The organism is Amycolatopsis sp. NPDC004747, from assembly GCF_053601335.1.
On record NZ_JBSGBQ010000044.1, the window covers coordinates 1 to 56,331 of the forward strand.

The following is a 56,331-nucleotide window of genomic DNA, read 5'->3' on the forward strand; positions in this document are numbered from 1 at the left end:
TACCCCCGCGGGGGGCCGACCCCCGCCCCCCCCCCGGTCCCAACACTCCCCCCTGTCGGGGGGTGCTGCCCCCCCCCCCGGGGGGGGGGGGGGGGGCCCCCCCCCCCCCCCCACCACTCACGAGCCTCACCGCAGCGAGAACGTCGCCAGGTTCACCGGGCCGTCGAAGGTCAGGTAGACGTCGTGCCTGCCGCTCGCCTTGGCCAAGGCCGCCGTCACCGTCGTGTACGCGTACCGGTCGCCGGTCGAGGACACCGAAGCCGTCCCCAGCACCGGGCCGGTCGGCGCATCCAGGCGAATCGTGACGTGCGATGACGCCGTCGCGGAGACCGAGGCCGAGAACCGCGCCGGGCCGTTCAACGCCACGTTGCGGTAGGCCACCCAGCTGCCGGCCACGCCGGCGACCGAGGTGCCCGAAACCTTCGACGTGTCCGTCAGCGTCGTGCCGGAGTAGTCGTCGAAGTTCTGGGCCTGCGTCGGGCGGCTCAGGTCGCGCGGCAGGGCCCGCTCCCCCGGCACGTAGACCGGCTGCGGTGCCGACAGCTCGGAGGCGTTGCGGCCCACCGAGAACTCGTAGACCCCCGCCGCCACCACGGACCTCTCCCGCGAGACGTCCCAGGTCGCCAGGTCCGCCACGGGCACCTCGAAGCGCACCGTGCGGGTCTCCTTCGGCGCCAGTGCCACCTTCGAGAAGTCCCGCAACCGCTGCACGCCGGCGCTCTTCGAGTAGAGCTGGACGACATCGGAACCGCTGCGGGCGCTGGTGTTCGTCACGTCGACACTGACCTTGACCTTCCCGCCGGCCTGGGAAGCGCGCACGTTGTCGTAGCGGAAGCTCGTGTAGCTGAGCCCGTAGCCGAACGGGAACAGCGGCTTGCCGCGGTAGTACTGGTAGGTCAGCCCGGTCTTCGCGATGTCGTAGTCCAGGATGCCCGGGAGCGCCGCGTCGGAGGCGTACCAGGTCTGGGTGAGCCGCCCGCCCGGGTCCTTGTCGCCGAAGAGGACGTCGGCGACCGCGTGCCCGGTCTCCTGGCCGGCGTGGCTGGTCCACAGGATGCCGGGCACCGGAAGGGTGTCCCAGCCGGTCGTCGGGTAGCTGTTCTCCACCACGACGACCGTGTGCGGGTTCGCCTTTTGCACCGCCTCGATCAGAGCGCGCTGCGCCGGGGCGAGTTCGGTGCTCGTGCGATCGTTGGCCTCGCGGCCGTTGATGAACGGCATGCTGCCGACCACCACCACGGCGGTGTCCGCGTCCTTGGCCGCGGCGACCGCGGTGCCGACGCCGCTGGAGAGCACGTCACGGCCGAACCTGGTCGCGTGCGCGGCGTCCGGGGCGGAGATGGTCAGGGCCCCGTCGGCGCCGACGACGGCGAACTTGTTCGGGCCGAACCACGGCTCGTTCGCCTCGTTGCCCGCGTATTCGAGCACGTAGCTGCCGTCCGGCTGGGCGTCGAGCTTCAGCTGCTGCTGGACGAACCAGCCCGCCGGCTGGTCGACGTCGTTCACCAGGGCGCCGCCGGAGTAGCTGAGGAACTTGCCGTTCGCGGCCGCGCGCAGGGTGTGCTTGCCCGCGCCCCAGTCGTAGACGTCGAAGGACTCGGCGGTGCCCGCGGTGGTCCCGCCCGCGGTGATCTTGCCGGTGGTGGCGGGTGCGGTCAGGTACCTGCCGGTCGAGAGGTCCTTCAGGGCGATCCGGTCGACACCTTCGGCCGACGCGACCGTGCCCGCCGAGCCGAGCCGCTCCTTGATGCCCTGCAGCGGCGTGACCTTGTACTGCATCGCGCCGGCGTACCAGTCTTCGTAGAGGGTGTTCGAGAGCGGCCCGACGACCGCGACCTTCTTGTTCCGCGCGGCGTCCAGCGGCAGCGCGCCGCCGTTGTTGCGCAGCAGCACCATCTGCTCGCCGGCCGCCTTGCGCGCCAGTGCCCGGTGCTCCGGCGAGCCGATGACGGCCGGGGTGATCTTCGCGTACGGGTTGCGCCCGGGCGGGTCGAACTCGCCGAGCCGGAACCGCAGCGAAAGCAGGTGCCGGTCGGCGTTTTCGACGTCGGCCATGGTCAGGAACCCCTTGGCCAGCGCCTCCTTGACCGCGGCGACGGTGATCGAGCCGTCGGTGTCGTTGTCGGTGAAGCTGTCGAGCCCCGCCTTGATCGCCGCCGCGTCCGCTTCGGCCTTGGTGGCGTAGTACTTCTCGGAGTTGACCAGGTTGGACGGCGCGCCGGCGTCGCTGACCACGGCGATGTCCTGCGGCGCCCACTTGCGCAGCGCGCCGTCGAGGTCCGGGCTCACGTGGTTGGGCCGGCCGTTGACCAGGTTGTACGAGGGCATCACGGCGTTGGCCGCGCCCGCCTGCAGCGGGATCTTGAAGGCCTGCTCGTCGTAGTCGTGGAGGATCTTCGGCGGCACCGAGGAGTTGCTGGTGTCGCGGTCGGCCTCGTTGTTGTAGGCGAGGAAGTGCTTCAGCGTCGGCGCGGCCTGCAGGTACCGCGGGTCGTCACCCTGCATGCCGCGGCCGTAGGCCACCGCGGTCTTCCCCGTCAGGTAGGGGTCTTCGGAGTAGCCCTCTTCGTTGCGGCCCCACCGCGGGTCGCGCAGCAGGTTCACCACCGGGGCCCACAGGTTGAGGCCCCACAGCGTCGGGTTGCGGGCGTTGAAGCCGCGCGCCTCCTGCCCGACGGCCGCGCCCACCTGCTTCACCAGTGCCGGGTCCCAGGTGGTGGCCAGGCCGATGGCCTGCGAGAACACCGTGCCGTCCGCCTTCACGACGGCACCTTTGTTGTCGTAGTCGGTCGACCACGCCACCCCGTGCAGGGCTTCGGTGCCGGTCTTGAACACCCCGATGCCCAGCCGCGGAATGGCCGGTTCGTACTGGTGCAGCAGCGAGATCTTCTCGTCCGCCGTCAACCGGGACAGCAGGTCGTCGATCCGCGTCGCCAGTGGCAGCGACGGGTCGCGGAACGGCGGTGGCGGGGCCGCGAGCGCCGGTGACGGCGTCACCAGCAGGGTCGCGGCCACCGCCGGGACGAGGGCACGGCGGAAGAAGGACAAGCGCACGGACGGCCTCCGATTCGTCGAATCGTTTCGACGGCGCGGCGCGGAACATTCGCGTCGAACGGCGGGGAACCCGACGACTATTACAGCCGGGTGAGCGGAAGGTCAAGGTTCGCTGGGAGCACTCCCAGGCACCCGGGCGACCGGGCAAGAAGGTGGCGCTGAGCTGCAAAAAGAGCCTTCAACTCCGCCTTTCGACGAATTCGACGCGGACCCTCGTTGTCGAATACCCGTCGAATAGCGGCAACCGGCGAATGTTGCTTGTGTTTCACGCGGATGTCATTTACCTTCATGCCATCGTCGATGCGCTTCGACAGCTACCCACTCCTCCCCCGTCCCCAGGAGGCCGCCCGTGGTCACGATCAACGACGTCGCCAACGCGGCCGGGGTGGCCCCCAGCACGGTGTCGTACGTGATCAGCGGCAAGCGTTCGATCTCGCCGAAGACCCGACGGCTGGTCGAGGACAGCATCCGCAAGCTCGGCTACCACCCGCACGCCGGGGCGCGGGCGCTGGCCAGCAGCAAGACCAACGTCCTGGCCCTGGTCGTGCCGCTGCGCACGGACCTGAACGTCGCCGTCGTGATGGAGTTCGTCGCCTCGGCGGTCACCGCGGCCCGCGCGCACGACCACGACCTGCTGCTGCTCACCAAGGACGAAGGGCCCGCCGCGCTGCAGCGGGTGGCGTCCTCGGCGATCGCGGACGCGCTGATGGTGATGGACGTCGAAACCGCCGACCCCCGGGTGCCGATGCTGCTGGCGCTCGACCTGCCGGTGGTGCTCATCGGCGTGCCCGACCACCCGGCCGGGCTCAGCTGCGTCGACCTCGACTTCACCGCGGCGGCCTCGGCGTGCGTCGCGCACCTGGCCGAGCTCGGCCACCGCTCGATCGCGCTGATCGGCCCGTCCCCCGCGGTCTACCGGCGTGGCACGAGCTACGCGACGCGGTTCCTGCGCGGCTTCGACGAAGCCGCGAAGAGCCGGGAGGTGCGTGCGGCTTCCCACGCGTGCGCCCATTCCTACGAGGCGGTGAGCGCCTGTCTCGACGAGCTGCTCGCCGCCGATCCCGGCCTCACCGGACTGGTCGTGCACAACGAGGCCGTGCTGCCCGGGCTGCTGTCGGACCTGCGCCACCGCGGCCTGCGGGTGCCCGAGGACATCTCGGTCATCGCCGTGTGCCCGGACAGCATGGCCGAGCAGCACGCCGTGTCGCTGACCAACGTGGCCATCCCGGCCGAAGAGGTCGGCACCCAGGCCGTCGAAATGACCATGCGCCGGCTCGCCGGCCACACCACCCCGGAGGTCCGGCTGCTCGGGCCCCGCCTCACCCGGCGCGACAGCACCGCCGCGCCGCGCGCCTAGACCGACCCGGTTCTGCTCCGCCGCCGAAGGAGAATCACCATGTCCTTGGTTCGTCGCGCCCTCGTGCTGACCGCGGGCGCCGCACTGCTGGCCGCCTGCAGCCCCAGCCCCGCCCCGTCCACGCCCGGCGGCGCCGGTACGGAGGCCGCCAAGTCGATCACCGAGCTCGACTACTACGCCGACGAGCAGGGATCCGCCGCCTGGCAGAAGATCCTCGACACCTGCGCCGCGCAGACCGGGATCAAGATCGAGCGCCAGAAGGTGCCGACCAGCCAGATGCTGCCCAAGGTCCTGCAGGGCGCGAGCTCGAAGACGCTGCCGAACCTGCTCTTCACCGACAACCCGACGCTGCAGCAGGTCGCCGCCACCGGTGCGCTGACCCCGCTGGCCGACTACGGCATCGGCACCGAGGGGTACTACGACAGCATCGTCAAGGCCGGGACCTACCAGGGCAAGGTGTACGGCGTCGCGCCCGGTGTCAACGGCCTCGCGCTGATCTACAACAAGGACCTCCTGCAGGCCGCCGGCGTCGAGCCGCCGAAGACGTGGGACGAGCTCAAGGCCGCCGCGGCGAAGCTGACCAAGGACGGCAAGTACGGCCTCTCCTTCTCCGCCATCTCCTCGGAAGAGGGCACCTGGCAGTTCCTGCCGTTCTTCTGGAGCAACGGCGCCGAACTGTCCCAATTGGACTCGCCGAAGGCGGCGCAGGCCCTGCAGTTCGTCACCGACCTGGTGAACTCCGGTTCGGCGTCGAAGTCGGTGGTGACCTGGAGCCAGAACGACGTCGCCGACCAGTTCGTCAGCGGCGGCACGGCGATGATGATCAACGGGTCGTGGAACCTCGCCCGGCTCGACGAGCAGAAGTCGCTGCACTACGGCGTCGTGCCGATCCCGGTGCCCCAGGCCGGCGGCAAGCCCGTGGTCGCCCTCGGCGGCGAGGTCGGCGCCGTGCCGGTGAGCAGCGGGCCCACCCAGCAGGCCGCCGGCAAGGTGCTCTCCTGCATCCTCTCCGAGCCGACGATGCTCGAGTGGAGCAAGGCGCACGCCTACATCCCGTCGAAGACGGCCACGGCGCAGAAGTTCGGCACCGAACAGCCGGCGATGCAGGCCTTCGTCGACGAAGTCGGCACCGCCCGCTCCCGCACCGCCGAGCTCGGCGAGAAGTACCCGAAGGTCTCGCAGGCGCTGGCCGACGCCCTCCAGGCGGCGCTGACCGGGAAGACGCCGGTCGACCAGGCGCTCAAGGCCGCGCAACAAGCGAGCGGATCGTGACGGTCGCCACCGCCCCGGCGGTCTCGGCGGCACCCCGCGCGAGCCGGAAGTCCCGCCGGGACAACCGGTTCGCCGCGTGGGCGTTCCTGCTGCCCGCCCTGGCCTACATCGTCGTGTTCTTCGGCTACCCCCTGGTCGCGAACCTGGTGATGAGCACGCAGAACTACACGGTGAAGTCGTTCTACACCGGTGAAGCGCCCTTCGTGGGCATCGCGAACTACTCCGCCGTGCTGAACAACCCGCTGTTCTCGACGGCGGCGCTCAACACGGTGCTGTTCACCGCCGGGTCGATCGTCTTCCAGTTCGGCATCGGCCTCGCGCTAGCGGTGTTCTTCAACGGCCGCTTCCTCGGCAGCGCGCTGCTCCGGTCGCTGCTCCTGCTGCCGTGGCTGCTGCCGCTGGTGGTCAGCGGCGCGGTCTGGCGGTGGATGTTCGACCAGGACCACGGCGTGCTCAACGCGGGCCTGCGGCTGCTGGGCTTCGACGCGGTGCCGTGGCTGAGCAGCACGAGCTGGGCGCTGCCGGCGGTGATCCTCACCAACATCTGGATCGGCATCCCGTTCAACCTGGTCATCCTGCACGGCGGCCTGCGCGCGATCCCGGCGTCGCTCTACGAGGCCGCGGCGCTGGACGGCGCCGGGGCGTGGCAGCGGTTCCGGCACGTCACCTGGCCGCTGCTGCGGCCGGTCACCGGGATCGTGCTCATGCTCGGGCTGGTCTACACGATCAAGGTGTTCGACGTGATCATGGTCGTCACCGGCGGCGGGCCGGCCGGCTCGACCCAGACGCTCACCACGTGGTCCTACCGGCTGTCCTTCCAGGACTTCGCCTTCGGCCAGGGCGCGGCGGTCGGCAACGTCCTCATCGTGGTGGCGACCCTGTTCGGGCTGCTGTACCTGCGCTCGGCGAAGGCGACCTTGGCGGAGGCGGCGGCATGAAGACGGCGAACTGGCCGCGGACGGTGGCCGGCGTGCTGATCGTGGCGGTGCTGCTGTTCCCGCTGTACTGGATGGTCAACGCCTCCCTGCAGCCCAGCGGCGCGCTGCTGCGCCCGGACCCGGCGTTCTTCCCGGCCGGCGGCACCCTGGACGGTTATCGCAAGGCCTTGTCCTCCCAAGGGCCGCACCTGCTCTCCAGCGTCGTCGTCGCGCTCGGCACGGTGCTCGTGTCCCTGCTGGTGGCGGCGCCCGCGTCGTACGCGCTGGCCCAGCTGAAGGTGCGCGGCGGGCCGGTGCTGGTGTTCGTGCTGCTCATCGTGCAGATGATCCCCGGCATCGTGATGGCGAACGCGCTCTACACCGTGTTCAGCAACCTCGGCCTGATCGACAACTACCTCGGGCTGGTGCTCGCCGACTCGACCGCGACCATCCCGTTCGCCATCCTGCTGCTGCGGGCGTTCATGATCTCCGTGCCGAAGGAGCTCACCGAAGCGTCCCGGGTGGACGGTGCCGGCTACTGGCGGACGTTCTTCTCGATCATCCTGCCGGTCAGCCGCAACGCGCTGGTGACGGCCGGGCTGTTCTCGTTCCTGTTCGCCTGGGCCGACTTCCTGTTCGCCGTCACCCTCACCACCGGGCAGGTGTTCGAGCCCATCACGGTGGGCATCTACCGGTTCGTCGGCAACCAGTCCGCCGACTGGAACGGGATCATGGCCACCGCCGTCCTCGCCGCGATCCCCGCGGCCGTCCTGCTCGTCGTCGCCCAGCGTTACGTCGTCGCCGGGCTGACCAGCGGCGCCGTCAAAGACTAGTCCTTCCCAAGGAGACCCGCGTGATCGCCACGACCGAAGACGGCCGCTCGCTCGAAGTCCGCGTGCGGCACGAGGTGCTGCGCATCGAGCCGTGGGGCGAGGGCAGCCTGCGCGTGCGCGCCGGACGGCACCGCATCCTCGACGACGTCCCGGGCGCGCTGCTGCCCGCGAAACCGTCCGCCGCCACCGCGGAGGCCGACGGGCGGCACGGCCGGGTGGTCAACGGCCCGCTCACCGCGATCGTCGAGATCGCCGACACCGACACCGGCATCGACGCGCAGCTCAAGTTCGTCCGCACGGACACCGGCGAGGAGCTGCTTTCCGAGCAGCGCGCGCACTTCTGGTGGCCGGGAGCCCGGCTGTTCATGCCGTCGCGCAACGGCTACGGCCGCCTCGAACAGCGGTTCACCGCCTACGACGACGAGCGGCTCTTCGGCCTCGGGCAGCGCACGCACGGCCGGCTCGACCAGAAGGGCCTCGTGCTCGACCTGGTGCAGCGCAACGCCGAGGTGTCGGTGCCGTTCCTGCTCTCCAGCCGCGGCTACGGGTTCCTGTGGAACAGTCCCGCCGTCGGCCGGGTGGAGCTGGCCGCCAACGGCACCCGCTGGGTCGCCGACGACGCACGTCAGCTCGACTACTGGGTCACCACCGGCGACGGACCCCGTCAGATCCTCGGCCACTACGCCGACGCGACCGGCCACGCACCGATGCTGCCGGAGTGGGCGGCCGGGTTCTGGCAGTCGAAGCTGCGCTACCGCACCCAGGAGGAACTGCTCGCCGTCGCCCGGGAGTACCACTCGCGCGGCCTGCCGCTGTCGGTGATCGTGGCGGACTTCTTCCACTGGACGCACCTCGGCGACTGGAAGTTCGACCCGGCCGAGTGGCCCGACCCGGCCGGGCTGGTGCGGGAGCTGGGTGAGCTCGGCGTCAAGCTGATGGTGTCGGTGTGGCCGTCGGTGAACCCGCTCTCGGAGAACTACCGCGAGCTGCACGAACGGGGCCTGCTGGTCGCCGCCGAGAGCGGGGTCCCGGCACACGCGCCGTGGAAGGACAAGGGGTTCGGCGTCGAGATGCCGGTCGCGTTCTACGACGCGACCAACCCGGAGGCGCGGCGGTTCGTCTGGAGCAAGGTCAAGGAGAACTACTACGACCTGGGCGTGCGCGCGTGGTGGCTGGACGGCGACGAGCCGGAGATCCAGCCCGGTCACCCGCACAACCTCGGCTTCCACGCCGGCCCGGGCGCGGAGGTGTTCAACCTCTACCCGCAGGCGAACGCGCAGACGTTCCACGACGGCATCCGCGCCGAAGGCGACGACGAGGTGGTGCTGCTGTCCCGCTCGGCCTGGGCGGGCAGCCAGCGGTTCGGGGCGGCGCTCTGGTCGGGCGACGTCGGGGCGACGTGGGCCTCGCTGCGCGCGCAGGTGCGGGCCGGGCTGAACGTGGCGCTGGCCGGGATCCCCTGGTGGACGACGGACATCGGCGGCTTCCACGGCGGCGACCCGGCGTCGCCGGAGTACCGGGAGCTGATGGTCCGCTGGTTCTCCTACGGCGTGTTCTGCCCGCTGTTCCGCCTGCACGGCTTCCGCGACCCGCGCCCGGCGTTCGGACCCGAGATGACCGGCGGCCCCAACGAGGTCTGGTCGTTCGGTTCGGCGGCCTACGAGGCGATCACGGCGTCGCTGCGCCTGCGCGAACGCCTGCGGCCGTACCTGATGGCGCAGATGCGGGTGGCCCACGAGCAGGGCATCCCGCCGATGCGGCCGGTGTTCGTCGACTTCCCGGCGGACGGCGCGGCCTGGGACGTGGACGACCAGTTCCTGCTCGGCCCGGACGTGCTGGTGGCCCCGGTGCTCGAACCGGGCGTCACCACCCGCCGGGTGTACCTCCCGGCGGGGGCGACGTGGACGGACGCGGTGACCGGCACCCGGCACGAGGGCGGCGAGTGGGTCGAGGCGCCGGCCCCGGCGGAGCGGATCCCGGTGTTCCTCCGCGACGGGGCGGACGTGCCGATCCGCGCGCAGTAGCCGTCACCACGGCTGGACGTGCGTCCCGGTGAAGTCGAATTCGGCGGCCGTTGCGCCCGTGAAGTCCACGCGGCCGCCGAAGGACGCTCCGGCGAAGCTCGCCGATCCCGTGAAGACCGTGCCGCCGAACCGGGCGTCGCCGGTGAACCGGACGTCGCGGAAGCACGCATCGCGGACTTCGCAGCCGCGCAGGTCCACGGCGTGCAGCACCAGGCCGTCCAGGTCGAGGTCCATCCCCGGCCAGAACCACGGGGAGTCGGGTCGCAGGTGCGGCCGCAGGAGCCGCCACAGCTCGGCCTGCCACTCCGGCGAGTCCGGCCAGTCGTCCTCGAACCGGTCCAGGACTTCGCCGACGCACTCCTGGCGCAGCTCCGGGTCACGGTCGGCCCGCCGGGCGAAGGAGGTCAGCGCGGTCAGCCGGGCGGCGCGCTCGTCGGCCAGCAGCCGGGCGGCGACCTCGTCGTCCACCGGCTCCGGCGGCGACGACGGGGTCAGCACCTCGGCGGGCCGGTCGCGGCGCAGGAGCAGCCACGCCGTGACCGCTCCAGACACGGCGCCGATCAGCGCGAGGACCGCGAACGGCGTGACCGTGGACATACCCGGAATTCTCCCGGCGGCCGCCAGCGAATTAAAGTGGACCTGTGAGTCCAAAGCTGACCCCGAAGGGCGCCGCGACGCGGCAGCGGATCATCGAGGGTGCCGCGGCGGAGATCCGCGAGCGCGGCGTCGCCGTCACGACGCTGGACGACGTCCGGGCGCGGACGGGAACCAGCAAGAGCCAGCTCTTCCACTACTTCCCCGACGGCAAGGAAGAGCTCCTGCTGGCGGTGGCGCGCTTCGAAGCGGACCAGGTCCTGGCGGTCCAGCAGCCGCAGCTGGGGAACCTGACGTCGTGGGCGGCGTGGCGGCGGTGGCGGGACACGGTCGTCTCGCACTACGACAGCCGCGGGCAGCACTGCCCGCTCAACGTGCTGATCTCCCAGCTCGGCCGCGCGACGCCGGGCGCGCAGGCCGTGGTGACCGAGCTGCTGCGCCGCTGGCAGGACGAGATCGAAGCGGGCATCCGCCACCTGCAGCGCGCCGGCGAGGTCAGCCGGGAGCTGGACGCGGGGCGCGCGGCGGCCGCCCTGCTGGCCGGCATCCAGGGCGGCGTGGTCGTGATGCTGTCGACCGGCCGCATCGACCACCTGGAAGCGGCGCTCGACGTCGGCATCGGGAACCTGCGGGCGAGCGGGAACCGGTGAGCCCGGTTCCCGCTCGCTGCGATCAGGCGGACTTGATCGCGGAGATCTCGAACTCCAGCGTGACCTTGTCGCTCACCAGCACGCCACCGGTCTCGAGGGCGGCGTTCCAGGTGATGCCGTAGTCCTTGCGGCTGATCGTGGTGGAGCCCTCGAAGCCGATCCGGTCGTTGCCGAACGGGTCCTTGGCCGAGCCCTCGAACTCGAACGGGACGGTGACCGAACGGGTGACGTCCTTGATGGTCAGGTCGCCGGTGACGTCGAAGCTGGTGTCGCCGGTCTGCTTGATCTCGGTCGAGGTGAAGGTGATCTGCGGGTACTCGTCCATCGACAGGAAGTCGTTGCTCTTCAGGTGCCCGTCGCGGTCGGCGTTGCGGGTGTCGATGCTGTGGGCCTGGATGGTCACCTGGACGCTCGACTTCTCCGGCGCGTCGCCGTCGATGGTGGCGGAGCCGGTGAACTCGTTGAAGCTGCCGCGCACCTTGGTCACCATGGCGTGCCGGGCGACGAACCCGATCCGCGAGTGGGCGGCGTCGAGGGTGTATTCGCCGGTCAGCTGGGGGTAGGTGGTCGCGCTGGTCATCGCTGTTCTTCTCTCCTCGTGGTGGCACCCCCCGGTGATTGAGGGTTCAACGACACTGTACTCACTTTGGCTGGTTGCGCAAGCAAGCTTTCGGTAGAGTCGCCGACATGGGTGATCTTTCCGCGCTCGACCTCGACGAAGCCGCCTTCTGGCGGCCGCTGATGCGCATCACGACGGCGCTGCCGCGCGCGCTCGAGGACCACTTCCTGTCCGAGACGGGCCTGGCGATCACCGACTACGGCGTGCTGGTGGCGCTGTCCGAAGCGCCGGACCACCTGCTGCGCATCTCGGCGCTGGCGGCGACCACCGGGCTGTCGCTGAGCCGGATCAGCCGGGTGGTCGACGACCTCACCCGCCGCGGCCTGGTCGAGAAGCGCAAGTGCGCCGAAGACGGCCGCGCGTCCAACGCCGTGCTGACCGCGGCCGGATTGGCCAGACTGGAGGCGGCCTACCCGAGCCACCTCGCCCGCGTGCGGACCGCGGTGTTCGACCACCTGAGCGCCGAGGACATCCGCACGGCCGGGCCGGTGCTGGCCCGGCTGGCCGCGGCACTGGACGCCGCTCCCCCGACCGACGACTGCTGAGGACGCCGATGACCGACAAGGGCGAGTACGAACGGGACCTGAACTACATCCCGGACCGGATCACCGCCGACGGCCGCGACGGCTGGCCGGTCGAGCCGGGCCGCTACCGGCTGGTGGTCGCGCGGGCGTGCCCGTGGGCGAACCGCGCGGTGATCGTGCGGCGGCTGCTCGGCCTCGAACCGGTGCTCTCGATGGGGATCGCCGGCCCGGTGCACGACGAGCGCAGCTGGAGCTTCGACCTCGACCAGGATTCGAAGGACCCGGTGCTCGGCATCGAGCGGCTGCAGGAGGCGTTCTTCAAGCGCGATCCGGACTACCCGCGCGGGATCACGGTGCCGGCGTTCGTCGACGTCCCGAGCGGCCAGGTCGTCACCAACGACTTCGCGCAGATGACGCTGGACATGTCCACGGAGTGGACGGCCTACCACCGCGACGGGGCGCCGGAGCTGTACCCGGAGAAGCTGCGCGACGAGATCGACGACGTCGCGCAGAAAGTGTTCACCGACGTGAACAACGCGGTGTACCAGTGCGGGTTCGCCCGGTCGCAGGAGGCGTACGAGCACTCGTACCGGAAGCTGTTCGCCCGGCTCGACTGGCTGTCGGAGCGGCTGACCGGCCGGCGGTACCTGGTGGGCGACACGATCACCGAGGCCGACGTCCGGCTGTTCACCACACTGGTGCGGTTCGACGCGGTGTACCACGGCCACTTCAAGTGCAACCGGCAGAAGCTGACCGAGCTGCCGGTGCTGTGGGCGTACACGCGCGACCTGTTCCAGACGCCCGGGTTCGGCGACACGATCGACTTCGCGCAGATCAAGGAGCACTACTACGTGGTGCACAAGAACGTGAACCCGACGGGGATCGTCCCGCTGGGCCCGGACACCAGCGGCTGGCTGACCCCGCACGGCCGCGAGGAGCTGGGTGGCCGCCCGTTCGGCGACGGGACGCCGCCGGGTCCGCCGCCCGCCGACGAGAGGGTGCCCGCGCTGTAGGTTCGCGGCTACGGTGATCGCCATGGAACGCCTGCGCGATCGCCGAATCCTGGTCACCGGAGCCGCCTCGGGCATCGGCCGGGCCACCGTCTTCCGCCTGCTGGAGGAGGGTGCCCTGGTCGTCGGCGTCGACGTCCGCGAAGAGGGGCTGATCGACACCCAGAAGGCCGCGCCGCGCGGCGGCCTGACGACGTACGTCATGGACGTGGCCGACGAGGAGTCGGTGAACTCCGGGGTGGCCGCGGCGGTCGAGGCCCTCGGCGGGCTCGACGTGGTGGTCAACGCGGCGGGGATCCTGCTGGCGTCGCACACGCACGAGACGTCGCTGGAGCTGTGGAACCGGGTGCTGGCGGTGAACCTCACGGGCACGTTCCTGGTGACGCGCGCGGCGCTGCCGGCCCTGCTTTCGTCGGACGCGGGCGTGGTGGTGAACTTCAGCTCGACGTCGGCGACGTTCGCCCACCCGTACATGGCGGCGTACTGCGCGAGCAAGGGCGGGATCCAGGCGTTCACGCACTCGCTGGCGTTGGAGTACGGGAAGCGCGGCCTGCGCGCGGTCAGCATCGCCCCGGGCAGCGTGAAGAGCGGCATCACGGACTCGGCGGCGAGCTGGCTGCCGTCGAACGTGGACTTTTCGCTGTTCGGACGGCTGCTGCCGATCCTGCCGACGGACCACACGACGGAAGTGGGCAACGCGGTGGCGGGCCCGGAGACGGTGGCGGGCGTGGTGGCCATGCTCGCGTCGGAGGACGGCAAGTTCATCACGGGCACGGAAATCCGCATCGACGGTGGCACGCACACCTGAGCGGTGTCGATCGATACCGGTCCTTGACCTCCCTCCTGAAACTTTTCGCCGGGCGCGCACGACTTAGGGCGGACGGTTCGAGGACGGGAGAAGACGTGGGCGTTGAGGCTTTCGGCATCGAGAAGGAGTTCCTCAAGGACCTGCTGACCCAGGTCGACCGCGGGGAGACCCAGCTGCCGGAGTTCCAGCGGGGGTGGGTTTGGCCGGACCGCAACATCGCGAGCCTGATCGCCTCGATCTCCCTCGGCTACCCGGCCGGCACAGTGATGATGCTCCGGCAGGGCGGGGAAACCCGCTTCAAGACGCGAGCCGTCGAAGGCGCCCCACCGGCGCCCCGGACGACTCCCGACCGCCTGATCCTCGACGGCCAGCAGCGGCTGACCTCGCTCTACCAGTCGATCCACCGCAAGGCCCCGGTCGAGACCCAGGACGTCCGCGGAAAGGACGTCAAGGGATGGTTCTACCTCGACATGACCCGGGCTGTGCTCGACGACGGCGACCGGGAAGACACCGTCGTGTTCGTGCCGGAAACGAAGATCCGCCTCGACTTCCGCGGCCGCCCGACCTTGGACCTGTCGACACCGGACAAAGAGTACGCGGCGAGGATGTTCCCCTGCACCGCGTTGTTCGACTCGATGCCGTGGATGATGGGCTTCTTCCAGTCCGACCCCGCGCGGCAGAACGAGAATCTCAAGCTGTGGAGCAGCTTCCACGATGCCGTGGTGCAGCGCTTCACCCAGTACCAGCTGCCGGTGATCGAGCTGGGCCGCAGCACGCCGCGGCAAGCCGTCTGCCAGGTCTTCGAGAAGGTCAACACCGGCGGCGTCACGCTCACGGTCTTCGAACTGCTCACCGCCACGTTCGCGGCCGACGACTTCGACCTGCGCCAGGACTGGGACGACCGCAAGGCGTCCTGGAGCACCGGGAAGTACGGCATCCTGGCCGACGTCGCCAACACCGACTTCCTGCAGGCGGTGGCCTTGCTGGCGACCATCGAGCGGCGGCAGGCCGCCATCGAGGCCGGCCGCGACGAAGCCGCCGCTCCGCGGATCGGCTGCCGCCGGGCCGACATGCTGAACCTGACCCTGCCGGAATACCTGAAGTGGGCTCCGGACGTGGCGGAAGGCCTCAAGGCCGCGGCGCAGTTCCTCCACGCCCAGCACATCTTCGACACCCGGTTCCTCCCCTACGGCAGCCAGCTCATCCCGATGGCCGCCGTCTTCGCGCTGTTGCGGCAGGAGGCCGAGACGGTCGGGGCCCGCCAGAAGATCTCCCGCTGGTACTGGTGCGGAGTCTTCGGCGAGCTCTACGGCGGCACCACCGAGACGCGGTTCGCCCGCGACGTCCCGGATCTCGTCGACTGGGTCCGCGGCGCGGAAACGGAGCCCCGGACCGTGCAGGACGCCCAGTTCGTCTCCAGCCGGCTCTGGTCGCTGCGGACTCGTGGGTCCGCAGCGTACAAGGGCCTCTACGCCCTGCTCCTGCGCGAAGGTCCGCTGGACTGGTGCACCGGGTCGGACATGTCGGACGAGAACTACTTCGACAACGCGGTGGACATCCACCACGTTTTCCCGAAGGTGTGGTGTGAAAAGGCCGGCATCGAGGCGAACCGCTACAACTCGATCGTCAACAAGACTCCGCTGACCGCGCGCACCAACCGGATCATCGGTGGCCGTCCGCCGTCCGTCTACCTTCGCGGGCTGGCCAAGAGTGCCGAAACGACACCCGAGACCATCGACCGGAACGTGGGTTCCCACCAGGTCTCCGCGGTCGATCTACGGAACGACGATTTCGAGGCGGCGATGAGCCGTCGTGAGCGCGCGCTGCTGTCGCTGATCAGCCGGGTCATGGGCAAGGAGGTGCAGACCGACGCCCCGGTCGATGAACTGAGCGGAGTGTTCAGCGGGGGTCTCTGACGCGAGCACGGGGCCATTAAAGGACACCTCCTGTCCTATATCCGCGAGACCGTCGCCCCATGGATCCCTTCCGACTCGAAGTCCCCCAAGCCGACCTCGACGAGCTTCGTCGCCGCCTCGCCGCGACCCGCTGGCCCGGCGAACTCCCGGGCGTCGGCTGGGACTACGGCGTCAGCCAGTCCGCCCTCGCCGAGCTCGTCGGTTACTGGCAGCACGGCTTCGACTGGCGTGCCCAAGAAGCCCGGCTCAACGCCTTCCCCCAGTTCACCACCACCATCGACGGCCAGAACATCCACTTCCTGCACGTCCGCTCCCCCGAGCCGGACGCCACGCCGCTGATCGTCACGCACGGGTGGCCGAGCACCGTCGCCGACTTCCTCGACGTCCTGGGTCCGCTCACCGATCCGGAAGCCCACGGCGGGGACCCGAAGGACGCCTTCCACGTCGTCGCGCCGTCGGTGCCCGGGTTCGCCTTCTCCGGCCCCACCAGCGACCGGAACTGGAACACCCGCCGCATCGCGAAAGCGTGGGCCGAACTGATGCGGCGGCTCGGCTACGACCGCTACGGCGCCCAGGGCGGTGACTTCGGCAGCATCGTCTCGCCCGAACTCGGCCGCGTCGCCCCCGAGGCGGTGCTGGGCGTGCACGTCAACGCCGTCGCCAACGCCGGGGTGCCGACCGCTCCCGGCGATCTCGACCGGCTGTCCGAAGAGGACCGGAAGCGAGCCGAAGAGAACCGGACGTGGTGGTACGCCCACTCCGGCTACGCCACCCAGATGGCCACCCGCCCGCAGACCCTCGCCTACGCCCTCAACGACTCCCCCGCCGGGCAGCTCGCGTGGAACCTCGAGTGGTTCGTCGACTGGGACCCGACCACCACGAACCAGACCCCGGTACGCCGGGACGCCGTCCTCACCGACGTGACGATCTTCTGGCTCACCGGCACCGCGGGCTCGGCCGCGCGCCTCTACCTCGAGGCGGCCCAGGACGGCTGGGGTGAACGGCCCGCCCCGTCCGGCGTGCCGACCGCCGTGGCGAACTTCCGCGGTGACCACGCGATCCGCGGCCTGGCCGAGCTCTCCAACACCGTGACGCGCTGGTCGGAGTACGACACCGGCGGGCACTTCGCGTCACTGCAGGCACCGGACGTGCTGGTCGAGGACATCCGGGCGTTCTTCCGCGGGCTCTAGGCCAAGGCTCGGCGGCGGCGTTTGTCCACGGCGCCGTCGAGCAACGGCCGCAGCTCCGCGACCACCGTCTCGAGCGGGGCCACGTCCCGGTTCGCCCGGGCCAGGACGATCGCGCCCTCCAGCGCGCTGAGCATCAGCACCGCCAGTGACGTGCTGCGCGCCGGCGGCACGCCCAGCTGCTCGAGGGTCGCGGCGACCGGGCGCTGCCAGCCTTCGAACGCCTTGCCCGCCGCCTCACGCAGGCTGTCGCTGGTCGCGGCGGCGTCGACGACCGTCGCCGCCAGCGGGCAGCCCGCGTCGAAACCGGACGTCGTGAATTCGCCGGTCCACTGGGCCGCCATGGCTTCGAACAGCTTCCCCGGGGTCGGGTCCTCGAGCTTCGCCGCCATGCGGGCCACGCGCCGGGCCGCGTAGTCGCCTGCCCAGGTGACGGCTTCGGCGATCAGCTGGTCCTTACCGCCCGGGAAGTAGTGCTGCAGGGACCCCCGCGGAGCTTCGGCGTGGGCGACCACGTCTCGCATTCCGGTCGCCCCGACTCCGTGGATCCGCACCAGCTGCGCGGCGCTGAGCACCATCCGCTCGCGCGGTGTCCTGGTCATCGGCTGCCTCCTTCATGACGTCCGTCATGGTAGCCCAGTCCGGCACGACCAGCGCGAAGTCGCGCTCGCCGCGCTCGTACGACGGCACCGGCCGGAAGCCCTGGCCCCGCAGCAGCGCCTCCGCCCCGGTGTTCCCGGCCTGGACGGTGGCCCGCACGGTCCAGCCCGGCCAGCGGCCGGCGGCCCACAGCCACCGGCTCAGCGCCCGGCCGATCCCCCGCCGCTGCCACGCGTCGGCGACGAGGATCGCGATCTCCGCCTCCCCCGGCTGCTCCGAGACGAGGTTGAGCAACCCCACCGGAACGCCTCCGCGCACGGCGAGCAGGGCGACACCCGCCGGCGGCCCGGCGAGCAGGAACCGTTGATAGCGCTGGAAAACGTCGGCCGGCCGGGCGGGCCCGCCCATCATGAACCGGCGCCGGAGACTGTCCGGCGAGCTGGCCGCGACGACGGCGGCGGCACCCGCGCGGTCCGCGACCGCTATGACGGTTGTCATAGGTCCATGAGAGCACACCGGGACGCCGGCCACACTATGACCGCCGTCATAGATCACCGGGCCCGGTTCGTCCGGAGGGCACCCGGGTACGTTGCCGTGGCCGCGCTCCCCCACCGCGAAAGGCCCTCCGATGCAGCTCTACGCCGAACGGCCGGTCCGCCGTACCGCCCAGCTCGTCAGCGACCTGCTGGCCGTGCTGCTCGTCGTCCTCGCGGTGTGGCTGGGGACCTCGGTGTACGACCAGGTCATGAAGCTGCGCGCGCCCGGCGACGGCCTGGTCGACGCCGGCACCGGCCTGCGCGGCACCTTCGACTCCGCCGCGAACTCCGCCGACGGCATCCCGCTCGTCGGGGACGCACTGGCCAAGGCCCTCCACGGCGGTTCGGACGTCGGCACCAAGCTCACGGACGCGGGCAACTGGCAGATCGAGGCCGTCGAGAACCTGGCCTGGTGGCTGGCGGCGATCATCATCGCCCTGCCGGTGCTCACGCTCGTGGTCACCTGGCTGCCGCTGCGCTGGCACTACACCCGCCGGGCCACGGCGGCCGCGCGGCTGCGAGCCCTCGGCGACGCCGGGCTGGACCTGCTCGCCCTGCGGGCACTGGCCACCCAGCCACTGGGGCGCCTGGCCGCGGTGGGCGAACCGGCCAACGGCTGGCGGGAGCGCGACCGGGACGTCATCGAGAAGCTCGCCGGGCACGAACTGGCCCGGCACGGGCTCGCCCGGTGAGCCGGAGGTCTTCCCGCCGGGGCTCAGGACACCGGCGGGAAGACCTCCTCTACTCCGCGGGCTGACGGACGTGGAGCTTTCAGCCGACGGAGGGGCCCATCCCGAGGGACTGCGGCGTGCTGGCGTCGGGCGAGGGCTGGTGCAGGCCCTCGTCCAGCGGGCCGAACTCGGTCATCAGGGCCGGGCTGCCGCCCCACGGGGTCTGCTCCTCGGCGATCAGCGAGTTCGTCGTGAGCAGCAGGCCCGCCACCGAAGCACCGTTCTGGACGGCGGACCGGCACACCCGCAGCGGGTCGACCACGCCGAGCGCGATCATGTCCCCGTAGCGGTCGTGCAGGGCGTCGAAGCCCTCGTCGTCGCCGAGCTCCCGGGTGCGCGCGACGATCTCGTGGGCCGGGTGGCCCGCGTTGTGCGCGATCAGGAACGCCGGTTCGGCCAGTGCCCGCCGGACGATCTCGACACCGATCGCCTGGTCGCCTTCCAGACCGAGCCCTTCCAGGGCTTTCTCGGCGTGCAGGAGCGCCGCTCCCCCGCCGGCCACGATGCCCTCGGCCATCGCCGCCCGGGTCGCCGACAGCGCGTCCTCGACCCGGTGCTGCAGTTCCTTCAGCTCGGCCGGGGTGGCCGCGCCGACGCGGACGACCGCGACCTTGCCGGTCAGGGCGCCGATCCGCTCGGTCAGCACGTCCTCGTCGACGCCGAACTGCGCCCGCTCCAGCTCCGCGCGCAGCTGGCCGACCCGGAAGTCCACGGCTTCCGAAGCACCCGCGCCGCCGACGATCGTGGTGCGGTTCTCGGTGACCCGGACCTGCTTGGCCCGGCCGAGGTGCTCCAGCGTCATCGTCTCCATGGTGAAGCCGGACTGCCGCGAGAGCACCGCGCCGCCGACGATGGCCGCGAGGTCCTCGAGCTTGTGCAGCCGCCGGTCGCCGAAGCCCGGCGCCCGGACCGCGACCGACTGGAACGTGCCGTTCATGTGGTTGTGCACCAGCATGGACAGCGCCGTGCCCTCGACCGTCTCGCCGATCACGACCAAGGGCCGGGGTGCCCGCATCACCTTGTCCAGCAACGGCATCAGCTGCTGCACCTTGGTGATCTTCTCCGCGCACATCAGGATGTACGGGTCGTCGAGCACCGCCTCCAGCCGGCCCGGGTCGGTGACCAGGTACGGCGAGAGGTAGCCGTTGTCGAACTCGAACCCTTCGACGAACTCGACACCCATCCCGATCGACGGTGACTCCTCGACCGTCACCACCCCGCCGTCGCCGACGGTGTGCAGGGCCTTGGCGATGACCGCCCCGACGGCGTCGTCGTCGTTCGCCGAGATCGCCGCCACCCGCGCGTAGTCCTGTTCGGACACGACCGGGTGCGCCTGCTTCTCCAGGTGCGCCACCAGCAGCCCGACGGCGTGGTCGATACCGCGTTTGACCAGCACCGGGTTGCCGCCGCCCGCGATCGCCCGCATGCCCTCGCGGACGATCGCCTGGGCGAGCACGGTGGCCGTGGTAGTGCCGTCGCCGACGACGTCGTTGGTCTTGATCGCCGCTTCCTTGACCAGCTGGGCACCCATGTTCTCGAACTGGTTCTTCAGGTGGATCTCGCGCGCGATGGTGACGCCGTCGTTGGTGACCACCGGCGAGCCGGTGATCTTCTCGATGATCACGTTGCGGCCCTTGGGGCCCAACGTCGACTTGACCGCCTCGGCCAGCTTGTCCACGCCCGCCAGCAGCAGGTCGCGGGCGTCCGGGCCGAACCGCAGTTCCTTCGCCATCTGCCTGCTCCTAGGGGGTGAGGATCGCGCGGCCGCGCACGCGCCCGGCGTCGAGGTCGGCCAGTGCGTCGAGCGCCGCGTCCAGCGGGTACTTCTTCGTGTGGAGGGTGACCTTCCCGGCCTGCGCCAGCACCATCAGCTCGGCGAGGTCGTTGTAGGTGCCCACCAGGTTGCCGATGATGTTGCGTTCGGTGGAGATGATGTCGATCGTCGGGATCTCGATGTTGCTGCCGTAGCCGATGACGAAGTGCGACCCGGCGCGCCGGGTCATCGCGAAGGCGTCCTGCTGGGCGCCCTGCTCGGCGACGAAGTCGAGCACGACCTCGGCGCCGTTGCCGTCGGTCAGGTCCAGCACCGCCTCGACCTGCTTCCCGTCGGCCAATACCGTGGAATCCGCACCCAAGGTCGACGCCAGTTCGAGGGCGTCGGCGTTGCGGTCGACGACGATCACCCGGGCGGCCGTCAGCGCGCGCAGCGACTGGATGCCGATGTGCCCGAGACCGCCGGCGCCGTTGACGACGCAGGTGGTGCCCGGGTACAGCTGCGGGACGGCCTTGCGCACCGCGTGGTAGGCGGTGATCCCCGCGTCCGCCAAGGCGGCCACATCGGACGGCTCGGTCGACGGGTCGAGCTTGATGCACGCCCGCGCCGACGTCAGCAGGTACTCGGCCATCCCGCCGTCGCTGCTGATGCCGGGGAAGCTCCCGTTCGGGCAGTGCATGTCGTCGCCCGCCCGGCAGGCGTGGCAGAGCCCGCAGGTCGGCGTCGGGTGCAGGATGACCGTGTCGCCGACCTCGACGTTCGTCACCGCCGGGCCGACCTCGTGCACCCAGCCCGCGTTCTCGTGGCCGATCGTGTACGGCAGCTCGACACCGGACTTCTCGGCCCACTGCTCCTCGATGATGTGCAGGTCGGTGCGGCACACGCCGGCGCCGCCGATCTTGACCACGACGTCGAAGGGTCCGGTCGCGCGCGGCTCCGGGACGTCTTCGATCACCGGGTGCTGGTGGTACTTCTGCAGCCGCACGGCCTTCATCCCGTGCCCTCCTCTTCGCTGGTCAGGGCGTACCGCGCGCGCAGCATGCCGCGGCAGACACCCGAATTGGCCTCCATGCTCGTGCGGGTCAGCCGGGCGAAGGCGAGGTACCGCTTCGCGTCGGCCGGGGTCGTCCCGGTAGCCGGGTCGAGCAGCAGCGGGTCGCCGTCATCGGCGGGCAGGCCGAGCTCGCGGCGGCGGGCCCGGAGCCGGTCCAGATCCGGGCTCGGCGGGACGTCGCCGAGGGTCAGCGAACGCGGGTCCCGGCCCAGGGACCGGCAGACGCGGTCGGTGCCGGCCAGCACGGCCTTGCGGACGAAGTCGTACCGCAGCGTGTCGAGCTCGTCGGCGGCCTCGCCCTCGAACGACGCCACGAACCCCCGCCGGGCCGCCACCCCGCGGTTGATGACGTCGGACGCGAAGTGGTCGTCGAGCCGGATGTCGAGCCCGGTCAGGCCCGGCACGCCGGCCACGGCGTCGTAGGCGTCCGCCACCATCAGGAACGCGAAGTTCGGCGCGCAGAAGTACGTCGGCAGCCGCAGCCGGACGACGGCGCGGCCCGCGGCGCTCACCTCGCAGCGGGCGACGAACCCGAGGTCGGTGAGGGGTTCGTCCAGTTCGGGATCCCGGACGGTGCCCAGCGCCGCCCACACGGCGGCGCGGGCCTCGGTCACCACGGTGGTCATGAGTTCGGCACGCCGACGGGCTCGACGTTCTTCGGGTCCGCGAGCCGCAGCTCGGCGGGCACGTCGATGTCGTAGAGGCGGGCGGCGTTCAGCCCGAGGATCTTCTTCTTCTGGTCGACGGTCAGCGGCGGGAAGTCCGACAGCTCGTCGTCAGACGGCATGTTCCAGTCGACGAAGCCCTCGACCTGCCACTTCGGTTCCCAGATCGCGTAGTCCGCGCCGAAGATCAGCTTGTCCTCGCCGAGCCAGAACATCAGCTCGCCCATCACCTTCGCGAAGAACTTCGGCCGGGCGTGCATCAGGCCGCCGACCACGACGGCCAGCCCCGCGTAGACGTTCCGCTCCTGGGTGGCCATGAAGCAGAAGTCCTCGATGCGTGGCAGGCCGACGTGCTCGACGATGAAGTTCAGGCCCTGGAAGTTCGTCGCCGCGTAGTCCACATCGGACACGTCGAAGGCGTCCTTGTCGAGGGGCCAGATCGTCGGTCCCTTGTGGATGTGGATGTTCTTGACGCCCAGCTCCTCGCACTTCTCCAGGTAGCGCGCGGCTTCCGGGTCCTTGAGGCTCCAGCCCCGGGAGTCCCCGCGCCACTCGGCCGTGTACAGCTTGACGCCCTTGCAGCCGTACCGCTTGACGCGCTCTTCCAGGGCCTTCAGGCCTTCGTCGCCCTCACGCGGGTCGAAGGTCGTGTTGACGAGGAACCTGCCGGGGTGCTTCTCGGCCAGCGCCGCGTCCGCTTCGGTCGTGTTGAACCCGTTCTTGTACCACTGCCGCAGGTTGGTCGGCTGGAAGATGGCCGTGTCGACGTGCCCGGCCTCGAACAGGTCGTGCATCATCAGTTCCTCGGAGTACTTCTGGAACCGGTCGAGCGGCCAGTGCGTCTCCTTCGGGCCGAGCCCCTGGTAGGCGTGGAAGCACTCGATCCAGCCCTTGGCGTATTCCTCCTGCCCCTCGACCCAGTTCTCCGGGCTGGCGTCCCAGAAGTGGGTGTGGGCGTCCACCACGAAGTATTTCTCGCCGTCTTTTTCGTACATGGTTGATCCTCCTGAGCCGGATCGAGTGCCTTCGCTTAACTGATGGGCTTGAGATCGAAGTCGAGGTACTCGGCCGCGTCCTCGGGGTTGGCGAACATGATCGTGCGGTCGTCTTCGTGGATCATCCGCCCGTAGTGGGTGGACATGCTCTCCTCGAACTCGGCCGCGTTGAACCAGCCCTCCTCTTCGCCGGCGGCCTCGTCGACCTCGGCGTAGACGACGTCCATGCGGCCGACGGCGTCGACCCGGATCATCGAGGGCAGCGGCGTGATGGTGACGTTGTCCTTCGTCACCATCACCTCCGCGATGATCGCGCCAACCTGGTTGTTCATCAGGGTGAAACCGCACATGTTCGACGCGGTGCTGTCCGCCTTGAACGGGCTTTCCGCCGTCTTGAAGATGGTCACTGGCCCAGCTCCTCCGGTGCTTTGAGGCCCAATTCGGACAGGATTCCGGCGAACCGGCTCTTCACGCGGTCGAGGCCGTCCTCGAACCGGATCGGCTTGGCGTCGGGCTGCGACCACAGCGGCTGCAGCGCGCGGGCGGCGGCGATGCACCGCGGCACCCAGTCCTCGAGCCACTTCTGCAGCAGCGCCTTGTTGTGGTCGGCGAACTCCTTGTCGTTGATCAGCAGGTGGTACAGCGGTTTCGTGTAGCGGAGGTCGCGTTCGGAGAAGTCGAACTCCTCGGCGCCGATCAGCGTCGGGGTGACGAAGTCGCCGTTCGCGGGTGCGGCCTGCTGCACGAGGTTGCTGCGGAACAGCTCGCCGACGAGGGGCTCGAAGACGACGTTGGCGGCGAAGACCGCCTCACCCCAGTCCCAGATCCCGGTCAGCTGCTCGGCGGTCTCCCGCACGCCCTGCCAGGCCGGGTCTTCGTTCCAGGTGGCCAGGTGGGCCGTGCCGTCGAAGCCCTCGATCTCCTCGGTGAGCGTCAGGTTGTAGAGCGCCAGGTCCTGCGCCGCGCGGATGCGGTGCATGCTGTTCACCGAGATCGCGTTGTTGTGCATGTTCGTCGGCGCGCGGCGGTTGGCGTTGGCGAACAGGTACAACCCCAGGCCGTGGTCGACGTGCATCCACGCGCCGACGTGCTTGGCGACGAAGTCGACCCAGTTGCGGTTCCACTGGTCGAACGCCTTGGCCTGGCGGGCGGCGTCGATGTTCTGGTTGAGCTGGCGGACGACGTTCGCGTTGTAGCGGTAGAGGGTGAGTTCCCACTCCTCGTTGGGGTCGCGGAACTCGTGCCAGCCGTGGGCCGGCCAGTCGTAGCCCCGGCCGCCGGAGCCCGGGCCGCGTTCGGGCAGCGGCCGGTCGGAACCCCACGCCTTCAGCGCGGTCCACTCCAGCGGGTAGCCGCCCTGGCCGTCGGCGAAGGCGTAGAGCCAGCCCTGGGCCAGGTAGTGGCGCGGGTCGGGCTGGACCTCGACGGTGACGTCCTCGTAGTGGCTCTGCTTGCGCTTGGCCGGGGTGAAGTAGTTGTACTGGCGGGCCGTGGAGTCCGGGAAGACCTTCGCGCCCGCCTCGGCGTCGGTGAACGCCGGCTTCGGCACGCTGCGTTCGGAGGTGGCTGTCATGGGTTTCCTACCCTTCGCCCGTGGTGGTGAACTTGTCGTAGAAGACGCGTTTGTCCGCGACGCCGAGCGCGGGCAGCAGCTCGAGCGCGGCCTCCACCATCGGTGGCGGCCCGCAGACGTAGGCGTCCGCGCCGGTGAGGTCGACGCCGGCCCGGCGCAGGACGTCGGTGACGAAGCCGGTCTCGCCGGTCCAGTCGTCGTCACCCGGCTCGGACAGCGCGGGCACGTACCGGAGGCCGGGCAGTTTCGCTTCCAGCTCCCGCAGTTCCGCCTCGAAGCAGAGGTCACGGCGACGGCGGGCGCCGTAGAAGAAGGTCGCCTTCCGGTCGATCCCGCGCTCGGCCATCGACCGCAGCAGCGACAGGATCGGCGCCATCCCGGCCCCGCCGCCGACGAAGACGAGGTCCGCGCCCGGGTTGTCCCGCAAGGTGAACACCCCGAACGGGCCGGTCACCCGGAGCCGGTCGCCGACCGCGACTTGCGCGGCCAGGAACCGGGAGAACAACCCGTCGGGGTAGATCTTGATGACGAACTCCAGGAACCCGTCGCGGGCCGAGGTGTTGGCCATCGAGAACGACCTCGTCTCCTCGGTGCCCGGGACGGCGAAGTCCAAGTACTGGCCGGGGAAGAACTTCAGGTCCCCGTCCAGCCGGACGACCAGGTGGCGCAGGTCGTGCGTGACGGGTTCGTTCGCGACGACCTCGACCGTCGCCTCCTGGATCGGCAGGCCGGACTGGATCATCTCCTCGTCGTAGTTGAGCAGCTCGATCGTCAGGTCTTCGTAGGCGTGGGCCCGGCACAGCAGCGTGAAGCCTTCCTCCTTTTCGTAGTCGGGGAGCGCGAAGGTCGAGTACCGGTCGTGTTCGACGTCGTCGCCGTCGAGGAGGAACGACTTGCAGGCCGCGCACTGCCCTTCCTTGCAGCCGTGCATGAGCATGACGCCCTGCTCCGCGGCGGCGCGCAGGATCGTCTGCTCCTCGTTGACGTCGATCTCGATCCCGACCGGCTCGAACCGGACGCGGTGCTTCTCTCCCATGCCGGACCCCGCCCCGTCAGGCCTGCGGCGCCGGGCGCCCGGCCGGGCCCTGGCGGTTGTAGTCGGCGACGAACGCGGCGCGCTCGGCGTCGGTCATCTGGTTGAGCAGCACGTTCGGCGACTGCACCTCGGGCATCCGGCGCAGGTGGTCGAGCGTCCACATCTTCTTCGGGTCGAGGTCCAGGTGCGGCTGGGCGACCATGGTCTTGCCGTCGTCGCGGACGAAGCCCATGTCGGAGACGACGTCGGCCCAGTTCCAGCCGTGGTAGAGCGTCTCCCACTCGCGGGCACCGACCAGCTTGCCCATGTTGGGCGTGTTGCGGCCCTGGTAGGTGGGCCGGAACGCCTCGGCGTCGGTCCAGCGGCAGGTCTCCGAGCAGTACGTCCGGTGCTGGCCGTCGACCTGGTCGACCACCATGTCCTCGCGGATCAGGCAGGGCACCATGCAGGTCCAGCAGCGGTGCGGGTACACGTAGCCGACGTCCTCGGCGACGATCGGGTGGTGCCCGTTCGGCGTCGCGAGGCGGTTGTAGTTCTCCCACCACTTGCCGTACTTGTCGTACCAGCCCGGGTACTTGTACTCGAACCACTCGAAGTCCTCGTCGGTCATCGGGTCGATCCGCCAGTAGTTGGCGAGCCACCCGGTGGCGAAGAACTGCGCGACTTCGTGGACGTACCCCTTGTTCCAGATCCGGTTCCACGCCTCCTCGATGAGGTCGTGCGGGATGACGAGCCCGTACTTCTCCAGCGGGACCAGGTAGGAGCGGTAGTAGTCGTCGTAGATCCAGCGGCGCCACATCTCCGCGTAGCTTTCGCGGTCCTTGCGGCGGTCCTTGGTGCCGTATTCGATGAACGTGCCGATCGCGGCGTCGACGACGGCGTGGTTGTTCCACCACGCGTACCGCAGGTCGCGTTCGAGCAGCTGGTGGTTGCTTTCGTCGGACAGCGCCATCAGCAGCGTCGCGTAGCCGTTGCTGATGTGCCGGGATTCGTCGGACTGCACCGAGTGGAACACCGTGGGCAGCAGGTAGTCGCCGTTCGCGGCGGCCTCGGCGGGCATGGCGACGAACAGCGTGTTCGTGAACGCCGTTTCCGCGACGATCGTGAGGTAGATGCTCGCCGCGGTGATGGCGTCCCCGGTGATGAACCCTTCGGCGAACTGGCGGCCGATGGTGCCGCAGTAGTCGTTCTGGAAGTTGCGCAGGCTCGAGTTGAAACCCGCCGGGTCGATGTAGTTCTGCATGTACAGGCGCTTGAGGTTCTGCTGGATCGTCGAGTGCCGGACCTCGTCGATCATCTGGATCGCCTGGCCGTTGTGCAGTTCCGGGTTCGGGACCGTGCGGAACAGCAGCGGCATCGCCCGCGCGGCCGAGATCTCCGGCAGCGGGATGATCGACAGGAACAGCTTCTGCCACTCCAGCCAGCGTTCCTGCACCTGGCGGAACATGTTGCCGCGGATCGCGCCGTCCTCGGCGCCGTAGACCCGGTGGTCCTTTTCCTCCTGCATCGGGAAGTACGAGCGGAGGACCTGCTTCAGCGGGTCCTTCTTCTTGGCCTTCCGGAAGGTGTAGTCGGTGCCGTAGTGCGAGACCGGGGTGTGGTACGCCGGTTCCCACGAAAGTTCCTGGATCTTCTGGTGGGCTTTCGCCACACTTTGGCGACTCATGGATCACTCCTTGTCCGTGGTTCGCCGCCCGGGGCGTCCTGCGGTCCCCATTAGGAGGGCACCCGTGGGAGACGCGGGTCTCAATCTGAGACAGAGCCGCTGCTGGAGGGCGTGCCGAGCAGCCGCGCCCGCAGGCCGGCCAGCTCGTCGTGGATCCCCGCCTGCACGCGCGCGTCCCCCTCGACGGTGGGGACGATCCCGAACGCGCGCAGCAGCGCGGCGGCGGGCTCGCCGGGGTGGCCCGCCACCCCGAGCTCGGGGTGCAGGCCCTGCTCGGCCAGGTGCGTGAAGACCAGGTTGACGATCGTCCAGGGGTTGTACGTCTCGGCGGCCATGGGTCCATCGCACCGCCGCGGCGGCGCCGGGAGCGTCTCAATTTGAGACACCGGAACCGGCGGGACGGATCTACCCTGGACCGGCGGCACAACGGGTGTGCCCGCACCCACGTGGGCCGCGGGAACTGGAGGTCACGTGGACGAGAACGCGCCCGGAACCGTGCTCGCCGACCACGAGCTCGCCCGCACCCGGGTGCGGTTCCTGACCGCCGAAGCGGTCCCCGAGGGCGTCGTCCGGCCGACGATCCTGGCCTCGTGGCGGCGGTCGCGGGAGTTCCAGGTCGAGGCCGACCGGATCGACCCGCTCTACCTCGGCGACCAGAACCTCGACATCCCGCTCATGCGCGGCGCCGAGCCGGTGCTCCACAAGCTGGGCGAGCAGTTCGACGGCCAGCCGATCAGCCTCATCCTCACCGACCCCAGCGGCGTCGTGCTCACCCAGCGGACCGGCGACGCCGACCTGGCCCGGCACCTGGAGCGCGTCGAACTGGTGCCCGGGTTCAGCTACGGCGAGCAGTCGGTCGGCACGAACGGCATCGGCACCGCGCTGGAGGACGGCCGCCCGACGACGGTGTTCGGCCACGAGCACTACGCCGAGCACCTGGAGAACCTGGCCTGCGCGGGTGTGCCGATCCACCACCCGATCTCGGGCAAGAAGGTCGGCGCGGTCGACCTCACGTGCTGGTACAAGGACGCCGGCGGCCTGCTCGTCGCGCTGGCCCGCTCGACGGCCGAGCAGATCCGCCAGGCGCTGCTGCGGCACAGCGACCTGCGGGAGATGATGCTCTTCCAGGCCTACCTGCAGACCTGCCGCCGGTGGACGGGCATCGTGCTGGCGTTCAACGAAGACATCGTGATGATGAACGACCGGGCCCGGCAGCTGCTCGACCCGGCCGACCAGTCGGTACTGCTCGGCCACGCCACCGAAGCACTCGCGGAGGGCCGCCGGACCCCGGCGACGCTGTCGCTGTCCAGCGGGCTGCGCGTCCGCGTGCTGTGCCGCCGCGTCGCGGGCCGTCGCGAGTCGGAGACGGCGGGCGGTGTGCTGTCGGTGAAGCTGATCGAGGCCGAGGAGACCCTCGCCGTGTCGACCCCGATGCTGCCGATGTACCTGCCGGGTGTCGTCGGGTCGGCGCCGCTGTGGCTGCGCTGCGGGCACGAACTCGACACCGGCCACCAGCGCGGCGAGTGGGTCGCCCTGGAGGGCGAGCCGGGCACCGGCAAGCTGACCCTGGCGAAGGGCCTGCACCAGCGCCACCACCCGGCGGCGCGGCTGCTCACCGTCGACGTCACGCCCGGCACGGACTGGGCCGCGCTGCTGCGCGAGCACGCCGAAGCCCCGATCCGCACGCTGGTGGTCCGGCACGCCGACCGGCTGACGGCCCCGGCGGCCACCGCGCTGGCGGCGGTCCTGCGGACCCTGCGCGAGGACGTGAGCCCGCCGTGGGTCGTCGTCACCCTCGTGCCGGAGGCCGAAACCGAACCCGCGCTGGCCGAGCTGCTGAAGTCCTTCCCCCGGACCGTGCGGGTGCCGCCGCTGCGCCACCACGTCGAAGACCTCGCGGACCTCGTCCCGCTGGTGCTGAGCAAGCTCGGCTACGGCGGACGGCTGACCTGCTCGGCCGCGGCCCTGCACCTGCTGATGCGGGCGGAGTGGCCGGGCAACACCGGCCAGCTGCACCAGGTGCTGCGCAAGGTGGCCCAGCGCCGCCGCGCGGGCACCATCCGCCCCGGCGACCTCCCGGCGGAGTTCCACGCGGTGACCCGGCGGCCGCTGAACCGCTTCGAGTCGATCGAGCGGGACGCCATCGTGCGGTGCCTGGAGGACGCGGACGGCAACAAGGTCCGCGCGGCGAAGCTCCTGGGCATCTCCCGGGCGACGATCTACCGCAAGATCCACGAGTACGGCATCGTGCCGCCGGCCCGGTAGCCGCCCGGATCCCCGGCGGGCGGCCACCGTCCTCCCGGGTGCCTCACTTCGCGGGCGGGTTCACCGCCTCGGCGACCTCCTCGATCGTCTTGGCGTCGACCAGCCCGGTGTCCTCGAGGACCGTCATGTGGTCGAGGACGGTCTGGTTCGCCTGCGTCGCGTGCCGCCGGATGACGTCGTTCTGCGTACCGGCGCGGACCTCGGCGATGGTCGCGAAGATCTTGCCGTGCGACGCCCGCAGCACGTTCGCGAACAGCCTGTCGAACTCCGCGCCCCGGGCGTTGGTCAGCTGGCGGACCCAGTCCTGCTGTTCGGCCGTCGCCTTGTCCGGCAGCGGCACGCCGAGCATCTTCGCGTCCTCGCGGACGAGCTGGTCGAGGTGCGAGTGCCCGTCCAGCAGGTGCAGCCCGGCGCGCTTCACCTGTTCACTGCTGGCGTTGGTCTGGGCCAGGTCGCCGGCGGGGATCTCCCAGAGCCCGGCTTGGCGGACCTTGACCAGGAACGTCTTGTCGAGCTCGGTGACGGGGCCGGCCCCCGCCGGGTTGTCCCCGGCCCCGGCCTGGGCGGCCGAGCCCAGCTGCATACCGGGCATGTTGTGCGCCGGGACCTGGGCCTGCGTCGAGCCGGGCGCGGTCTGGGCGTTGGCGTTCAGCACCATCACCGAGCCCACGCCGACCACGGCGAGCGTGGCCACGACGACCAGCGCGGTCCGGGCCTTGGCGCGGCCCGTCATGCCACGGTGATCCGGCATGGTTCCTCCTTTTGACGACAGTTCGGGTACGCGGTACACGGACGCCGTCGCGCGGAGGTTCAGCGAAATCCGAAGAATTTTCCTTGTGCGCCAACGGATTCAGCTTCGAAACAGGTCGATGGCACGCGAAAAAGAAGAATGGCCGATCCGGCCGAACGCCGCCGGCCGATGCCGGGGATGTCCATCTTGACCGATGCTCTTGCGATTGGCAAATATTGCGCCATGCAACCCCTCGAAGGCGCCGACGCGGAAGTGGCGGCCCTGGACGGCCTCACCGTGGTCCTGGTCGGGATCGCGTGGGAATGCGCGCACGCGGCCCCGCCGGAGGTGTCGTTCCCGCAGTCGCGGCTGCTGCTGGTCCTCGACCGGCTCGGCCGGGTGCCGAGCTCGCAGCTGGCGGCGGCGATGGGCGTCAACGCGTCCTCGGTGACGCGGCTGGCCGACCGCCTGCAGGCCCTCGGGTACGTGGCCCGCGGCCGCAGCCCCGGCAACCGCAGCGTCGTCACCCTCGAGGTGACGGCGTCCGGGCACGAGATCGTGGCGCGGATGCTCGAGCGGCGGCACGCCGCGCTGGGCGCGCTGCTGGACAAGCTGCCGCCGCCGGAGCGGCAGGCCGCGGCCGAGGCGGCCCGCCGGCTGGTGCACGCGGCCGCCACCGTCCCGGCGCTCGGCCCGGCGGCGCTGTGAGTGCGATCCTGGACGGCATGCCGACCCGGTGGACGTGCCCGCGCTGCGACCGCGAGTTCGCGCGCGCCGGCCAGGGGCACACCTGCGTTCCCGGCTGCACGGTCGAGCAGACGTTCGCCGGCAAGGCCCCGTGGCAGCGCGAGGTCTACGAAGCGGTGATCGAGCACCTGCGCACCCTCGGCGACGTCCACGAAGACGCCGTCAAGGTCGGGGTGTTCCTCAAGCGGGACCGGAAGCTGGCCGAACTGCGCCCGCGGTCCCGGGACGTGCTGGTGTACCTGTGGCTGCCGAGTCCCGTCGAGACGGCCCGCATCGCCCCGGCGAGCTGGGCGAGCGGACCCCGGGTCGGGCACCGGCTGAGCCTGCGTGCGGTGTCCGATGTGGACGACGAAGTCCGCGGCTGGCTCACCGCGGCCTTCGCCGCCTCCTGAGGGTCAGGACCCCGCCGGTCCCGTCCAGCCGTCCGGGACGTGGCCGATGCGGACCCGCTGCGGGTGGTCGCCCACCGGCACCGAGACGAGCTTCTGCCCGGTCGCGAAGTCGATGGCCGTGACCCGGTCGGCGCCGGCCTCGGAAATCACGCACGCCTGGCCGTCACCGCTCACCGTCGCCCAGTACGGCTTCACCGCCGGCACCAGCGTGCTCTGCTGCAGGGACGCGCGGTCGACGACCGTGGCGTAGTCGTCCATCGTGCCGGCGATGCAGAGCTTGGTGCCCGCCGCGTTCATCGACATGCCGTGGTGGCGCGAGTCGTTGACGAAGGTCTTGCGGTCGTCGCTGGTGGCCGGGTTCTTCGGCAGTTCCTTCACCCGGGTGATCTTGTCGGTGGCGACGTCGTACTCGGCGAAGCCGTTGAAGAACGACACCTGGAAGTACAGCTTCGACTCGTCCGGGGTGAACGCGACCGGGCGCACGGCGTCCGAGAGGTCGCTGCGGCCGAAGGCGTCGAGCCGCTGGCGCATGTCGATCACCTTGACCTGGCGGAAGGTCGCGGCGTCGACCACGGTGATGTGCCGGTCCCCCTTGGTGAAGTCCCAGCCCGGGTCGTCGAGGTCGGTGTTGACCTCGCCGATCGACATGTTCCAGAGGTACCGGCCGCCGTCGGTGAACACGTTCTCGTGCGGCTTGTCGCCGGTGGCGAACGAGCCCACCTGCTGCCCGGTGACGATGTCCAGCACGTGCACGGTGTTGGCCGTCGAAGCCGAGACGGCGACGCGGCGGCCGTCCGGCGAGACCGCCATGTGGTCGGAGCGGAAGCCCGACACCGGGAAGCGCCAGTTGATCCGGCCGGTGCTCAGGTTGATCGAGACGACGTCGGCGAAGCTCGGCCGCGACGCCACCACCGAAGAGCCGTCCGGCGTGGTGTACATGTCGTCGACGAACTGGTCGTGCCCTTCGCCGGGCCCGTTGCGGATGCCGAGGAAGAAGGCCAGCTTGACCGGGTTGAGGTAGATCTCCGTCAGGCGCTGGTCCTTGTCCGGGATGATGTTCACCCGCCCGATGCGGGCGAACGAGCCGCGGGACTGGATGACGTCCGCCGTGCCTTCCCAGTTGTTGCCGACGAACATCACCTCCCGCAGGGCCGCCGCGCCGGTCGCCGGCACCGCGGCCCCGGTGACCAGCAGGGCGACGGACGCGGTGAGGCAGGCCAGGGACGAGAGGTACGACCGCTTCCGGCGGGAATTGCGCACGGGGAACACCTTTCGACATTGAAGAGGTGCGGAGAATCGACGTTACTGTCCGGTATTGTCACGATAACCGGCCACCGGAGCCGCTCCGGTAGGGCCGCTCGCCCAACATCGCGGCCACGGCGTTGTGGCCCTGCCACAACGGGAGGTGCCGTGCCGGCCTCACCGCTGCTTCGGCAGGTGCTCGACGCGATGGCCGCCGACGACACGGTGGTCGACGAGCTGGTGAAGGCCGCGCGCAGCCAGTCGCCCGAGGTCGCGCGGCTGCCGGAAGCCGAGAACCGGCGGCACGTCCGCTTCCTGCTCTCGGCCGCGCTGCGCGCCACCACGAACCCCGACACCGCGGACTACACGACCGCCGAGGCGCTGGGCGCCGACCGCGCCGAGCAGGGTGTCCCGCTCGCCGACCTGCTGCGCGGGGTGCAGGCCGGTCGCACGCTCGCCGCCCGCTTCGCCGTCGAACGCGCGCGGGCCGCCGGCCTGGCCGACGACGTCATCCTCGAGACCATCCTCGAGGCCGAGCGCTACACCGGCGCGCTGGAACGGCACATCGTGAAGGGCTACCACGCCGCCGAGCTGCAGCTGTCGCGGACGGTGCGCGACGCGCGGACCCAGCTGCTGCGCACCCTGCTGCTCGCCGGGCACCCGCCCACGCCGGAGGAGCTCCGGCAGGCGGGGCTGCGTCCCGACGGCCGGTACTCGTGTGTGGTGTCCGACGTCAGCGACCCGGCACGGGCGCGCACGCTCGAACAGGCGCTGCTGGAGTTCGGCGGGGTGTACGGGCTGGTCGAGGGCAGGTTGACCGGCTTGGCGGCACGCCCGCCGGCCGGGGTGCCCCTGGCCGAGGGCGTCCTGGTGGTCGTCGCACCGCCGTCCGCGCTGCCCGAGCTGCGGGAGGTGCACCGGCTCTGCACGGCGGCGGCCCGGATCGCCGGCCCGGGCTACCACGACCTGACGTCACTGGCGGGCGAAGTCGCGTTGACGGCCCAGCCGCGGCTGGCGGACCTGCTGACAACGGGCTTGCTCGGCGCGCTCGACCGCGGCAACGCGTTCCACCGCGAGCTGGCCGCGACGGCGCTGGCCTACCTCGACCACGGCCAGCGCCTGCGCCCGACGGCCGAAGCGCTGCACCTGCACCCGAACACCGTCCGCTACCGCCTCGACCGGCTGGCCGAGCTGACCCCGGTCACCTTGGCGGAGAACAGCTCCGGCCGCGTGCTCGACGCCGTGCGGTCGTGGTGGGCACTGCACCACTGGCTCGGCGGCCGATAGGGTCACCGCATGGCCGAGCTCCGCCGCATGCCGGCGACCACGTCGACCGGGGAATGCGTTTTCTGCGCGATCGGCTCGGGAACGGCACCCGCGGCGTTCGTCCACGAGGACGACGAGTTCGTGGCGGTCGCCGACCTTCGCCCGGTGACGACGGGTCACCTCCTGGTCCTCCCCCGTGCGCACTTCGCAGACCTGGCTTCGCTGCCGGCCCCGGCGGGTGCGCGGATGTTCACGATCGCCCAGGAGCTGGCGTCGGCGTTGCGGCGCACGGACCTGCGCTGCGAGGCGATCAACCTGTTCCTGGCCGACGGCGAGGCCGCGGGCCAGGAGATCCCGCACGTCCACCTGCACGTGATCCCCCGGTACCCGGGCGACGGGTTCACGATGAGCGCGGACTGGCGGGTGCGGTCGCGGGAGGAGCTGACGGAGGTCGCGGAGAAGGTCCGCGCGGCGCGTTAGGCCTTGTGGAGCTTGTCCGGGTGGTGGACGGCGGTTTTGCCGGACTTCTCGCTGCGGACGAGGTACTGGGGGTTGTCGGGGGACGCTTTGACGTCCCGCTTGCCGGCGTGGGTGTCCTGGGTGAGCTTTTCCTCGACGGTGCCGACGGAGCTCTGGTTGCCGGCGTCCCACTTGACGCGGTCACCCTTCTTGAATTCCTTGGTCATGACGAGCCGGGTACCCCCGATCGGCTCGCTCACCACCTGATCCGGGCGGCGGGCACCCGATACGGTGACCGCGTGGAGCAGAACGAGCTCGCGTCGTCGTTCGGCGGGGCGGCGGCCGCCTACGCCGAGCACCGCCCGGACTACGCGCCCGCGGCGGTGCGCTGGGCGCTCGAGCCGGCGCCCGGGCCGCGGGTGCTCGACCTCGGCGCCGGAACCGGCAAGCTCACCGCCGCGCTGATGGCCTCCGGCCTCGACGTGACCGCGGTCGAGCCCGACCCGGCGATGCTGGCGCAGCTGCGCCGTACCCTGCCGGGTGCCCGGGCCCGGCCGGGCAGCGCCGAAGCGATCCCGCTGCCGGCCTCGTCCGTCGACGCGGTGCTGGCCGGCAACGCCCTGCACTGGTTCGACATGGCGGTCGCGGGCCCCGAGATCGCCCGGGTCCTGGCGCCGGGCGGCGTGCTGGCCGGGCTGTGGAACGTCGTGGACGACCGGGTCGGCTGGGTGGCCGGGCTGGCGCGCACGGCCGGGAGCGCGGTGATCGGCCCGCGGGACACACCCGGCGGCTGGCGCGCCGCTACAGCCGGCGCGGTGCCGGCTTCCCGGTTCGGGGTGCCGGACCGGGCCGAGTTCCCGCACGGCCAGCGCCGCACCGCCGATTCCCTGGTGGCGGCGCTGGCCACCCGGGCGGGCGTGCTGGTCATGCCGGACCGGGAGCGAGCGGACACCCTCGGCCGGATCAGGGCCTTCCTCGCCGCCGAACCGGAGACCGCGGACGGCGAATTCACCCTTCCGATGCTGACCTGCGTGCTGCGCGGCCGCCGCGGGTAACCGTCCCGGATGGACGACGAAGAAACCCGCCGCGAGTTCGGCAGCAGCGTCAACATGACCGCCAAGCAGCTGGAGGACTGGCTGAAGACCGACGAGTCGAAGGCCGCCGGACAGCACAAGGATGCCGAATCGATCGGGCACCGGTCCGGCAGGCACATCGTCGAGATCCTCCGGAAGAAGAAGGACGAACTCACCGGCAACGACCTCGCGCACATGCGCAAGGTCGTCGGCTACGTGCACCGGCACCTGGCCCAGCGTCCTTCCGGCGACGTCAAGGACACCACCTGGCGGCACTCGCTCATGAACTGGGGCCACGATCCCCTGCATTGACCGATGCTCCATGCGGCTGAACATTCCCACCGGCTGTAACAGGTTCACTTCGGCCGACTACCTACCGTCATGAGCGACTCGTTCGCGGAGCTTGATGCGGCGCTCCGGCAGTTCGACGGCCACGCCGCGCTCGCGGCCTGCGATGCCCTGCGGGCAACCGACGCCGGCGATGACCCGTGCGCCATGGCCGGCCGGGTCCGTGCGCTGTGGCTCCTGCGTCGGTGGGACGAGGCGCGGGCACAGTTGGCCCACCTCGACGAGTGGCGGAATTCGGTCCACGTCGAGCTCGCGCGCGGGATTGTCGCGCTCGGCCAACCGGATGACCCGCTGTTCCCCGCACTCAATTGCGGAGCCGCGTTGCGCAACGTCGACCGAGCACTGGCGGCGTTCCGGGCCGCGTCCGAGCTGGAACCTGCGAACGCGGAAGCGCTGGCCGGTCAGGCGACTGCGCTGCGAATGTCAGGTCAGGTCGATGAGGCTTTGCAGCTGATCGCAGGAGCCGACTCACCACTGCAGAAGTCTTCGGCGGTGCGAGTGGAACGAGCCCTGTGCCTCGCCGAGTGTGACGCCACCGGTACCGCGCTCGGTTCGGCCGAACTGGCCCTCGAACGCGACCCTGGTGATCTTCGAGCAGCCATAGTGCGCATCGAGCTCCTCCGGCTCGACCGGCAGACCGCCGCCGCGGCGAGAGCAGCGGCGGAAGATCTTCGGCTCCGGTTTCCCCGGAATGCCGGAGTACTGGAAATCCTCGGCTGGACACTGGTCGACCAGGCACTCAAGGAAAAGAATCTCGAATTTCACAAAGCAGCAGTCTTCCTCTTCCAGGAATCCCTTCAGATCGAATCCGGGCGGCCTGGCGCGGTGTTGGGAGCAGTGACCGGCCTGCTGGCGCACGGCCGTTTCGCAGCGGCGAGGGAGCTTGCCGAGACGGCGGCTCGACGTGACCCGCTGAGCCCGCAACTCATCTCGTGCCACGCAGACGTGCTGGTTGCCGAGAACGCGCCACCACCGAAGATCATCGAAGCCTACCAGCGAGTGCTCGACGCGGACCCTCGGATGTTCTGGACGCGCCTGCACCTCGCCAGGACGCTGCTGGACGTCAACCGGAGGTCAGAGGCACGCGAAGTCGTCGCTGTGTTCAAACGGTACTATCCCCACCATTCCCAAGCCGCCAGGGCTTCGCTTTGGCTGCAGACACCATGGCGCATGCCAGCGTCGTCCGCGATCGAGAGAAGGATCCAACACCCCTGGGAGGAAGGCCGGGACCACCCCGAACACGTTCTGGAGCACCTGATCGGCGAGGTGGGCCGGAAATGGCAGCTACCCCAGACCGCCGTGGACAGGCTTCGCGACCGGGTCGAACTGAACCGCAACGGGGTGCTCGAGCAGGCATTCAGCTACGAACAAAACTACCTGAACGCCCGCGACAATTATCAAAACGCGGCCAGACGGGGCCCGAAGAGCGCCGCCTGGCGACTGCTCGGCTATCTCTTCAGCGTGGTCAGCGGCGCCGCCGTGGTCCAGGCAATGCCTTGGCTCATCTTGCTGATCGCCCAGACTGCAGGCTTGTCAGGCTATTGGCAATGGACGCTGGCCATCAGCATACCGCTGTTCCTGGTGAGCCTCGCACTCGACGTAGCACTCAGTGCCCACGTCCGAATACTCAGGTTCGAACCCATAGAACTCGTCGCATTCCTCTTTGCCCTATCCCTACCAGCAGCGGCGATCTGGCACAGCGTTCTTCTCTACGGAACGGCGCGGGGAATCCTCATCGGCCTGATCGTATTCGCCGTCGTCGCGTTTCTGTACAAGGCCGGCCAGACACTGGTCGGGCACTTCAAGGTGGAGGAGTCACTGGCGCAGGCCGCCTTCGACAGATGGTTGGAGTACCTCTACGGCACCAGCCTCTTGCCGCTCGCGGCCGAGGTGGGCGGAGAACTCACGTCGCCCTACGCCACCGTTCTGCCCTCGACCAGCAAGATCGTTTCCGAAGCGGTGGTCGACATCGACACCCAGGCGACCAAAGAACTTCGCCAGCTGCTCCGGCAACGCAGCAAGGGCAGCTTCGCCCTCGCCGGACCCCGCGGTGCCGGTAAATCCACCTTGCTCGAACGCTGGTGCGCCGGGCAGTTGCTGCGGGAAACCGGCACCGGCGCGCAGCAAGCGCGCATGGACCTGTCCGTGCGGGTCGATGCCCCCGTCGGATACCAGTCCAAGGACTTCCTCACCCACCTGTTCGGCAGGCTGTGCGACGAGGTCGAGAAGTACGCCGTGGACCACGACCTGGCGATCAACGACCGGGTGACCCGCACCTCGGACGGGTCGGCACGGTCGGTGCTCTCCGTGCTCCTGCGCATGTTCCGGCTGTCTCTCGGAACCCGCGCCGAGCGCGAGCGCCGCCCCAGCCAGGGGATCATGACCGCCTCCGAACTTCTCCATCGAGCCAGGAGCGAGCGGAGCAAGCTCCGCTTCCTGCAGAGCCACACGACCGAAGGTGAACTCTCCCTCGGCGCACCGCCGCTGTCCGGTGGGGCAATCGGATTCAAGCGCAAGACGTCCGTCAAGCGGGACGACATCCCGCTCAACCATCCCCAGCTCGTCGACCGGTTCCGCGCCTTCCTGGGTGTCGCCGCCGAGGTCGTGCGCAACCTGAACGGCAAGGTGCTCGTCGGCATCGACGAACTCGACCGGATCAGCGACGGCGAAGGGGCACAGCAGTTCCTCAACGAACTCAAGGCCGTCTTCAACGTCCCCAACTGCTACTTCCTCGTCTCGGTTTCCGAAGACGCCCTGGCCGACTTCGAACTCTCCGCCATGGGAATGCGAACGGTGTTCGACAGTGCCTTCGACACGATCGTCCGGGTCGACTACCTGACGTTCGACCAGGCGAAACTGCTCCTGAACCGGCGCGTTGCCGACCTTCCGGAACAGTTCGCGGCGCTGGCCTACGTCGTCTCCGGTGGGCTCGCGCGGGAACTGATCCGCCTTAGTGAGGCCATCAGCGACCACAGACCCTCCGAGAAGCTCGAACTGGCCGCGGTCTCGGCCCGGTTGGTGCGCCGTCAGCTCGGCCGCACCGCACGGGCGGCCATGGACCGGCTGAGCCGGTCCCCCGACCGCGGGGCGGGGGCGACACTCATTGCCGTGCTCGATGAGTACCCGGTCGACGAGCTGACCGGCGATCTCCTCCGGAACTTCGCGGCGAAGATCGCCGCCACCGAGACCGACGACGAGCCGCCTGGCTTCGTCGCCGGCATCCGGCTCGACGTGGCGGTGATGGCCGAATATCTGGCCGTTCTGCTGGACGTCTTCGACAACCGGCTCGACGAGCAGGGAATGGCCGTGGGCGTGGTCCGGGGTCCCGGAGGTTTCGAGACGCTGACCCGCGCCCGGCGCTACCTCGGCGCCAATCCCCACGGTGCGAGGGAGCTTGTCATCGCCTTCCGCAAAGCCTGGGATCAGCACGCCATGTCGGCAGCAGGGTAGTCCGGCAGCGCCAAGGCGTTCGCCGCCTCGCGGATGGGGCGGGACATCTGCTCCAGGACGCGGTTGCGGCCCGGCAGGTACGGCATCAGCCTGATCATCCGGGTGTTGAACCACGCGAATGCCCGGGACTGCGGGATGATCCCGCGCAACGCCGTCTTCGCCAAGGCCTGGTTCTTCTCGACGTACGGCCGCATCAAGGCTTCGTACCGCGGCAGCGCCCCCGGGAAGTCCGCGGCCAGCTCGGCCGCCAGGACATACGCGCCCGCCAAGGCCAAGCTCGTTCCCTGGCCCGATGCCGGGGACGGGCAGTAACCCGCGTCGCCGAGGAGCGTCACGCGGCCGGTCGACCAGCGGTCCATGACGACCTGGCACACCGGGTCGAAGTAGAAGTCGCCGGCCGAGCGCATGGCGTCCAGCAGGGCCGGGACTTCCCAGCCGAGGCCCGCGAACCGGGCCGCCACGATGTCCTTCTGCCCGTCGACGTCGCGGCGGTCGTACGGCAGCGCGGGCGCGGTGAACCAGAACGCCGCCTTCGCGTCGGCCGCCCGTGCCGTGCTGTAGACGTTCACCATCCTGCCCGGCGCCGCGGGGTGCAGGAGCTCCCAGCGGTCCAGCTCGAACGTGTTCGGCACCGTCGAGATGGAGACGTACGCGTCGAACCGGCGCAGGTGGTCCTCCTCCGGGCCGAACGCCAGCGCGCGGACGCCGGAGTGCAAGCCGTCGGCGCCGACCACCAGGTCGAACCGGCCGGGTGCACCGTGGGCGAAGGTCACCTCGACGCCGTCGGGACGCTGGTCGAGCCCGGTGATCCAGTCGCCGAAGACGTAGTCCGTGTCCGAGCTGGTGGCGTCGTGGAGGATCTTCGCCAGGTCGCCGCGCAGGATCTCGGTGTCGTCGCCGTGGCGGAAGCCGAACGTGTCCGCGTCGAGGGTGGCGAGCTCCTTGCCGCGCTTGTCCACGAACGCCGCGCCGCGCATGTCGGTGCTCGCCGCGTGCACCCGCTCCAGCAGGCCCATCCGCCGGACGACGTCGACCGCGACCCCGCGGATGTCGACCTTGTAGCCGCCTTCGCGCAAGCTCGCAGCGCGCTCGACGACAGTGGCGCGGAAGCCGTGGTGGTGCAGCCACCAGGCGAGGGCCGGGCCGCCGATGCCGGCGCCGGAGATCAGGATGTGCTTCGTCATGCCCCGAAGGATCGCCCGCGCCGCTGACCGCTCACGAACCGAGCGCGAACCGCCGCTGACCGGCCTCCTCGATCGCCCGCTCGGGCGGCATTTCCCGGCCTCGGTCGAACGCCGAGGCATAGGCCGGGGCGCCGATGCGGGCCCGGACGCGGTCCGCCACGCCGGTGACGTCGGCGTCCCCGGCGACCGGCGCGCCGCGCAGCCCGACCGCCACGCCGAGCAGGAACGCGGCCCGCTCGTGCTCCTCCCGCGCGGCCAGCACGCCGGCCAGCCCTTCGAGCGCCTGGGCCGCGCCGGGCAGGTTCGCGTGTTCCAGCGCCGTGGCCAGGGCTTCCTGGTGCAGTTCGGTGGCCTCCTCGAGCCGGCCTTCGGCGGCCGCCGTCCAGCCGAATCCGGTGTGGACGCGGATGCGCGTCTCGCCGCCGGTCACCGGATCCGTGGCCAAGGCCAGAGCCGAGGCGTACCAGCGCCGGGCCGCGGCCAGGTCGCCCGCGCGCCGCGCGATCTCCCCCAGCCCGCCGCGGGCCCGGGCGAGCGTCACCGGCGTGCCCGCGGCGCGCGCCCGCTCGGCGGCGGCTTCATAGTCGGCCTTCGCGGCTTCGGCGTCGCCGTGGCGCAGGACGCCGTCGGCGCGCCGGCAGAGCAGGTCGGCGGCGTCTTCGGCCGCGCCGAGCTCGCCGGCCAGCCGGACGGACTCGTCCATCAGCTCGCGGAACCGCGCGTGGTCACCACGCCAGTCCGCGAACTCGGCGAGCTTCTCCAGCGCGCTCGCCTCGCCCCAGCGGTCGCCCAGTGCGCGGAACGCGTCGAGCGACGCCGAAAAGTGCGCTTCGGCTTCGGCGATCCGGCCGCCGTACTGCGCGCCGAGGCCGTCGCCGATCCGCGCGAACGCCCGTGACCACGCGTCCGGGCCGATCAGCGCGGCCAGCCGTGCGCCGTCTTCGGCCTTGGTGCGCGGGGAAAAGGCCCACAGCAGGAAGAGGTACGGGTAGCGCAGCGGCCCGTCGAACGTCCGCAGGATCGGCTCGATGGCGACTTCGGTGTCCGACGCCTGGATCACGCACAGGACGTATTCCTCGGCCAGGCCCGCCGGCGGTTCGGGACCGACGGCGGCGAGCACGGCGTCCGCGGTCGACGTCGCCTCGCCGCGCAGGCCGCGCAGCCACCAGTACCAGGACAGCGCCGCGACGAGCCGCAGCGCGGTTTCCGGGGCTTCGGTGGTGCTCCAGCGCAGCGCCGCGTGCAGGTCGGCGTGTTCGGCGGTGAGCTCGGCCAGTGCGGTCAGCTGGTCCGCGCCGCGCAGCTTCGGCTCCCGGGCCAGCGCGAAGTCCAGGAAGTAGCCGGCGTGCGCCGCGCGCCGGTCCTCACCCCGTTCGGCACAGAACGCGCGAATGGTCTCCAGCATCCGGTACCGGCCGCCGCCGAACTCGACGAAGGACTTCTCGACGAGACCGGTGAGCACGGCGTCGTCGACGTCGCAGACGCGCTCGACGGCGGCCGGCCGCGCGCCGCCGGCGAACACCGCGAACCGGCCCGCCAGCAGCTGCTCGTCCGCGTCGAGGAGGTCCCAGGACCATTCGACGACGCCGCGCAGGGTCCGGTGCCGCGGTTCGGCGGTCCGGTCGCCGCGCGAGAGGAGCCGGAACCGGTCGCCGAGCCGGGCGGCGACGTCGTCGGCGGAGAGCGACCGCAGCCGCGCGGCGGCGAGTTCGATGGCCAGCGGGAGACCGTCGAGGGCGGCGCAGATGCGGCTGACCGTGCCCGGCTCCGGCACCTGGCCGGGCGCCACGGCCGCGGCGCGGTCGGTGAACAGGCGTGCCGCGGCGTCGGCGGGGAGCGCGCCGACCGGCACCAGTGCCTCGCCGGTCAGGCCCAGTGCCTCCCGGCTGGTGGCCAGCACGCGCAGGCCGGCGCACTCGGCCAGCAGGCGCCGCACCAGCCGGGCGGCCTCGGCGATGACGTGTTCGCAGTTGTCGAGGACCAGCAGCAGCGGCCGGTCGGCGAGCCCGGCGGCCAGGCGGTCGGCCGGGTCCGCGGCCGCGCCGGGCGTCAGCACGCCCTGTTCGCGCAGGCCCAGCGCGGCGAGGACGGTGCGCGGGATCTCCGTGGCCGCCGCGAGTTCGACGAAGCACACAGCGCTTCGGGGGTCCGGGTGGCGAAGCCCCCGGCCCGAGGCGAAGCCTCGGTCGTCACCGGCCTCCCGCGCCGCCGCTTCGACGGCGAGCCGGGTCTTGCCGGCGCCGCCCGGCCCGGTGAGCGTGACGAGCCGGTGGTCGCGCAGGGCCGCGGTGAGCCGGTCGAGCTCGGCGCGGCCGACGAACCCGGTGAGCGGCACCGGAACCCGGCTCGCCGGGGTGGCTTGGAGCACCGCGAGGTGCGCGTCGGCGAGTTCGGCCGACGGGTCGGCGCCGAGTTCGCCGGCGAGGCGTTCGCGGGTTTCGGCGAAGACCGCCAGTGCTTCGGCGGACCGGCCGCCGCCGTGCAGGGCCCGCATGAGCTGGGCGGTCAGGCGTTCGCGCAGCGGGTGTTCGCGGGCGAGCTCCCGCAGCTCGGCGACGAGCCGCTCGTGGTGGCCGAGCGCGAGCCCGGCTTCGACGCGGTCCTCGGCCGCGGCCAGCCGCAGTTCCGCCAGCCGGGCCGCGCGCGGCGGGTCGGCGAGCCCGTCGAGCGCCGGGCCGCGCCAGAGCGCGAGGGCCTCGGTGAAGAGCTCCAGTTTCGTTGCGGCGTCGGGGGTTTCCCGCGCCTGCGCGGTGAGCCGCTCGAAGCGGTGCACGTCGACGTCGGCCGGGTCGACGGCCAGCCGGTACCCGGCCGGGGCGAACTCGACGAGGCCGTCGGGGGCGCCACCGTCCCGCAGCCGCCGCCGGAGCCGGGAGACCTGGGACTGGAGGGCCTCGGCGGCGCCCTCGGGCGGGTGCTCGCCGTGCAGGCCGTCGATCAGCCGTTCGGCGCTGACGAACCGCCCGGCATCGAGGGCGAGCAAGGCGAGCAGCCCCCGCAGCTGCGGCCCGCCGAGGGCGACCGGGGTCCCGTCGGGACGGCGGGCTTCGACCGGCCCGAGGATGGCGAACTGCACGCCGACGATTCTGGCCCACCCCGTCGCTCAGTTTCCGGTGATCCGGACGGATCGCTCCCCCGCGCCGAGGAACTCCAGCAACCGCCCGCCCTCCTCGGTGATCTCCGTGCGCTCCCGCGCCGAGAGCCGGTCGTGGGCGGTGATCTCCAGGCCGTCGGCGTGCCGGCGCCAGTCCGCGCGGTAGCGCCCGTCCACCAGCAGCGTCCCCCGTGAAGCGCCGTTGCCCGGTGGCAGCGGGACCCGCCGACCGGGCGGGAGCACCCGGGCCCGGTCGGCGTGGGCGAGCAGGACGTTGTCGTACTCCGGCAGGAACCGCGGCGGCGCCGGCGTGTCCGGGTGCGGGAGCTCACCGTCTTCCACGTCGTAGAGCACCTGGCCGGACTCCGCGCGGAACGTGCGCAGGCCCATCGAAGCGACGACCTCCCGCAGCTTCGTCAGCCCCGACCACGCCTGGACGTCGGCCACCGAGGCCGGGCCGAACGCGCGCAGGTACCGCCGCACCACGTTCTCGAGCGAAGGACGGCGCTCCAGCGGACGGCCGAGCCAGCCCTCCAACGTCGTCAGCGTGGCCGGGCCGGTCGAACCCCACACGCCGCGGGGCGTCACCTGCGCGGTCGGCACCAGACAGCCGACCGCGTACGACAGCGCTTCGGCGTCGTGTTCCGGCCACCGGACGGCCAGCGCGTCCTGCACCTGCCGCCGGGTGCGGGGGCGCTCGTCGAGCAGCTCACGCCCGAACCGCGCCACCGCGCCCAGGTCGGCGTCGCCGATCCGGCGGCCGAAGTGGCCGGTGTACCCGTTCGCCACGACCGGCTGGACCAGCGGCCGCAGCGCCCGCGCGTCCTCGGCGAGCACCAGGTGGACGGTTCCCCGCATCAGCAGCCCGCGCACGGCCCGGCGGCCGGTGAGCAGGGCCGCCGGCTCGTCCGGCCGGAACCGGGCGAGCCGCGTCCACAACCCGACGTACGGTGCGAGCGGCGCCTGCGCCTGCATCCCGACGAGGTGCCCGAGCACCGCGTCGGCCGGCGACGACGTCCGCTCGAGCAGGTGCTGCCGCGCGAGCAGCGCCCGGTTCAGCGCGCGGACGTGCACGGCCGCAGCCCGCGGAAGAAGGCCCGGATGTCCGCGACGAGCAGCTCGGGCTCCTCCACCGCGGCGAAGTGGCCGCCTTCGGCGAAGTCCGACCAGTGCGCGATCTTCTCGTCGGGGTCCATGATCCGCCGCACCAGCGGCGACGTGTTGAACACCGCCCAGCCCGCCGGGACGTCCGACGGCGCCAGCCAGCCGTGCCCGGAGTGGGCGGCCTCGTACAGGAACCGGGCCGCGCTCGCGCCGCTGCGGGTGAACCAGTAGAGGCTCACGTTCGTCAGCAACCGGTCTCGGCCGACGCCGCCACCGGCACCGCCACCGGTCCACGCCTCGAACTTCTCGGCGATCCAGGCCAGCTGCCCGACCGGGGAGTCGGTGAGCGCGGCCGCGATCGTCTCGGGCTTGTGCGACTGGAGGTCGAGGTACCCGCGCCCGGCTTTCCACGCCTCGCGGGCGGCGTCCAGTTCGGACTGTTCGGCCTCGGACAGCCCCTCCGGCAGCGGAAGCTGCTCTCCGGCCAGGGCGATCGTGCCGCGGTCGCTGTTGACGTGGGTGCCGATCACGCGGTCCGGGTACAGCGCGGCGAGCCGTCCGGTGACGCCCGCGCCGATGTCCCCGCCCTGGGCGGCGAAGCGGTCGTAGCCCAGCCGGGTCATCAGCTCGGCGAACGCGTCGGTCGTGCGGGCCAGCTCCCAGCCGGGGCCGCTCAGCGGCGTCGAGAACCCGAACCCGGGCACCGACGGGACGACGACGTGGAAGGCGTCCGGGCCCGGCTCGGTCAGCGGGCCGATGACGTCGAGGAACTCGGCGATCGAGCTCGGGTAGCCGTGGGTGAGCAGCAGCGGCACGGCGTCGGCCCGGGTCGACCGGACGTGCAGGAAGTGGATGGTCTGGCCGTCGATCTCGGTCGTGAACTGCGGGAACGCGTTGATCGCCGCTTCCTGGGCGCGCCAGTCGAAGCCGTCGCGCCAGTACTCGGCCAGCGCCCGGACCGCGGAGGGCGGGATGCCGCGGGACCAGTCGGCCTCGTCGCCGGGCACGGGGTCGGCGAACCGGGCCGAGGCCAGGCGGCGGTGCAGGTCGTCCAGCTCGGCCTGCGGGACGTCGATGCGGAAGGGGCGGATTTCGTTCGTCATGAGCAGCACGTTAGGAACCATTGCGGAAGGCTTTCTTCCGCGATTCGTGCGATCCTCGAAGAATGTTGCAGACCTCCGCCCGCCTCCTCCGGCTGCTGTCGCTGCTCGAGACGCGGCGCGACTGGACCGGCGCCGACCTGGCCGACCGGCTCGGCGTCACCGCGCGCACCGTCCGCAGCGACATCGGCAAGCTGCGGGAACTCGGGTACCCGGTCGAAGCCGCCCCCGGTGTCCAGGGCGGTTACCGGCTCGGCGCGGGCGCGCAGCTCCCGCCGCTGCTGCTGGACGACGACGAAGCCGTGGCCGTCGCGGTCGGGTTGCGGACCGCGACGGGCGTGGCCGGCATCGGCGAGACGTCGGTGCGCGCGCTGGCCAAGCTGGAGCAGGTGCTGCCGTCGCGGCTGCGGCACCGGGTGCGGGCCCTGCAGACCGCGACGGTCGCGGTGCCCGGCACCGGCCCCGCCGTCGACGCCGACGTGCTGACCGCCATCGCGGCGGTGATCCGCGCGAACGAGCGGCTGCGCTTCGACTACACGAGCCACCAGCGCACGCCGAGCCGCCGCGAGGTGGAGCCGCACCGGCTGGTCAGCTGGGGGCGCCGCTGGTACCTGGTCGCCTGGGACACCGCCCGCGACGACTGGCGCACCTTCCGCGTCGACAGGATGACGCCGAAGGTGCCGAACGGCCCGCGGTTCACCCCGCGCGAGCCACCGGAAGGCGACGTGGCGCAGTTCGTCCAGCGCAGCGTCGGCACCGCGACCTGGCGGTTCCACGCCCGGGTGCGGCTGCACGCCTCGGCCGAGTACGTCCGGGCCCGGCTACCGATCGCGGTCGGCCTCACGCCCGAGGGCCCGGACCGCTGCCTCGCCGAGCTCGGGTCGGACCACGCGCAGATGCTCGCGCTGTACCTGGGCCTGCTCGACGTGGACTTCGAGGTGCTCGACGCGCCGGAACTCGCCGAGGCACTGGTGAAGACGGGTGAGCGGTTCCTGCGCGCGGCTAACGCAGGGAATCCGCCAGCTCCTGAATGATCTCCATCTGCCCCTGCGCGCCGACCTCCATGCCGGACTGCAGGACCGTGTCGCGCAGTTCCCGGCTGCCGGTCACGGTGAGCAGTTCCAGGCGCGTGCGGTCGCCGTCGAGCGCGGTGAAGGTGACGGTGATGAGCGGGCCGTCCACGTCGTCCGAGTCGACGCCGGGCAGTTCGTACACTTCGGTGTAGACGATCCGCTCGTCCGGCACGATCTCGCGGTACTCGCCGTGGAAACCGACCTCGGCGCCGTCGTCCGTCTTCAGCACGTACCGCCAGCGGCCGCCGGGCCGCAGGTCCAGCTCGACCTCGGTGGTGGTCCCGCGGTGGCCGCTCCACCAGCGGCTCACCAGTTCCGGGGTGGTCCACACGCGGTAGACCAGGTGCTTCGGTGCGTCGAACTCGTGGGTGATGAGGATCCGGTCGTCGCCGGGGGTGGTGATCTCCACGTCACTGCTCCTGTTCCTTGAGTTCCTCGAGGACGTCGTCCATCAGGTCGAACCGCGCCGCCCACGTCCGTTCGTAGCGCTTGACCCAGTCGTGGATGGGCTTGAGCGCGGCGCCGTTGAGCCGGTAGAGCCGTTGGCGGCCGTCGCCGCGCACGTCCACCGCGCCGACTTCGCGCAGGACGCGCAGGTGCTTCGACACCTGCGGCTGGGCGAGGCCGAGCAGGTCGACGAGGTCGCCGACCGACCGCTCGCCCGCCATGAGGAGGTCGAGGATCTGCCGCCGCCGGGGTTCGGCGACCGCGTTGAAGGTGTCGGCCGTCGTCGCTGCTCGTGCCACGCGACTCATCATATTCCCATATGGGTATGCGTCAAGCCCGCATCCTGGGCACGCTGGGCGGGTGCCGCTTCATCTGCCACGATCGGGCGATGACCAGCCGGGCGGAAAGTCCACAGAGGACGGACGCGCGCGGCGCCCGGCGCAGTGCCAGTGCGAGCACGGTCCTGCGGGCGGTGCTCGACGGCGGCCCGATCGCGCGCAGCACCATCGCGCGCCGCACCGGGTTGTCCGCCGCTGCCGTCAGTGGGCATGTCGCCGAACTGCTGCGGCGCGGGCTGCTGCGGGAGCTGGACGAAGCCGAACCGCGCAGGAACGTCGGACGGCCGCACGTTCCGGTCGACCTCGACACCGGGCGGCACGTCGCCGGCGCGCTGCACCTGGCCGTGCACCACGCCACCGTCGCGCTGCTCGACCTGCGCGGCAACGTCCTCGTCCAGCACGAAGAACCCCACGACGGCCTGGCCGCCGACGACCTGCTCGCCCGCGCCGCCGAGATCTTCGACGACCTCCTGCTCGGCCACGCCCCCGACCGCGAGCCGCTCGGGCTCGGCGTCGCCACCGGCGGGTGGGTCGACCGGGAGTCCGGCACCGTCGTCGACCACCCGCTGCTGGGCTGGCGGAACGTGCCGGTCCGCGAGCTGCTGGCCGGCAGCACCGGGCTGCCCGTGGAGGTCGACGGCCACGCACGGGCGCTGGTCCACGCCGAACGGCTCTTCGGGGATCCGCGGGCCCGGGACAGCGTCGTGCAGCTGTTCACCGGCAACGTGGTCGACGCCGCGTTCGCCACCGGGGCGACCGTGCACCACGGGCCGCGCTCGGCCGCGGGCGCCGTCGCGCACCTGCGCGTCGACGACAGCAGCGAGCCGTGCCGGTGCGGGCGCACCGGATGTCTCGAAGCCGCCGTTTCGGAAGCGACCCTCGCCCGCAAAGCCGCGGAAATCGGTTTGCTCGAGCGGCCGGTCTTTCCGGAATTGCTCGCGCTCGCCACCGAAGGCGATTCCACCGCACTGCGGATGTTCCACGAACGCGCCCGGCTGATCGGCCAGGCGGCGGCATTGCTGCTCGACGTGCTCAATCCCGCCGTGCTCGTGGTGGTCGACCGGAGTGTAGCCCACGTGCCGAGCTGCCTTCCCATCATCCGGGACGAGGTCGGCGCCCGGTCCCGCTGCCCAGATCCGGCGGAAACCGTTGTGGGCACGAGCTTCCCGGGCACCGAGCTGGCCACGGCCGGCGGCGCGGTGCTCCTGGACGTGCTCTACGACGACCCGCTCGGTCCGCTTCCGACACAGTGGTCCCGCGCTTCGTGAACCGCCGGAGTTATTTCACGAACTCGCAAAATTGACCGTCCGCCGGGATGCCGCCAACAATTGCTGCCATCCCCACCGACTCCCGGAACGGACGAAACCACCGTGAAGAAAACCCTGCCCCTGTTCGCCGCCGCCGTGATGCTGCTGGCCGGCTGCGCTTCGGCGACGGCCACCGGTGCGCCCGGGCAACCGGAGAAGCTGGAGCTGCGCTACCAAGGCAGCGCGAACGCCGTCACCCTGCCCGAACTCGCCGAAGACCTGGGCTACTTCGGCCCGGTCAAGCTGAAGTGGGTCGGCAACACCATCAGCGGCCCCCAGGACATCCAGTCGGCGGCCACCGACCAGACCGACTTCGGCGGCGCCTTCACCGGCGCGGTCGTCAAGCTCGTCGAAGCCGGGGCGCCGGTCAAGGCGGTCGTCAACTACTACGGCTCCGACGACAAGGCGTTCATCGGCTTCTACGCCAAAGAGGACAGCCTGATCCGGACCGCGCGTGACCTGATCGGCAAGAAGGTCGGCGTCAACACCGCCGGGGCGAACCTCGAGGCCGCGCTCGACACCTGGCTCAAGGGACAGGGCCTCTCCGACGCCGAGATCAAGCAGGTGCAGCTCGTCGTCATCCCGCCGGTGAACGCCGAGCAGGCGCTGCGCAACGGCCAGCTCGACGTCGCCGCGCTGCAGGGCATCCTGCAGGACCACGCCGTCGCGGCCGGCGGTGTGCGCCCGCTGTTCACCGACGTCGGCGCGTTCGGGCCCTACAACGGCGGCCCGTACGTGCTGCGCACCGACTTCATCAAGAAGTACCCGGAGACGGCGAAGATCTTCGTCTCGGCCGTGGCCCGGGCGATCGAGTGGGAACGCACCACCCCGCGCGAGGAGGTGATCGCGCGCTTCACGAAGATCATCAAAGCGCGCGGCCGCAACGAAAGCACCGACACGCTGAAGTACTGGAAGAGCGTCGGCATCACCCGCGGCGGCCTCATCTCCGACGCGGACTACACGCGGTGGGAGCCGTGGCTGAAGCAGGAGGGCTACCTCAAGCACGACAAGATCGACACGGCGAAGCTCTACACCAACGAGTTCAACCCCTACCGCGACGGTGCCCCGGCGGTGGCCAAGTGATCAGCATCCGCTCGGTGACCAAGACCTTCGGCGCGCTCACGGCGCTCGACGACGTCTCCCTCGACATCGCCGACGGCACCTTCCTGTCCCTGGTCGGCCCCAGCGGCTCGGGCAAGTCGACGCTGCTCGACCTGCTGGGCGGGCTCGCCACCCCGACGTCGGGTGAAGTGCTCATCGACGGCGAGCCGGTGCGCGGCCCGGGCCTCGACCGCGGGGTCGTCTTCCAGCAGTACGCGCTGTTCCCGTGGCGCACCGCGCGCGCCAACGTCGAGTTCGGACTCGAAGGCGGGCCGCTCGGGAAGCGGCAGCGGGCCGAGCGGGCCCGCGAGTACCTCGCGCTGGTCGGGCTGTCCGGCTTCGAGGACCGCTACCCGCACGAGCTGTCGGGCGGGATGAAGCAGCGGGTCGCGATCGCCCGCAGCCTCGCCTACGACCCGGCCGTGCTGCTGATGGACGAGCCGTTCGCCGCGCTCGACGCGCAAACCCGTGAGCAGCTGCAGGAAGAACTGCTGCGGATCTGGCGCCGCACCGGCAAGACGATCGTCTTCATCACCCACGGCATCGACGAAGCCGTCTACCTGGGACAGCAGGTCGCGGTGCTGACCTCGCGGCCCGGGCGGCTCAAGGCCGTGGTGGACGTCGACCTCGGCGACCGCACCGGGGACGTGCGCTCGGGCGCCGAGTTCGGGCGGCAGCGCCACCGGCTCTGGGAACTGCTGCACGACGAGGTCCGCAAGGCGGCCGAACACGAACGGAGCGCGGCCCGATGACCACCACCCTGGAGGCCCCGGCCGTCCACACCGGACCGGTGGACCCGCCGCCGAAACCGCGCCGGCTCCGGAAGGGGCTCACCCGGGCGGTGCACGCCTCCGCCGCGGTCGTCCTGTTCGTGCTGCTCTGGGAGTTCGTCCCCCGGTTCGTCCTCGACGAGAGCACTCGGACGTTCCTGCCGCCGCTGTCGGAGGACCTGCAGGCCCTGGTGAACCTCGCCCTCGACGGCGAGCTCGCCGACCACCTGCTGGCCAGCGTCGGGCGGTCCGCCGCCGGGTTCGCCGTGGCCGTGGCCGCCGCGGTCCCGCTCGGGCTGCTGATCGGCTGGTACCGGCCGGTGGCGCGGTTCCTGCAGCCGCTGCTGGAGCTGGCCCGCAACACCGCCGCGCTGGCGCTGCTGCCGGTGTTCACGCTGCTGCTGGGCATCGGCGAGCTGTCGAAGGTCAGTCTCGTGGTGTACGCCTGCGTGTGGCCGGTGCTGCTCAACACGATCGCCGGGGTCAACACGGTCGACCCGCTGCTGGTCAAGGCGGCCCGCTCGCTCGGGCTGTCCAGCCCGCGGCTGTTCCGGAAGGTGATCCTGCCCTCGGCGGTGCCGACGGTGTTCACCGGCATCCGGATGGCGGCGTCCTATTCGATCCTGGTGCTGGTCGCCGCGGAGATGGTCGGCGCGAAGGCCGGGCTCGGCTACCTGATCAACACGAGCCAGGTGAACTTCCAGATCCAGCAGATGTACGCCGGGATCATCGCGGTCTCGCTGCTCGGCGTGCTCGTCAACGCCGGCTTCGTCGCGCTCGAACGGCGGTTTTCCACCTGGCGCCCCAAGGAGAAGCCATGATGCACCTCAACGCGTTCGTGATGCCGAACGGCCACCACGAAGCCGCGTGGCGGCACCCCTCGACCGACCCGCACCGGGCGCGGACGCTGCAGCACTACGCCGACATCGCGCGGACCGCCGAGCGCGGGAAGCTCGACTCGATCTTCCTCGCCGACGGCGTCGCGCTGTGGGGCAACGTCAAACACAACTCCCACAGCCACTTCGAACCACTGACGCTGCTCTCGGCACTCGCCGCGTCGACGGTCCACATCGGACTGATCGCCACAGCGTCGACGACCTACAACGAGCCCTACCACCTGGCGCGGAAGTTCGCCTCGCTCGACCACCTTTCCGGCGGCCGCGCGGGCTGGAACATCGTCACCTCGGCGGGCATCGACGAAGCCCGCAACTTCAACCTGGCCAAGCGCCCGTCGCACGACGCGCGCTACGACCGGGCCGAGGAGTTCGTCGAGGTCGTCAAGAAGCTGTGGGACAGCTGGGACGACGGCGCCGCGGTCGTCGACCGGCCGGGCGGGGTCTACGCCGACACCGGCCGGATCCGCGCGATCGCCCACGACGGGCCGCACTTCCAGGTGCAGGGGCCGCTCAACATCGAACGCCCGCCCCAGGGGTACCCGCTGCTGGTGCAGGCCGGTTCGTCGGAGACCGGCAAGGAGTACGCGGCCCGGCACGCCGAAGCCGTGTTCACCGCGCAGCAGACTTATCCCGAAGGCAAGGCGTTCTACGACGACGTCAAGGGGCGGCTCGCCAAGTACGGCCGGACGCCGGACGAGATCAAGATCCTGCCGGGCATCTCCCCCATCCTCGGCCGCACCGAAGCCGAAGCCCGGGCGCGCGAAGCCGAGCTGAACGCGCTGATCATCCCGGACTACGGGCTGCGGCAGCTGTCGAAGATGCTCGACCACGACGTCACCGGCTACCCGCTGGACGGGCCGCTGCCCGACGTCGGCAGCTTCACCGAGGGCGGCCAGAGCCGGTTCGACCTGGTCGTCGGCCTGGCCCGGCGCGAGGACCTCACCATCCGGCAGCTGCTCGAACGGCTGGCCGGCGGGCGCGGGCACCGCGTCTTCGCCGGCACGCCGGTCCAGGTCGCCGACGAGCTGGAGGCGTGGTTCCGCGGCGGCGCCGCCGACGGCTTCAACGTCATGCCGCCCACCCTGCCCGGCGGGCTCGACGACTTCGTCGACCTCGTCGTCCCGGAACTGCAGCGGCGCGGCCTGTTCCGCACCGAGTACTCCGGCACCACGCTGCGCGAGCACTACGGCCTCGCGCGGCCTGTCAACCGCAACCGAGTGAAGGAGCCCGCATGACCACCATCGGCACCGACGTCCGCAAGCTGACCGGGAGGATCGGCGCCGAGATCGTCGGCTTCGACCCGTCCGGCGACCTCGACGCCGCGCAGGTGGCGTTCCTGACCGACGCGCTGCACGAGCACAAGGCCCTGGTGTTCCGGAACGTCCGGCTCGACAACGAGGGCCAGCAGCGGTTCGCGGCGCGGTTCGGCGAGCTCACCAAGGCACACCCGACGGTGCCCGCCGTCGAGGGCGCGCCGACGATCCTGCCCGTCGACAGCGAGCGGGGCCGCGCCAACCACTGGCACACCGACGTCACGTTCGTGCTCAACCCGCCGAAGGCCAGCACCCTGCGCAGCCTGGTGGTGCCGCCCTACGGCGGCGAGACGCTGATCGCGAACGCCGCCGCGGCCTACCGGGACCTGCCGGAACCGCTGCGCGCCTTCGCCGACACGCTGCGGGCGGTGCACACCAACGACTACGACTACGTCCAGCCGCCGGAGACGGTGGACGAAGACGAGAAGGCGCGCCGGGCGCAGTTCGTCTCGCGGAAGTACCGGACCGTGCACCCGGTGGTGCGGGTGCACCCGGTGACCGGCGAGCGCGGCCTGTTCATCGGCGGGTTCGCGCAGCGGATCGAAGGGCTCTCGGTGCACGAGTCCCGGGACCTGCTGCGGCTGCTGCAGTCCTACGTGACGCGGCCGGAGAACGTCGTGCGGGTGGCGTGGGAGCCGGACCAGCTGGTGCTGTTCGACAACCGGATCACCCAGCACTACGCGATCGACAACTACGACGGCCTGCCGCGGCGGCTCAACCGCGTCACGGTGGCCGGCGACATCCCGGTGGGCATCGACGGGCGGGCCGGCGAGTCGCTCGAAGGTGACGCCTCGCACTACACCTCCGTCGCCTAGTTAGGCCCCGTCCGTGCCCGGGTAACCGGGTGCGGACGGGAAGGAGTGTGTTGTGGTCAGCGTGCAGGCGAAGGTCAGGATGGCGTTGCTGCGGGCGTCGGGCCAGAAACGTTTCTACGACAACGCCTCGGCGTTGCACCACCGGCTGCCCCGGCACCAGAAGCCGTCGATGGCGCGGCCGCCGCGCAAGCTCCGGCGGCGGGTCGACGTCGAACGCCACGACGTGCGCGGCTTCCCCTGCTTCACCTTCCGCCCGCGCTCCCGGCAGGCGGGCGACCTGCACGTCGTCCACCTGCACGGCGGCGGGTTCGTCGAACAAGTCGAAAAGCACCACTGGCGCTACGCCGCCGACCTGGTCGCCCGCCTCGGCTGCGCGGTCACGCTGCCGGTGTACCCGCTGGTCCCCCACCACGACCACACCGCCACCATCCCGATGGTCCAGGCGGCCTACGACGAGGTCGAGGCGGAGCGGGTCGTGGTGACCGGCGACTCCGCGGGCGGCGCGCTGGCCCTGGCGATCGCGCAGAACCTGCGCGCGGCCGGGCGGCCGCAGCCCGAACGGCTGGTCCTGTACTCGCCGTGGCTGGACGTCCTGCTCGAAGACCCGGTCTCGGAGCTGCTCGACGAGACCGACCCGATGCTCGGCATCGCCGGGCTGCGCGACGCCGGCCGGATGTACGCCGAGGGCACCGACCCGCGCGACCCGCTGGTCAGCCCGATCCACGCCGACCTGACCGGGCTGGCCCCGATCACGCTGTTCATCGGGACGCGGGACGTGCTGCTCCCGGACGCCCGCCGGTTCGCCGAGCGCGCCCGGAAGGCGGACGTCGAGCTGGACTACCGCGAATACCCCGGCATGTTCCACAACTGGCTGATGCAGGCCATCCCGGAAGGCGTCGAGGCGATGAACCACGTGGAGCGCCTGCTGCGGCGGCGCCCGGTCACCGCCCGTTCCGCGCCAGGTCCCGGAAGCAGTCCCACGCCCGGCTGACCAGCGCCGGGTGCGTCCGCAGGTCGACCACCGTGCGCGCCAGCGCCGACGCCGAGGCCAGCATCGCCGCCCGGCCGCGCGGGCTTGCCGCCGCCTCGGCGAACTCCGGGGTGTGGTCCGACATCTCCTCCGCCGTGATCGCCACGAACGGGTGGATCGCCGGGACGCGGACGCTGACGTCGCCGATGTCCGAGGAGCCGAGGAAGACGCCCGGCGACGGCGGGGTGGCGTGGATCCCGCACGCCGCCAGGTGCTCGGTGAACCGCTCCGAGAGCACCGGGTTGTCGCGGAAGTGCGCGTACCCGCGGCCGAGGCGTTCGACGTCGACCTTCGCCCCGGTCGCCAGCGCCGCGCCTTCCGCGCACGTCGTCACGTCCTCGACCAGCCGGTCGAGGACGTCGGTCGTCACGGCGCGCAGGCCGAACCGGCCTTCGGCCCGGTCGGGGACGATGTTCGTCGCCTCGCCGCCGTGGGTGACGATCCCCTGGACGTGTGACCCGGCGGGCAGCCGCTGGCGCAGGGCCGAGATCGCCCCGAACGCCTGGATCAGCGCGGCGAGGGCGTCGATGCCGTGCTCCGGGTCGCCGGTCGGGTGGGCGGCCCGGCCGTGGAAGGTCACCTTCAGCTCGACCTGGGCGGTCAGCGGCGCCCACGACCACGAGTGGACGCCGGGGTGGACCATCAGGGCCGCGTCGACGTCGTCGAACACGCCCGCCTCGGCCATGGCGACCTTGCCGCCACCGCGTTCTTCGGCCGGCGTGCCCACCGCGAGCAGCGAGCCGGGTGTGTCCCCCAGGACGTCCTTGGCGGCCAGCGCGGCTCCCAGCCCGGCCGCGGCGATCAGGTTGTGCCCGCAGGCGTGCCCGAGACCGGGCAGGGCGTCGTACTCCAGCAGCAGCGCGACGCACGGACGCCCTTCGCCGGCGCGTGCGACGAACGCCGTGGGGAGCCCGGCGATCCCGGCTTCCACCTCGAAGCCGTCCGCGGCCAGTTCGCCGGTGAGCCGTTCGGCGGCGGCGTGCTCCTCATAGGACAGTTCCGGCCGTTCGTGCAGCGCGGTGGCGACGGCCCACAGCCGCTCGTCCAAGTGCTCGATCCGCTCGTCGGCCCGCTCGTGCAGCTCTTCGTGCCACTCCATGCCCTCCGGAATACCCCAACCACGCACGGCCACGCCACCGGGTGTTTCGCGCGAAGCACGTCCGGCTACTCCGGCGGAATGGACCACAGCAAGGCACCGGTGCTCGAGGCGCTGCGCGACTACCACAGCGCCGGTTACGTTCCGTTCAACGCGCCCGGCCACAAGCAGGGCCGCGGCGTCGACCGGCGGGTGCTCGACGTCGTCGGCATCGACGTGTTCAAGTCCGACGTCATCGCGCTCAACGGTCTCGACGACCGGCTGATGCGCCACGGCGTGCTCGAAGAGGCGCAGCA

The 56,331-nt window shown here is 71.1% G+C and carries 53 protein-coding genes (1 of these 53 only partly in view); 29 read left to right on the forward strand and 24 right to left on the reverse strand.

Annotated features, from left to right (window positions below):
- Positions 1–126: 126 nt before the first annotated feature.
- Positions 127–3,054 (reverse strand): glycoside hydrolase family 3 C-terminal domain-containing protein, encoded by a 2,928-nt coding sequence (locus ACWEGE_RS41990; protein ID WP_449666073.1) that lies wholly within the window; start codon positions 3,052–3,054, stop codon positions 127–129.
- 349 nt (positions 3,055–3,403) lie between these two features.
- Here ACWEGE_RS41990 and ACWEGE_RS41995 point away from each other — a divergent pair, with 349 nt between their 5' ends.
- From ACWEGE_RS41995 to ACWEGE_RS42015, 5 genes are read left to right on the forward strand one after another with little or no spacing between them, the layout of a single operon-like run.
- The gene (locus tag ACWEGE_RS41995; protein WP_449666074.1) at positions 3,404–4,411 is read left to right on the forward strand and encodes a LacI family DNA-binding transcriptional regulator; all 1,008 of its coding nucleotides are present in this window, start codon (positions 3,404–3,406) and stop codon (positions 4,409–4,411) included.
- Between the two features lie 39 nt (positions 4,412–4,450).
- Positions 4,451–5,683 (forward strand): sugar ABC transporter substrate-binding protein, encoded by a 1,233-nt coding sequence (locus ACWEGE_RS42000; protein WP_449666075.1) that lies wholly within the window; start codon positions 4,451–4,453, stop codon positions 5,681–5,683.
- Positions 5,680–6,621 (forward strand): carbohydrate ABC transporter permease, encoded by a 942-nt coding sequence (locus ACWEGE_RS42005; RefSeq protein ID WP_449666076.1) that lies wholly within the window; start codon positions 5,680–5,682, stop codon positions 6,619–6,621. Before ACWEGE_RS42000 ends, ACWEGE_RS42005 begins: the two co-directional genes overlap by 4 nt.
- Positions 6,618–7,433: a carbohydrate ABC transporter permease gene (locus ACWEGE_RS42010; protein ID WP_449666077.1), complete on the forward strand. Its 816-nt coding sequence runs from the start codon at positions 6,618–6,620 to the stop codon at positions 7,431–7,433. Before ACWEGE_RS42005 ends, ACWEGE_RS42010 begins: the two co-directional genes overlap by 4 nt.
- Positions 7,434–7,453: 20 nt before the next feature.
- Complete coding sequence (locus ACWEGE_RS42015) at positions 7,454–9,457, forward strand: glycoside hydrolase family 31 protein (protein ID WP_449666078.1); 2,004 nt, start codon at positions 7,454–7,456, stop codon at positions 9,455–9,457.
- 3 nt (positions 9,458–9,460) lie between these two features.
- Here ACWEGE_RS42015 and ACWEGE_RS42020 read toward each other — a convergent pair whose 3' ends face one another.
- Entirely contained in the window at positions 9,461–10,054 is a 594-nt protein-coding gene (locus ACWEGE_RS42020; protein WP_449666079.1) for a pentapeptide repeat-containing protein, read from the reverse strand.
- A 44-nt stretch (positions 10,055–10,098) separates the two neighbouring features.
- Here ACWEGE_RS42020 and ACWEGE_RS42025 point away from each other — a divergent pair, with 44 nt between their 5' ends.
- Positions 10,099–10,701: a TetR/AcrR family transcriptional regulator gene (locus ACWEGE_RS42025; RefSeq protein ID WP_449666080.1), complete on the forward strand. Its 603-nt coding sequence runs from the start codon at positions 10,099–10,101 to the stop codon at positions 10,699–10,701.
- A 22-nt stretch (positions 10,702–10,723) separates the two neighbouring features.
- On the opposite strand, the gene ACWEGE_RS42030 is transcribed toward ACWEGE_RS42025, so the two are convergent.
- Positions 10,724–11,281, reverse strand: coding sequence for a YceI family protein (locus ACWEGE_RS42030; protein ID WP_449666081.1), 558 nt, complete (start codon positions 11,279–11,281; stop codon positions 10,724–10,726).
- A gap of 107 nt (positions 11,282–11,388) precedes the next feature.
- Between ACWEGE_RS42030 and ACWEGE_RS42035 the strand changes: the two genes are divergently transcribed.
- From ACWEGE_RS42035 to ACWEGE_RS42055, 5 genes are all read left to right on the forward strand, one after another.
- Positions 11,389–11,865, forward strand: coding sequence for a MarR family winged helix-turn-helix transcriptional regulator (locus tag ACWEGE_RS42035; RefSeq protein ID WP_449666082.1), 477 nt, complete (start codon positions 11,389–11,391; stop codon positions 11,863–11,865).
- An 8-nt stretch (positions 11,866–11,873) separates the two neighbouring features.
- Complete coding sequence (locus tag ACWEGE_RS42040; RefSeq protein ID WP_449666083.1) at positions 11,874–12,857, forward strand: glutathione S-transferase family protein; 984 nt, start codon at positions 11,874–11,876, stop codon at positions 12,855–12,857.
- Positions 12,858–12,879: 22 nt separating this feature from the next.
- Positions 12,880–13,662 (forward strand): SDR family NAD(P)-dependent oxidoreductase, encoded by a 783-nt coding sequence (locus ACWEGE_RS42045; protein WP_449666084.1) that lies wholly within the window; start codon positions 12,880–12,882, stop codon positions 13,660–13,662.
- Between the two features lie 95 nt (positions 13,663–13,757).
- A complete protein-coding gene (locus ACWEGE_RS42050; RefSeq protein WP_449666085.1) occupies positions 13,758–15,578 on the forward strand; it encodes a GmrSD restriction endonuclease domain-containing protein in 1,821 nt (606 codons plus the stop codon).
- Between the two features lie 59 nt (positions 15,579–15,637).
- Positions 15,638–16,768 (forward strand): epoxide hydrolase family protein, encoded by a 1,131-nt coding sequence (locus tag ACWEGE_RS42055; RefSeq protein ID WP_449666086.1) that lies wholly within the window; start codon positions 15,638–15,640, stop codon positions 16,766–16,768.
- Here the strand turns inward: ACWEGE_RS42055 and ACWEGE_RS42060 are convergent.
- Together ACWEGE_RS42060 and ACWEGE_RS42065 are read right to left on the reverse strand one after the other, a co-directional pair.
- Entirely contained in the window at positions 16,765–17,340 is a 576-nt protein-coding gene (locus tag ACWEGE_RS42060; protein WP_449666141.1) for an LmrA/YxaF family transcription factor, read from the reverse strand. The two genes, ACWEGE_RS42055 and ACWEGE_RS42060, sit on opposite strands and share 4 nt — an antisense overlap.
- A complete protein-coding gene (locus ACWEGE_RS42065) occupies positions 17,222–17,863 on the reverse strand; it encodes an N-acetyltransferase family protein (RefSeq protein WP_449666087.1) in 642 nt (213 codons plus the stop codon). Before ACWEGE_RS42065 ends, ACWEGE_RS42060 begins: the two co-directional genes overlap by 119 nt.
- A 130-nt stretch (positions 17,864–17,993) precedes the next feature.
- Between ACWEGE_RS42065 and ACWEGE_RS42070 the strand changes: the two genes are divergently transcribed.
- On the forward strand, positions 17,994–18,593 hold the full coding sequence (locus ACWEGE_RS42070; RefSeq protein WP_449666088.1) for a hypothetical protein: 600 nt from the start codon (positions 17,994–17,996) through the stop codon (positions 18,591–18,593).
- Between the two features lie 79 nt (positions 18,594–18,672).
- On the opposite strand, the gene groL is transcribed toward ACWEGE_RS42070, so the two are convergent.
- The 9 genes from groL to ACWEGE_RS42115 all read right to left on the reverse strand — a co-directional run bounded on the left by groL (position 18,673) and on the right by ACWEGE_RS42115 (position 27,730).
- Positions 18,673–20,364: a chaperonin GroEL gene (groL, locus tag ACWEGE_RS42075; protein WP_449666089.1), complete on the reverse strand. Its 1,692-nt coding sequence runs from the start codon at positions 20,362–20,364 to the stop codon at positions 18,673–18,675.
- Positions 20,365–20,374: 10 nt separating this feature from the next.
- Complete coding sequence (locus tag ACWEGE_RS42080; protein WP_449666090.1) at positions 20,375–21,400, reverse strand: NAD(P)-dependent alcohol dehydrogenase; 1,026 nt, start codon at positions 21,398–21,400, stop codon at positions 20,375–20,377.
- Positions 21,397–22,086, reverse strand: coding sequence for an iron-sulfur cluster assembly protein (locus ACWEGE_RS42085; RefSeq protein WP_449666091.1), 690 nt, complete (start codon positions 22,084–22,086; stop codon positions 21,397–21,399). The genes ACWEGE_RS42080 and ACWEGE_RS42085 overlap by 4 nt, the downstream gene beginning before the upstream one ends.
- Entirely contained in the window at positions 22,083–23,120 is a 1,038-nt protein-coding gene (locus ACWEGE_RS42090) for an amidohydrolase family protein (protein WP_449666092.1), read from the reverse strand. Before ACWEGE_RS42090 ends, ACWEGE_RS42085 begins: the two co-directional genes overlap by 4 nt.
- A 35-nt stretch (positions 23,121–23,155) precedes the next feature.
- Positions 23,156–23,527: a propane 2-monooxygenase effector subunit MimD gene (gene mimD, locus ACWEGE_RS42095; protein ID WP_449666093.1), complete on the reverse strand. Its 372-nt coding sequence runs from the start codon at positions 23,525–23,527 to the stop codon at positions 23,156–23,158.
- A complete protein-coding gene (locus ACWEGE_RS42100; protein WP_449666094.1) occupies positions 23,524–24,693 on the reverse strand; it encodes a toluene hydroxylase in 1,170 nt (389 codons plus the stop codon). The genes mimD and ACWEGE_RS42100 overlap by 4 nt, the downstream gene beginning before the upstream one ends.
- 7 nt (positions 24,694–24,700) lie before the next feature.
- Positions 24,701–25,729, reverse strand: a complete 1,029-nt coding sequence (locus ACWEGE_RS42105; protein ID WP_449666095.1) for an FAD-binding oxidoreductase — start codon at positions 25,727–25,729, stop codon at positions 24,701–24,703.
- Positions 25,730–25,745: 16 nt separating this feature from the next.
- Complete coding sequence (locus tag ACWEGE_RS42110; RefSeq protein ID WP_449666096.1) at positions 25,746–27,395, reverse strand: methane monooxygenase; 1,650 nt, start codon at positions 27,393–27,395, stop codon at positions 25,746–25,748.
- A gap of 80 nt (positions 27,396–27,475) precedes the next feature.
- Positions 27,476–27,730, reverse strand: coding sequence for a hypothetical protein (locus ACWEGE_RS42115; protein WP_449666097.1), 255 nt, complete (start codon positions 27,728–27,730; stop codon positions 27,476–27,478).
- 136 nt (positions 27,731–27,866) lie between these two features.
- Here ACWEGE_RS42115 and ACWEGE_RS42120 point away from each other — a divergent pair, with 136 nt between their 5' ends.
- The gene (locus ACWEGE_RS42120; protein ID WP_449666098.1) at positions 27,867–29,660 is read left to right on the forward strand and encodes a sigma-54-dependent Fis family transcriptional regulator; all 1,794 of its coding nucleotides are present in this window, start codon (positions 27,867–27,869) and stop codon (positions 29,658–29,660) included.
- 43 nt (positions 29,661–29,703) lie between these two features.
- Here the strand turns inward: ACWEGE_RS42120 and ACWEGE_RS42125 are convergent, their stop codons facing one another.
- The gene (locus ACWEGE_RS42125) at positions 29,704–30,411 is read right to left on the reverse strand and encodes a DUF4142 domain-containing protein (protein WP_449666099.1); all 708 of its coding nucleotides are present in this window, start codon (positions 30,409–30,411) and stop codon (positions 29,704–29,706) included.
- A 222-nt stretch (positions 30,412–30,633) separates the two neighbouring features.
- Here ACWEGE_RS42125 and ACWEGE_RS42130 point away from each other — a divergent pair, with 222 nt between their 5' ends.
- Positions 30,634–31,098 (forward strand): MarR family transcriptional regulator, encoded by a 465-nt coding sequence (locus ACWEGE_RS42130; protein ID WP_449666100.1) that lies wholly within the window; start codon positions 30,634–30,636, stop codon positions 31,096–31,098.
- 17 nt (positions 31,099–31,115) lie between these two features.
- Positions 31,116–31,529 (forward strand): DUF5655 domain-containing protein, encoded by a 414-nt coding sequence (locus ACWEGE_RS42135; RefSeq protein ID WP_449666101.1) that lies wholly within the window; start codon positions 31,116–31,118, stop codon positions 31,527–31,529.
- 3 nt (positions 31,530–31,532) lie between these two features.
- On the opposite strand, the gene ACWEGE_RS42140 is transcribed toward ACWEGE_RS42135, so the two are convergent.
- Positions 31,533–32,789 carry a YncE family protein gene (locus ACWEGE_RS42140; protein WP_449666102.1) on the reverse strand — a complete coding sequence of 419 codons (1,257 nt, stop codon included), beginning with the start codon at positions 32,787–32,789 and terminating at the stop codon, positions 31,533–31,535.
- A 150-nt stretch (positions 32,790–32,939) separates the two neighbouring features.
- Between ACWEGE_RS42140 and ACWEGE_RS42145 the strand changes: the two genes are divergently transcribed.
- Positions 32,940–34,058 carry a helix-turn-helix domain-containing protein gene (locus tag ACWEGE_RS42145; RefSeq protein WP_449666103.1) on the forward strand — a complete coding sequence of 373 codons (1,119 nt, stop codon included), beginning with the start codon at positions 32,940–32,942 and terminating at the stop codon, positions 34,056–34,058.
- A 9-nt stretch (positions 34,059–34,067) separates the two neighbouring features.
- The gene (locus ACWEGE_RS42150; RefSeq protein ID WP_449666104.1) at positions 34,068–34,517 is read left to right on the forward strand and encodes an HIT family protein; all 450 of its coding nucleotides are present in this window, start codon (positions 34,068–34,070) and stop codon (positions 34,515–34,517) included.
- Here the strand turns inward: ACWEGE_RS42150 and ACWEGE_RS42155 are convergent.
- Positions 34,514–34,723, reverse strand: a complete 210-nt coding sequence (locus ACWEGE_RS42155; protein ID WP_449666105.1) for a DUF2945 domain-containing protein — start codon at positions 34,721–34,723, stop codon at positions 34,514–34,516. The two genes, ACWEGE_RS42150 and ACWEGE_RS42155, sit on opposite strands and share 4 nt — an antisense overlap.
- 72 nt (positions 34,724–34,795) lie before the next feature.
- On the opposite strand from ACWEGE_RS42155, the gene ACWEGE_RS42160 reads away from it, so the two are divergent.
- The 3 genes from ACWEGE_RS42160 to ACWEGE_RS42170 all read left to right on the forward strand — a co-directional run bounded on the left by ACWEGE_RS42160 (position 34,796) and on the right by ACWEGE_RS42170 (position 39,367).
- Positions 34,796–35,551, forward strand: a complete 756-nt coding sequence (locus ACWEGE_RS42160) for a class I SAM-dependent methyltransferase (RefSeq protein ID WP_449666106.1) — start codon at positions 34,796–34,798, stop codon at positions 35,549–35,551.
- 9 nt (positions 35,552–35,560) lie between these two features.
- On the forward strand, positions 35,561–35,881 hold the full coding sequence (locus tag ACWEGE_RS42165) for a DUF3140 domain-containing protein (protein WP_449666107.1): 321 nt from the start codon (positions 35,561–35,563) through the stop codon (positions 35,879–35,881).
- A 69-nt stretch (positions 35,882–35,950) separates the two neighbouring features.
- Positions 35,951–39,367: a hypothetical protein gene (locus tag ACWEGE_RS42170; RefSeq protein ID WP_449666108.1), complete on the forward strand. Its 3,417-nt coding sequence runs from the start codon at positions 35,951–35,953 to the stop codon at positions 39,365–39,367.
- Here ACWEGE_RS42170 and ACWEGE_RS42175 read toward each other — a convergent pair.
- The 4 genes from ACWEGE_RS42175 to ACWEGE_RS42190 are packed head-to-tail and all read right to left on the reverse strand — an operon-like array spanning position 39,340 to position 45,852.
- Positions 39,340–40,551: an FAD-dependent monooxygenase gene (locus ACWEGE_RS42175; RefSeq protein ID WP_449666109.1), complete on the reverse strand. Its 1,212-nt coding sequence runs from the start codon at positions 40,549–40,551 to the stop codon at positions 39,340–39,342. The genes ACWEGE_RS42170 and ACWEGE_RS42175 overlap by 28 nt on opposite strands.
- Positions 40,552–40,582: 31 nt before the next feature.
- Positions 40,583–43,627 (reverse strand): ATP-binding protein, encoded by a 3,045-nt coding sequence (locus ACWEGE_RS42180; RefSeq protein ID WP_449666110.1) that lies wholly within the window; start codon positions 43,625–43,627, stop codon positions 40,583–40,585.
- A gap of 27 nt (positions 43,628–43,654) precedes the next feature.
- Entirely contained in the window at positions 43,655–44,719 is a 1,065-nt protein-coding gene (locus ACWEGE_RS42185) for a winged helix DNA-binding domain-containing protein (protein WP_449666111.1), read from the reverse strand.
- Positions 44,701–45,852 carry an epoxide hydrolase family protein gene (locus ACWEGE_RS42190; RefSeq protein WP_449666112.1) on the reverse strand — a complete coding sequence of 384 codons (1,152 nt, stop codon included), beginning with the start codon at positions 45,850–45,852 and terminating at the stop codon, positions 44,701–44,703. The genes ACWEGE_RS42185 and ACWEGE_RS42190 overlap by 19 nt, the downstream gene beginning before the upstream one ends.
- Positions 45,853–45,914: 62 nt before the next feature.
- On the opposite strand from ACWEGE_RS42190, the gene ACWEGE_RS42195 reads away from it, so the two are divergent.
- Entirely contained in the window at positions 45,915–46,883 is a 969-nt protein-coding gene (locus ACWEGE_RS42195; RefSeq protein WP_449666113.1) for a helix-turn-helix transcriptional regulator, read from the forward strand.
- On the opposite strand, the gene ACWEGE_RS42200 is transcribed toward ACWEGE_RS42195, so the two are convergent.
- Complete coding sequence (locus ACWEGE_RS42200; RefSeq protein ID WP_449666114.1) at positions 46,852–47,331, reverse strand: SRPBCC family protein; 480 nt, start codon at positions 47,329–47,331, stop codon at positions 46,852–46,854. The genes ACWEGE_RS42195 and ACWEGE_RS42200 overlap by 32 nt on opposite strands.
- A gap of 1 nt (position 47,332) precedes the next feature.
- Positions 47,333–47,668, reverse strand: a complete 336-nt coding sequence (locus ACWEGE_RS42205) for an ArsR/SmtB family transcription factor (RefSeq protein ID WP_449666115.1) — start codon at positions 47,666–47,668, stop codon at positions 47,333–47,335.
- Positions 47,669–47,757: 89 nt separating this feature from the next.
- On the opposite strand from ACWEGE_RS42205, the gene ACWEGE_RS42210 reads away from it, so the two are divergent.
- The 7 genes from ACWEGE_RS42210 (at position 47,758) to ACWEGE_RS42240 (ending at position 54,900) form a co-directional block, all read left to right on the forward strand.
- A complete protein-coding gene (locus ACWEGE_RS42210; RefSeq protein ID WP_449666142.1) occupies positions 47,758–48,975 on the forward strand; it encodes an ROK family protein in 1,218 nt (405 codons plus the stop codon).
- A gap of 102 nt (positions 48,976–49,077) precedes the next feature.
- The gene (locus tag ACWEGE_RS42215) at positions 49,078–50,097 is read left to right on the forward strand and encodes an ABC transporter substrate-binding protein (RefSeq protein ID WP_449666116.1); all 1,020 of its coding nucleotides are present in this window, start codon (positions 49,078–49,080) and stop codon (positions 50,095–50,097) included.
- Entirely contained in the window at positions 50,094–50,867 is a 774-nt protein-coding gene (locus ACWEGE_RS42220) for an ABC transporter ATP-binding protein (RefSeq protein WP_449666117.1), read from the forward strand. Before ACWEGE_RS42215 ends, ACWEGE_RS42220 begins: the two co-directional genes overlap by 4 nt.
- Positions 50,864–51,706, forward strand: a complete 843-nt coding sequence (locus tag ACWEGE_RS42225) for an ABC transporter permease (RefSeq protein ID WP_449666118.1) — start codon at positions 50,864–50,866, stop codon at positions 51,704–51,706. Before ACWEGE_RS42220 ends, ACWEGE_RS42225 begins: the two co-directional genes overlap by 4 nt.
- On the forward strand, positions 51,703–53,016 hold the full coding sequence (locus ACWEGE_RS42230) for an LLM class flavin-dependent oxidoreductase (protein WP_449666119.1): 1,314 nt from the start codon (positions 51,703–51,705) through the stop codon (positions 53,014–53,016). The genes ACWEGE_RS42225 and ACWEGE_RS42230 overlap by 4 nt, the downstream gene beginning before the upstream one ends.
- On the forward strand, positions 53,013–53,909 hold the full coding sequence (locus ACWEGE_RS42235; protein ID WP_449666120.1) for a TauD/TfdA dioxygenase family protein: 897 nt from the start codon (positions 53,013–53,015) through the stop codon (positions 53,907–53,909). Before ACWEGE_RS42230 ends, ACWEGE_RS42235 begins: the two co-directional genes overlap by 4 nt.
- A 52-nt stretch (positions 53,910–53,961) precedes the next feature.
- Complete coding sequence (locus tag ACWEGE_RS42240) at positions 53,962–54,900, forward strand: alpha/beta hydrolase fold domain-containing protein (RefSeq protein ID WP_449666121.1); 939 nt, start codon at positions 53,962–53,964, stop codon at positions 54,898–54,900.
- On the opposite strand, the gene ACWEGE_RS42245 is transcribed toward ACWEGE_RS42240, so the two are convergent.
- The gene (locus ACWEGE_RS42245) at positions 54,851–56,038 is read right to left on the reverse strand and encodes an amidohydrolase (protein ID WP_449666122.1); all 1,188 of its coding nucleotides are present in this window, start codon (positions 56,036–56,038) and stop codon (positions 54,851–54,853) included. The two genes, ACWEGE_RS42240 and ACWEGE_RS42245, sit on opposite strands and share 50 nt — an antisense overlap.
- A gap of 78 nt (positions 56,039–56,116) precedes the next feature.
- Here ACWEGE_RS42245 and ACWEGE_RS42250 point away from each other — a divergent pair, with 78 nt between their 5' ends.
- A protein-coding gene (locus ACWEGE_RS42250; protein ID WP_449666123.1) for an aminotransferase class I/II-fold pyridoxal phosphate-dependent enzyme crosses the window boundary here: on the forward strand, positions 56,117–56,331 show its 5' portion. 1,246 nt of this gene lie beyond the right edge of the window; only the first 215 of its 1,461 coding nucleotides appear in the window; its start codon is at positions 56,117–56,119; its stop codon lies beyond the right edge, outside the window.

Excerpts from the sequence above, each read along its gene's own strand:
- ACWEGE_RS42020 (WP_449666079.1), bottom strand. The coding sequence starts at position 10,054 with ATGTCCACGGTCACGCCGTTCGCGGTCCTCGCGCTGATCGGCGCCGTG.
- ACWEGE_RS42170 (WP_449666108.1), top strand. The coding sequence starts at position 35,951 with ATGAGCGACTCGTTCGCGGAGCTTGATGCGGCGCTCCGGCAGTTCGAC.
- ACWEGE_RS42040 (WP_449666083.1), top strand. The coding sequence starts at position 11,874 with ATGACCGACAAGGGCGAGTACGAACGGGACCTGAACTACATCCCGGAC.
- ACWEGE_RS42070 (WP_449666088.1), top strand. The coding sequence starts at position 17,994 with ATGCAGCTCTACGCCGAACGGCCGGTCCGCCGTACCGCCCAGCTCGTC.
- ACWEGE_RS42245 (WP_449666122.1), bottom strand. The coding sequence starts at position 56,038 with ATGGAGTGGCACGAAGAGCTGCACGAGCGGGCCGACGAGCGGATCGAG.
- ACWEGE_RS42055 (WP_449666086.1), top strand. The coding sequence starts at position 15,638 with ATGGATCCCTTCCGACTCGAAGTCCCCCAAGCCGACCTCGACGAGCTT.
- ACWEGE_RS42150 (WP_449666104.1), top strand. The coding sequence starts at position 34,068 with ATGGCCGAGCTCCGCCGCATGCCGGCGACCACGTCGACCGGGGAATGC.
- ACWEGE_RS42035 (WP_449666082.1), top strand. The coding sequence starts at position 11,389 with ATGGGTGATCTTTCCGCGCTCGACCTCGACGAAGCCGCCTTCTGGCGG.
- ACWEGE_RS42155 (WP_449666105.1), bottom strand. The coding sequence starts at position 34,723 with ATGACCAAGGAATTCAAGAAGGGTGACCGCGTCAAGTGGGACGCCGGC.
- ACWEGE_RS42125 (WP_449666099.1), bottom strand. The coding sequence starts at position 30,411 with ATGCCGGATCACCGTGGCATGACGGGCCGCGCCAAGGCCCGGACCGCG.
- ACWEGE_RS42175 (WP_449666109.1), bottom strand. The coding sequence starts at position 40,551 with ATGACGAAGCACATCCTGATCTCCGGCGCCGGCATCGGCGGCCCGGCC.
- ACWEGE_RS42225 (WP_449666118.1), top strand. The coding sequence starts at position 50,864 with ATGACCACCACCCTGGAGGCCCCGGCCGTCCACACCGGACCGGTGGAC.
- ACWEGE_RS42130 (WP_449666100.1), top strand. The coding sequence starts at position 30,634 with ATGCAACCCCTCGAAGGCGCCGACGCGGAAGTGGCGGCCCTGGACGGC.
- ACWEGE_RS42065 (WP_449666087.1), bottom strand. The coding sequence starts at position 17,863 with ATGACAACCGTCATAGCGGTCGCGGACCGCGCGGGTGCCGCCGCCGTC.
- ACWEGE_RS42210 (WP_449666142.1), top strand. The coding sequence starts at position 47,758 with ATGACCAGCCGGGCGGAAAGTCCACAGAGGACGGACGCGCGCGGCGCC.
- ACWEGE_RS42000 (WP_449666075.1), top strand. The coding sequence starts at position 4,451 with ATGTCCTTGGTTCGTCGCGCCCTCGTGCTGACCGCGGGCGCCGCACTG.
- ACWEGE_RS42115 (WP_449666097.1), bottom strand. The coding sequence starts at position 27,730 with ATGGCCGCCGAGACGTACAACCCCTGGACGATCGTCAACCTGGTCTTC.
- ACWEGE_RS42090 (WP_449666092.1), bottom strand. The coding sequence starts at position 23,120 with ATGTACGAAAAAGACGGCGAGAAATACTTCGTGGTGGACGCCCACACC.
- ACWEGE_RS42030 (WP_449666081.1), bottom strand. The coding sequence starts at position 11,281 with ATGACCAGCGCGACCACCTACCCCCAGCTGACCGGCGAATACACCCTC.
- ACWEGE_RS42195 (WP_449666113.1), top strand. The coding sequence starts at position 45,915 with ATGTTGCAGACCTCCGCCCGCCTCCTCCGGCTGCTGTCGCTGCTCGAG.
- ACWEGE_RS42110 (WP_449666096.1), bottom strand. The coding sequence starts at position 27,395 with ATGAGTCGCCAAAGTGTGGCGAAAGCCCACCAGAAGATCCAGGAACTT.
- ACWEGE_RS42080 (WP_449666090.1), bottom strand. The coding sequence starts at position 21,400 with ATGAAGGCCGTGCGGCTGCAGAAGTACCACCAGCACCCGGTGATCGAA.
- ACWEGE_RS42045 (WP_449666084.1), top strand. The coding sequence starts at position 12,880 with ATGGAACGCCTGCGCGATCGCCGAATCCTGGTCACCGGAGCCGCCTCG.
- ACWEGE_RS42135 (WP_449666101.1), top strand. The coding sequence starts at position 31,116 with ATGCCGACCCGGTGGACGTGCCCGCGCTGCGACCGCGAGTTCGCGCGC.
- ACWEGE_RS42230 (WP_449666119.1), top strand. The coding sequence starts at position 51,703 with ATGATGCACCTCAACGCGTTCGTGATGCCGAACGGCCACCACGAAGCC.
- ACWEGE_RS42010 (WP_449666077.1), top strand. The coding sequence starts at position 6,618 with ATGAAGACGGCGAACTGGCCGCGGACGGTGGCCGGCGTGCTGATCGTG.
- ACWEGE_RS42165 (WP_449666107.1), top strand. The coding sequence starts at position 35,561 with ATGGACGACGAAGAAACCCGCCGCGAGTTCGGCAGCAGCGTCAACATG.
- ACWEGE_RS42085 (WP_449666091.1), bottom strand. The coding sequence starts at position 22,086 with ATGACCACCGTGGTGACCGAGGCCCGCGCCGCCGTGTGGGCGGCGCTG.
- ACWEGE_RS42190 (WP_449666112.1), bottom strand. The coding sequence starts at position 45,852 with ATGACGAACGAAATCCGCCCCTTCCGCATCGACGTCCCGCAGGCCGAG.
- ACWEGE_RS42100 (WP_449666094.1), bottom strand. The coding sequence starts at position 24,693 with ATGACAGCCACCTCCGAACGCAGCGTGCCGAAGCCGGCGTTCACCGAC.
- ACWEGE_RS42105 (WP_449666095.1), bottom strand. The coding sequence starts at position 25,729 with ATGGGAGAGAAGCACCGCGTCCGGTTCGAGCCGGTCGGGATCGAGATC.
- ACWEGE_RS42235 (WP_449666120.1), top strand. The coding sequence starts at position 53,013 with ATGACCACCATCGGCACCGACGTCCGCAAGCTGACCGGGAGGATCGGC.
- groL (WP_449666089.1), bottom strand. The coding sequence starts at position 20,364 with ATGGCGAAGGAACTGCGGTTCGGCCCGGACGCCCGCGACCTGCTGCTG.